46 protein-coding genes and 1 pseudogene (1 of these 47 running past the window's edge) are annotated in these 57,671 nt (G+C 58.6%); 20 read left to right on the forward strand and 27 right to left on the reverse strand.

Translation table 11 applies throughout. The annotated features are described in order from the left end of the window. Both IEX27_RS08615 and IEX27_RS08620 read left to right on the forward strand, forming a co-directional pair. Nucleotides 1-796, forward strand: partial view of a DMT family transporter gene (locus IEX27_RS08615; protein ID WP_188720632.1) — the 3' portion only. 95 nt of this gene lie to the left of the window's left edge; the window shows 796 of its 891 coding nt (coding positions 96-891); its start codon lies beyond the left edge, outside the window; its stop codon occupies nucleotides 794-796. A gap of 139 nt (nucleotides 797-935) precedes the next feature. Next, on the forward strand, nucleotides 936-1,835 hold the full coding sequence (locus IEX27_RS08620; protein WP_188720633.1) for a DMT family transporter: 900 nt from the start codon (nucleotides 936-938) through the stop codon (nucleotides 1,833-1,835). Here the strand turns inward: IEX27_RS08620 and IEX27_RS08625 are convergent. Next, nucleotides 1,832-2,308: a VOC family protein gene (locus tag IEX27_RS08625; RefSeq protein WP_188720634.1), complete on the reverse strand. Its 477-nt coding sequence runs from the start codon at nucleotides 2,306-2,308 to the stop codon at nucleotides 1,832-1,834. The two genes, IEX27_RS08620 and IEX27_RS08625, sit on opposite strands and share 4 nt — an antisense overlap. A gap of 128 nt (nucleotides 2,309-2,436) precedes the next feature. Then, nucleotides 2,437-2,973 carry a TetR/AcrR family transcriptional regulator gene (locus IEX27_RS08630; protein WP_188720635.1) on the reverse strand — a complete coding sequence of 179 codons (537 nt, stop codon included), beginning with the start codon at nucleotides 2,971-2,973 and terminating at the stop codon, nucleotides 2,437-2,439. A 126-nt stretch (nucleotides 2,974-3,099) separates the two neighbouring features. Here IEX27_RS08630 and IEX27_RS08635 point away from each other — a divergent pair, with 126 nt between their 5' ends. After that, complete coding sequence (locus tag IEX27_RS08635) at nucleotides 3,100-4,224, forward strand: efflux RND transporter periplasmic adaptor subunit (protein WP_188720636.1); 1,125 nt, start codon at nucleotides 3,100-3,102, stop codon at nucleotides 4,222-4,224. Beyond that, entirely contained in the window at nucleotides 4,221-7,301 is a 3,081-nt protein-coding gene (locus tag IEX27_RS08640; RefSeq protein WP_188720637.1) for an efflux RND transporter permease subunit, read from the forward strand. The genes IEX27_RS08635 and IEX27_RS08640 overlap by 4 nt, the downstream gene beginning before the upstream one ends. Before the next feature lie 84 nt (nucleotides 7,302-7,385). Here the strand turns inward: IEX27_RS08640 and IEX27_RS08645 are convergent, their stop codons facing one another. Further along, nucleotides 7,386-8,255, reverse strand: coding sequence for an amidohydrolase family protein (locus IEX27_RS08645; RefSeq protein WP_188720638.1), 870 nt, complete (start codon nucleotides 8,253-8,255; stop codon nucleotides 7,386-7,388). A 58-nt stretch (nucleotides 8,256-8,313) separates the two neighbouring features. Then, complete coding sequence (locus IEX27_RS08650) at nucleotides 8,314-8,778, reverse strand: MarR family winged helix-turn-helix transcriptional regulator (RefSeq protein ID WP_188720639.1); 465 nt, start codon at nucleotides 8,776-8,778, stop codon at nucleotides 8,314-8,316. A gap of 146 nt (nucleotides 8,779-8,924) precedes the next feature. Between IEX27_RS08650 and IEX27_RS08655 the strand changes: the two genes are divergently transcribed. Beyond that, nucleotides 8,925-9,686 (forward strand): SDR family NAD(P)-dependent oxidoreductase, encoded by a 762-nt coding sequence (locus IEX27_RS08655; protein ID WP_188720640.1) that lies wholly within the window; start codon nucleotides 8,925-8,927, stop codon nucleotides 9,684-9,686. Nucleotides 9,687-9,791: 105 nt separating this feature from the next. On the opposite strand, the gene IEX27_RS08660 is transcribed toward IEX27_RS08655, so the two are convergent. From IEX27_RS08660 to IEX27_RS08680, 5 genes are all read right to left on the reverse strand, one after another. Beyond that, complete coding sequence (locus IEX27_RS08660; RefSeq protein ID WP_188720641.1) at nucleotides 9,792-10,754, reverse strand: catechol 2,3-dioxygenase; 963 nt, start codon at nucleotides 10,752-10,754, stop codon at nucleotides 9,792-9,794. An 89-nt stretch (nucleotides 10,755-10,843) separates the two neighbouring features. Then, a complete protein-coding gene (purU, locus tag IEX27_RS08665; protein ID WP_244630294.1) occupies nucleotides 10,844-11,698 on the reverse strand; it encodes a formyltetrahydrofolate deformylase in 855 nt (284 codons plus the stop codon). 22 nt (nucleotides 11,699-11,720) lie between these two features. Beyond that, nucleotides 11,721-12,599 carry a methylenetetrahydrofolate reductase gene (locus tag IEX27_RS08670; RefSeq protein ID WP_210315516.1) on the reverse strand — a complete coding sequence of 293 codons (879 nt, stop codon included), beginning with the start codon at nucleotides 12,597-12,599 and terminating at the stop codon, nucleotides 11,721-11,723. A 130-nt stretch (nucleotides 12,600-12,729) separates the two neighbouring features. Then, nucleotides 12,730-14,139 carry a syringate O-demethylase gene (desA, locus tag IEX27_RS08675; RefSeq protein WP_188720643.1) on the reverse strand — a complete coding sequence of 470 codons (1,410 nt, stop codon included), beginning with the start codon at nucleotides 14,137-14,139 and terminating at the stop codon, nucleotides 12,730-12,732. Nucleotides 14,140-14,315: 176 nt separating this feature from the next. Further along, nucleotides 14,316-15,068, reverse strand: a complete 753-nt coding sequence (locus IEX27_RS08680) for an alpha/beta fold hydrolase (RefSeq protein WP_188720644.1) — start codon at nucleotides 15,066-15,068, stop codon at nucleotides 14,316-14,318. Nucleotides 15,069-15,297: 229 nt separating this feature from the next. Between IEX27_RS08680 and IEX27_RS08685 the strand changes: the two genes are divergently transcribed. From IEX27_RS08685 to IEX27_RS08695, 3 genes are all read left to right on the forward strand, one after another. Beyond that, complete coding sequence (locus IEX27_RS08685) at nucleotides 15,298-16,338, forward strand: ABC transporter substrate-binding protein (protein ID WP_188720645.1); 1,041 nt, start codon at nucleotides 15,298-15,300, stop codon at nucleotides 16,336-16,338. A 68-nt stretch (nucleotides 16,339-16,406) separates the two neighbouring features. Then, nucleotides 16,407-17,198 (forward strand): ABC transporter ATP-binding protein, encoded by a 792-nt coding sequence (locus IEX27_RS08690; RefSeq protein WP_188720646.1) that lies wholly within the window; start codon nucleotides 16,407-16,409, stop codon nucleotides 17,196-17,198. Next, complete coding sequence (locus tag IEX27_RS08695; RefSeq protein ID WP_188720647.1) at nucleotides 17,195-18,010, forward strand: ABC transporter permease; 816 nt, start codon at nucleotides 17,195-17,197, stop codon at nucleotides 18,008-18,010. The genes IEX27_RS08690 and IEX27_RS08695 overlap by 4 nt, the downstream gene beginning before the upstream one ends. Before the next feature lie 135 nt (nucleotides 18,011-18,145). On the opposite strand, the gene IEX27_RS08700 is transcribed toward IEX27_RS08695, so the two are convergent. The 11 genes from IEX27_RS08700 to IEX27_RS08750 form a co-directional block, all read right to left on the reverse strand. After that, a complete protein-coding gene (locus IEX27_RS08700) occupies nucleotides 18,146-18,304 on the reverse strand; it encodes a hypothetical protein (RefSeq protein WP_188720648.1) in 159 nt (52 codons plus the stop codon). Between the two features lie 240 nt (nucleotides 18,305-18,544). Beyond that, complete coding sequence (locus tag IEX27_RS08705; protein ID WP_188720779.1) at nucleotides 18,545-19,159, reverse strand: DUF6969 family protein; 615 nt, start codon at nucleotides 19,157-19,159, stop codon at nucleotides 18,545-18,547. 624 nt (nucleotides 19,160-19,783) lie between these two features. Beyond that, nucleotides 19,784-20,698 (reverse strand): sulfurtransferase, encoded by a 915-nt coding sequence (locus IEX27_RS08710; RefSeq protein ID WP_188720649.1) that lies wholly within the window; start codon nucleotides 20,696-20,698, stop codon nucleotides 19,784-19,786. Nucleotides 20,699-21,027: 329 nt separating this feature from the next. Beyond that, a complete protein-coding gene (locus tag IEX27_RS08715) occupies nucleotides 21,028-21,642 on the reverse strand; it encodes an outer membrane protein (protein WP_188720650.1) in 615 nt (204 codons plus the stop codon). 341 nt (nucleotides 21,643-21,983) lie between these two features. Further along, nucleotides 21,984-22,667, reverse strand: a complete 684-nt coding sequence (locus tag IEX27_RS08720; RefSeq protein ID WP_188720651.1) for an outer membrane protein — start codon at nucleotides 22,665-22,667, stop codon at nucleotides 21,984-21,986. 197 nt (nucleotides 22,668-22,864) lie between these two features. After that, nucleotides 22,865-24,409 (reverse strand): SpoVR family protein, encoded by a 1,545-nt coding sequence (locus tag IEX27_RS08725; RefSeq protein ID WP_188720652.1) that lies wholly within the window; start codon nucleotides 24,407-24,409, stop codon nucleotides 22,865-22,867. Nucleotides 24,410-24,420: 11 nt separating this feature from the next. After that, nucleotides 24,421-25,743 (reverse strand): YeaH/YhbH family protein, encoded by a 1,323-nt coding sequence (locus IEX27_RS08730; protein ID WP_188720653.1) that lies wholly within the window; start codon nucleotides 25,741-25,743, stop codon nucleotides 24,421-24,423. A gap of 30 nt (nucleotides 25,744-25,773) precedes the next feature. Next, nucleotides 25,774-27,723 (reverse strand): PrkA family serine protein kinase, encoded by a 1,950-nt coding sequence (locus IEX27_RS08735; RefSeq protein ID WP_188720654.1) that lies wholly within the window; start codon nucleotides 27,721-27,723, stop codon nucleotides 25,774-25,776. 246 nt (nucleotides 27,724-27,969) lie between these two features. Next, complete coding sequence (locus tag IEX27_RS08740; protein WP_188720655.1) at nucleotides 27,970-31,485, reverse strand: CLIPPER-2 domain-containing protein; 3,516 nt, start codon at nucleotides 31,483-31,485, stop codon at nucleotides 27,970-27,972. Nucleotides 31,486-31,543: 58 nt separating this feature from the next. After that, nucleotides 31,544-34,579: a DUF6923 family protein gene (locus IEX27_RS08745; RefSeq protein WP_188720656.1), complete on the reverse strand. Its 3,036-nt coding sequence runs from the start codon at nucleotides 34,577-34,579 to the stop codon at nucleotides 31,544-31,546. A gap of 110 nt (nucleotides 34,580-34,689) precedes the next feature. After that, entirely contained in the window at nucleotides 34,690-37,737 is a 3,048-nt protein-coding gene (locus IEX27_RS08750; protein WP_188720657.1) for a CLIPPER-2 domain-containing protein, read from the reverse strand. A 594-nt stretch (nucleotides 37,738-38,331) separates the two neighbouring features. Between IEX27_RS08750 and IEX27_RS08755 the strand changes: the two genes are divergently transcribed. Then, nucleotides 38,332-38,775 carry a MarR family winged helix-turn-helix transcriptional regulator gene (locus IEX27_RS08755; protein ID WP_244630295.1) on the forward strand — a complete coding sequence of 148 codons (444 nt, stop codon included), beginning with the start codon at nucleotides 38,332-38,334 and terminating at the stop codon, nucleotides 38,773-38,775. Nucleotides 38,776-38,869: 94 nt separating this feature from the next. Here IEX27_RS08755 and IEX27_RS08760 read toward each other — a convergent pair whose 3' ends face one another. Further along, on the reverse strand, nucleotides 38,870-39,487 hold the full coding sequence (locus tag IEX27_RS08760) for a GNAT family N-acetyltransferase (protein ID WP_188720659.1): 618 nt from the start codon (nucleotides 39,485-39,487) through the stop codon (nucleotides 38,870-38,872). A 67-nt stretch (nucleotides 39,488-39,554) separates the two neighbouring features. Next, nucleotides 39,555-40,688: an ornithine/lysine decarboxylase gene (gene odc2 / locus IEX27_RS08765; RefSeq protein WP_188720660.1), complete on the reverse strand. Its 1,134-nt coding sequence runs from the start codon at nucleotides 40,686-40,688 to the stop codon at nucleotides 39,555-39,557. Nucleotides 40,689-41,312: 624 nt separating this feature from the next. Here odc2 and IEX27_RS08770 point away from each other — a divergent pair. The 3 genes from IEX27_RS08770 (at nucleotide 41,313) to IEX27_RS08780 (ending at nucleotide 44,006) form a co-directional block, all read left to right on the forward strand. Beyond that, entirely contained in the window at nucleotides 41,313-42,233 is a 921-nt protein-coding gene (locus IEX27_RS08770; protein ID WP_188720661.1) for a LysR family transcriptional regulator, read from the forward strand. A gap of 94 nt (nucleotides 42,234-42,327) precedes the next feature. Next, the gene (locus IEX27_RS08775; RefSeq protein WP_373869872.1) at nucleotides 42,328-42,990 is read left to right on the forward strand and encodes a DUF1007 family protein; all 663 of its coding nucleotides are present in this window, start codon (nucleotides 42,328-42,330) and stop codon (nucleotides 42,988-42,990) included. Beyond that, nucleotides 42,987-44,006, forward strand: coding sequence for a nickel/cobalt transporter (locus IEX27_RS08780; protein WP_188720663.1), 1,020 nt, complete (start codon nucleotides 42,987-42,989; stop codon nucleotides 44,004-44,006). The genes IEX27_RS08775 and IEX27_RS08780 overlap by 4 nt, the downstream gene beginning before the upstream one ends. Here the strand turns inward: IEX27_RS08780 and IEX27_RS08785 are convergent. Then, the gene (locus IEX27_RS08785) at nucleotides 43,996-44,205 is read right to left on the reverse strand and encodes a hypothetical protein (RefSeq protein WP_188720664.1); all 210 of its coding nucleotides are present in this window, start codon (nucleotides 44,203-44,205) and stop codon (nucleotides 43,996-43,998) included. The genes IEX27_RS08780 and IEX27_RS08785 overlap by 11 nt on opposite strands. Further along, entirely contained in the window at nucleotides 44,198-44,902 is a 705-nt protein-coding gene (locus IEX27_RS08790; protein WP_188720665.1) for a GNAT family N-acetyltransferase, read from the reverse strand. The genes IEX27_RS08785 and IEX27_RS08790 overlap by 8 nt, the downstream gene beginning before the upstream one ends. A 272-nt stretch (nucleotides 44,903-45,174) precedes the next feature. On the opposite strand from IEX27_RS08790, the gene IEX27_RS08795 reads away from it, so the two are divergent. Next, on the forward strand, nucleotides 45,175-45,966 hold the full coding sequence (locus tag IEX27_RS08795; protein WP_188720666.1) for an N-acetylmuramidase domain-containing protein: 792 nt from the start codon (nucleotides 45,175-45,177) through the stop codon (nucleotides 45,964-45,966). Nucleotides 45,967-46,103: 137 nt separating this feature from the next. Then, nucleotides 46,104-46,745 carry a 2-dehydro-3-deoxy-phosphogluconate aldolase gene (locus IEX27_RS08800; protein ID WP_188720667.1) on the forward strand — a complete coding sequence of 214 codons (642 nt, stop codon included), beginning with the start codon at nucleotides 46,104-46,106 and terminating at the stop codon, nucleotides 46,743-46,745. 117 nt (nucleotides 46,746-46,862) lie between these two features. Here the strand turns inward: IEX27_RS08800 and IEX27_RS08805 are convergent, their stop codons facing one another. Next, nucleotides 46,863-48,572, reverse strand: a complete 1,710-nt coding sequence (locus tag IEX27_RS08805; RefSeq protein ID WP_373869870.1) for a peptidoglycan L,D-endopeptidase MepK — start codon at nucleotides 48,570-48,572, stop codon at nucleotides 46,863-46,865. 239 nt (nucleotides 48,573-48,811) lie between these two features. Further along, the gene (locus IEX27_RS08810) at nucleotides 48,812-50,275 is read right to left on the reverse strand and encodes a sigma-54-dependent transcriptional regulator (protein WP_188720668.1); all 1,464 of its coding nucleotides are present in this window, start codon (nucleotides 50,273-50,275) and stop codon (nucleotides 48,812-48,814) included. A gap of 134 nt (nucleotides 50,276-50,409) precedes the next feature. Between IEX27_RS08810 and IEX27_RS08815 the strand changes: the two genes are divergently transcribed. From IEX27_RS08815 to IEX27_RS08840, 6 genes and pseudogenes are all read left to right on the forward strand, one after another. Then, entirely contained in the window at nucleotides 50,410-52,251 is a 1,842-nt protein-coding gene (locus tag IEX27_RS08815) for a M3 family oligoendopeptidase (protein ID WP_188720669.1), read from the forward strand. Next, a pseudogene (pabB, locus tag IEX27_RS08820) lies at nucleotides 52,241-53,274 on the forward strand (aminodeoxychorismate synthase component I). Before IEX27_RS08815 ends, pabB begins: the two are co-directional and overlap by 11 nt. A gap of 174 nt (nucleotides 53,275-53,448) precedes the next feature. Next, nucleotides 53,449-53,832, forward strand: coding sequence for an outer membrane lipoprotein Omp10 (gene omp10 / locus IEX27_RS08825; RefSeq protein WP_188720670.1), 384 nt, complete (start codon nucleotides 53,449-53,451; stop codon nucleotides 53,830-53,832). Nucleotides 53,833-53,979: 147 nt separating this feature from the next. Next, a complete protein-coding gene (hemH, locus tag IEX27_RS08830) occupies nucleotides 53,980-55,041 on the forward strand; it encodes a ferrochelatase (protein WP_188720671.1) in 1,062 nt (353 codons plus the stop codon). A gap of 104 nt (nucleotides 55,042-55,145) precedes the next feature. Then, the gene (locus IEX27_RS08835; protein WP_188720672.1) at nucleotides 55,146-56,108 is read left to right on the forward strand and encodes an SPFH domain-containing protein; all 963 of its coding nucleotides are present in this window, start codon (nucleotides 55,146-55,148) and stop codon (nucleotides 56,106-56,108) included. 8 nt (nucleotides 56,109-56,116) lie between these two features. Then, a complete protein-coding gene (locus IEX27_RS08840; protein ID WP_188720673.1) occupies nucleotides 56,117-56,578 on the forward strand; it encodes an NfeD family protein in 462 nt (153 codons plus the stop codon). A gap of 14 nt (nucleotides 56,579-56,592) precedes the next feature. Here IEX27_RS08840 and IEX27_RS08845 read toward each other — a convergent pair whose 3' ends face one another. Further along, complete coding sequence (locus IEX27_RS08845; protein WP_188720781.1) at nucleotides 56,593-57,588, reverse strand: KpsF/GutQ family sugar-phosphate isomerase; 996 nt, start codon at nucleotides 57,586-57,588, stop codon at nucleotides 56,593-56,595. Nucleotides 57,589-57,671: the final 83 nt, after the last annotated feature.

Raw genomic sequence — 57,671 nt, forward strand, 5'->3', positions numbered from 1 at the left:
CAAGCAGCTGATGCTCACACTGACGGTGGTGCAGGTGATCTGGGGGCGGTTCCTCTGCCAGTCCGCCGTCATGACGGCTTACCTGGCCACAACAGGAGGAACCAAGTTCCTGCGCACCAAGCACCCGGGGCTGCAACTGCTGCGCGGGGTGTTCCAGGTGGGAACCACGGGCTTTGTCTACATGTCCCTGCCGCACGTACCGATCGGTGACATCACAGCGATCGTCTTCTGTTCGCCAATCATCGTGACGGTGCTATCGGTGATCTTCCTCAAGGAAAAGATCGGCAAGCATCGCATTGGCGCCGTCATGGTCGGCTTTGTCGGCGTCTACCTCATCGTATTGCCCGGTTCGAGCGAGACGAGCATCTATCACCTGCTGACGCTGGCTGCGGCCTTCACGAATGCGCTTTTCATCATGATGACGCGTCGGCTTGCAGGCCCTGAGGAAAGCTCTGCCACCCAGTTCAACACCACGGCCGTAGGCATGGTGGTCTTCAGCATCATTCTTTTCCTTGGCGACGGACTTCCGCCGATCGAATGGGCTCCCCTGTTTCTGGTGATGGGCATTCTTGCGGCCATCGGGCACTTTTGCATGGTGAAGGCATTCGCCTACGCCTCAGCTTCGGTGCTGTCGCCTTATCTCTACGCGCAGGTGATCTTCGCCGCCCTCTTCAGCGTGTTCTGGTTTGGCGATACCCTGCGGCCCACCATGCTGGCTGGAACGGCGCTGCTGGTTGCGAGTGGCATGTACATCTGGTGGCGTGAGCGTACGCTCGGGATCAAGCGGGCGGAATAGCCAACAATCAGGATAACGGCTGGGTTTCACATAAACCAACTTGGAATATCCTCGCTTCCTCGGCGGCGAGGACACTGCTAATAGGCGATTGGGCCGGGAGACCGGAGGACTTACACCTTAGCAGCAGGCTTGCACGACCATGATACAGGTCCGTCCACTTGGCGCACTCACGACGGGCATCGCCCTCGTCATGGTGACCTGCTTCCTCTTCGCCACGCTGGACAGCCTCAGCAAGAACCTGATGCTGACGATGGCAGCGGTCCAGGTACTGTGGGGGCGATATGTCGTGCAGACAGCCGCCATGACCAGCTATCTGACGGCCTCTTCGGGAATGCGATTTCTGCGGACAAGGCATCCGTTCCTGCAGATTGCGCGCGGATTAGCGCAGGCAACAAGCAACGGGCTCGTGTACATCTCACTGGCCCATATCCCTGTCGGTGACGTGACCGCGATCCTCTACGGCTCGCCGATCATCGTCACAGTGCTCTCCGTCATCTTCCTGAACGAACGGATCGGGGTGCACCGGGTTGCCGCCGTGATCGCGGGCTTCATTGGTGTCTATCTCATCATTCAGCCGGGATCGGGCGAAACAAATTTCTACCACCTGCTGATGCTGGGAGCGGCCTTCAGCAACGCGACCTACATGCTGCTTACGCGACGGTTGGCGGGTCCTGAAGAGGCTGCGGCGACGCAGTTCAACACCACGGCCGTAGGCCTGGTCATCTTCACGGGAATCGTCCTCTACGATGGAGCGCTGCCGCCTGTTGACGCCATGCCGCTTCTGCTTGTCGTCGGGCTGACGGGCGCGGCCGGGCATTTCTGCATGGTGAAGGCACTTTCCTACGTGCCAGCCTCGATGCTGTCGCCCTACCTCTACGCGCAGGTGATGATTGCGGCACTCTATAGCGTATTCTGGTTCGGCGACGCCCTGCGGCCCAGCATGGTGCTCGGGACCGCGCTGCTGATTGCAAGCGGCATCTATATCTGGTGGCGGGAGCGGACAGCGCCAACGGTCGCCCTGCAGGCCACGCAGCGTTAGAGGCGACCGTCAGCGGCTGCCTCCAGCGCAGCGATGTCGAACTTCACCATTTTCAGCATGGCTTCCGAAGTGCGCTTCACGCGGAGCGGATCTGGGTCCATCATGAGTTCGCCCAGCCTGCGCGGCACGATTTGCCAGCAAAGTCCCCAGCGGTCCCTCACCCATCCGCATTGCTCGATCGTACCGTCCTCGCTCAAGGCGCCCCACAGACGGTCAATCTCCTCCTGGGTGTCGCATTCCAACATGATCGAGAAGCTGTGGTTGAATGGGTCAAGCGGTCCCGCCTCGATCGCCATGTAGTTCTGGTCGCCGATGGTGTAGCCCGCGACCTTCACGCTTCCGGGCGGTCCGCTCGGACTTTCTGCCTGCAGCGACGAAGTCCAGCAGATCGAAGAACCGGGAACGAGCGACGTATAGAAGCGCAGGGCTGCGTCCATGTCCTTCTCGAACCAAAGATGCTGGGTGACTTTCATGACCTTCACTCCTCTCGGGCATCCACAGCCAGAGGACGAAGGACATCAGCATCCGCCGACATCGTCTTGTTCATCAATATTGATGAGCAAGCCTTTCGGAGTACTTCTTTTGGAGGATGAAGGTTCGTTTAGCTGCCGCCGAGCATGGACTTCAGCCGTTCCAGAACGAGCTCCCGTTCCTCGGAGGAAAGAGCGTCGACGCCAAACATGCGCTGAGCGCGCAGGCCTTCCAGTGCCAGGAAGGCGATAAATGCGTCGGCCTTGCCGGCTTCGTCCGCGCTCAGGCGGTCCAGCAGCTCACGGTTGAAGTTCTTGATCGGTTCGAGGAGGTCGGGATCCTCGGAAAGCGCTGCGAGAATGCCTGAAGGCAGCGGTGAACGCCGGTCGATTTCCTCGACCGCCGTGCGGAAATACTCCAGCGCAACCGGCTGACTACTGTGGCGGTGCAGGTGTTTGTCCAGCGCTGCGGATGATTTTTCGACGAACTGCTCTACCAGCGCCTTCAGCAGTGCCAGTTTGTTGGGAAAGTTGTAGAGCAGGCCGCCCTTTGAAACGCCTGCCTCTGCAGCGACGGCGTCAAGCGACAGGTGTGCAGAACCCTGCCTTTGAGCAAGCTGCGCGGCGGCTTCCAGGATTCGTTGCTTGGAATTTTCTCTCGGAGACATTATCTCGGTATAATTGATGTTGACTTTACCGTCTAGTCGGTACAGTACCGATCCTTTCGCGCAACTCAGCAACTTGGGCTTGCTGCAATGCGTGCATGACTGAATCTGCACACGGGTATGTTCCCAATGATCAAGCGCTTCATTATCGCCGCCGTCCTTCTCATTCTTGTCGCCGGCGGCCTAATCGGCTTCAATCTTTTCCGCGACAAAGCTATTCAGGACTTCTTCGCCAACATGCCGCGGCCGACCGTCACTGTCTCCACGACGACCGTAGAGGCCGTGAAGTGGGAGCCGACGATCCCGGCAATCGGTACCGTCCGCGCCACCAACGGTGTGGACCTGTCGGTTGAATCTGCGGGCATCGTCAAGGAAATCCTGTTCAAGGCAAATGATCAGGTCAAAGAGGGCGACATACTCGTAAGGCTCGAGGACGAAATTCAGCGCGCTGACCTTGAGGCTGCTGAGATCCAGAACTCGCTGGACAAGCAATCGCTCACCCGTGCGCAGGAACTCGGACGCCGCGGCGTCGGTTCCCAGTCCACCCTGGATGCAGCGAACGCAGCGTTCCAGGCTTCCACCGCAGCAGTCCTGAAGGCTCAGGCAGCGCTGAACCAGAAGCAGATCCGTGCGCCCTTCAGCGGCACCATCGGTATTCCGCGTCTGGAGATCGGTGAGTACCTGTCGCCCGGCTCGGTGGTCGCAACCCTGCAGAACCTCGAGACCATGCGCGTGGACTTCACCGTTCCGGAGCAGCAGTTTGCATCCCTCCAGATGGGACAGCCGGTCCGTGTCGGCCTGACCGACGAGGACATGCCTTTTGTCGCCAAGATCATTGGTATCGACCCCAAGATCGACCCTGCCACGCGCCTCGTATCGGTCCGCGCGGAGATCACCAATCCGGAAGGCAAGCTGAACCCGGGTCAGTTCGCGCGCGTTCGCGTCGAGCTGCCGGCTGAAGAGAACATCATTGCCGTTCCGCAGACGGCCGTCGTCACCAGCCTCTACGGCGACTACGTCTACCGGCTGAAGCCAGCCGAAGAAAAGGCTGCCGAGGGCGAGGAACAGCTCTACACCGTCGAGCAGATCTTCGTGCCGCTTGGCCGCCGCGAGCGTGGTATCGTCGAGATCACCAGCGGGCTCAACGTTGGCGACATGGTCGTGAACGCCGGCCAGAACAGACTTAGCAACGGCGCACAGGTTCGCATCAACAACAGCGTGCAACCGGCGCCTGCCGAGGGCAATGCACAATGAACATTTCCGCCCTTTTCATCAGGCGCCCTGTCCTCTCCACGGTCGTAGCATTGATGATGCTGCTCCTGGGGTTCCAGGGCCTGTTCAACCTTCAGGTGCGCCAGTACCCGAAGGTTGACGAAACGGTGATCACGATCACCACCGTCTATGCCGGTGCTAGCTCGGACCTGATCCAGGGCTTCATCACCGCCCCGATCGCCGCTGCCGTGGCGACCACGGAAAACATCGACTACGTGACGTCACAGAGCCGCCCATCGGCCAGTGTCGTCACCGTGCAGATGCAGCTCGGCGCCAACCCTGACGTGGCACTGACCGAGGTCATGTCCAAGGTCAACCAGGTGCGCAGTCAGCTGCCATCGCAGGCCGAAGACCCGACAATCGTCAAGGGTACCGGCATGACCTTCGCGTCGATGTATATCGCGCTGCAGAACCCGAACATGACGGCCGAGCAGCTGACCGAGTATATCGAGCGCGTCATCGTTCCGCGCACCTCCACCATCGACGGCGTTGCCGAAGTTCAGGTGATGGGTGCGGCGAAGTTCTCGATGCGCGTGTGGATCGACCCGATCCGGCTTGCCGCCCGCGGCATCACCGCATCCGAGGTAGTCTCTGCGATCAACTCGTCGAACTTCCTCGCTGCGCCTGGCAAGACCAGAAACGAATACGTCGCCCAGGCGATCACGACCGAGACGACGCTGCAGACGCCGGAAGCCTTCGGCGCGATGCCCGTGCGTTCGTCCGGCGACGAGATCATCCGCCTGCGTGACGTGGCGGATATCGAACTGGCTGCCGAAAGCACCGACACCATCGTTACCTTCAATGGCGAGCCCGGCACGTTCATCGGTATCTTCCCGACGCCGGCGGCGAACCCGCTCGACACGGCGGAAGCCGTTATCAACGAGCTGCCCGCCATCCGCGCTTCGCTGCCCGAAGGCATGACGATGGAAGTGGTGTATGACGCCACCGAGTCCATCAGTGCCTCGATCGAGGAAGTGTTCAAGACGATCTCGGAAGCCGTCATCATCGTCGTGCTCGTGATCCTGCTCTTCCTGGGTTCGTTCCGCTCGGTTCTTATGCCGATCGTGACCATCCCGCTGTCGCTGATCGGTGTCTGTTTCCTGCTCTACACGGTCGGCTACTCGATCAACCTGCTGTCGCTGCTGGCGATGGTGCTGGCGATCGGTCTCGTGGTGGACGACGCGATCGTGGTGGTGGAGAACATTCACCGTCACATCGAAGAGGGTCAGACGCCGTTCCATGCTGCTCTGACGGGCATGAAGGAAATCTCCGGGGCCGTCGTCGCCATGACGATCACGCTGGCGGCGGTGTTCGCGCCGCTGATGTTCACGGGCGGCCTCACCGGTTCGCTGTTCCGCGAATTCGCCTTCACGCTTGCAGGCGCCGTGGTTCTGTCGGGTATCATCGCTCTGACGATCACCCCGATGATGAGCGCGCGCATTCTGAAGGGCGGCAATCACAGCCGCTTTCAGCAGGCCATCGACCGGACGTTCGCACGGCTTGAAAACCGCTATGAGCGTCTTGTCTCCGGTTCGCTGAACTATCGGCCGGTGACGCTGATGATCGTCATCACGCTCGCTGCGCTGACCGGCTTCCTGTTCCTCAAGACCTCGACCGAGCTTGCGCCTGAGGAAGATGCCGGCGCGCTGTTCTCGCTGATCAATGCGCCGCGTTATGCGACCTCTGACTACACCAGCCTCTACACGACCCAGCTGCGTGAACTGACCAAGGACCTGCCGGAGCTGAAGGCGAACTTCTCGATCGTCGGTATGGGCGGCCAGACCAACAGCGCCATCGCTGTCTGGGCGTTCAAGGACTGGGCTGATCGCGATCGCTCGCAGAAGGAGATCCAGGCTGATATCCAGGGTCGGATCGGCGCCGTTTCGGGTGCACAGGCCCTCGTGTTCGCACCGCCATCCCTGCCGGGTGCCGGTGGTGGTCTCCCGATCTCGATGGTCATCCAGTCGACTGGCGAAGCATCGCACGTCTACGAAATGGCTGACGAGATCAAGCGCAAGGCAGAGCAGTCCGGCCGCTTCATCGTGGTGCAGAACTCGCTCTCCTTCGATGCACCGCAGGTTCTGGTAGAGATCGACCGCGAGCGTGCTGCAGCCCTCAATGTTCCGTCGAGCACCATCGGTCAGACGCTGGGCATTCTGGTCGGTGGCGGCACGATCGCTCAGTTCGATCGTGACTCCAACAGCTATGACGTCATCACGCAGGTGCCGCAGGAATACAGGCTGAACCCGGAAAGCCTGGGCCAGTACTATGTCCGCAGCACGAGCGGCGAGATGGTTCCACTGTCGGCCGTAACGCGGATGTCCACGCGGGCGTCGGCTGCCTCGATCGAGCAGTTCAACCAGCTGAACTCTGCGACCATCTCGGCGATGCCGCTGCCTGGTGTCACCACCGGCGACGGTCTGGCAACGCTCGAGAACATCGCGCAGGAAGTGCTGCCTGACGGCTTCTTCGTGGATTATTCCGGCCAGTCGCGACTGGAAAAGCAGCAGGGCAACACGATCCTGATCGCGTTCGGCCTTGCCGTGGTGGTGATCTACCTGGTGCTTGCAGCGCAGTTCGAGAGCTTCCGCGATCCGCTCATCGTGATGATGACCGTGCCGCTGACGATCTTCGGCGCCATCGTGCCGCTGAACCTCGGACTTGGTACGCTCAACATCTACACGCAGGTGGGTCTGATCACACTGGTGGGACTGATTACCAAGCACGGTATTCTACTTACCGAGTTTGCGAACCAGCAGCGTGAAGTGCACGGCCTAAGCCGGCGCGAGGCGATCATCGCTTCCGCCAAGGTTCGCCTGCGCCCGATCCTGATGACCACGGCCGCCATGGCGCTCGGCGTCGTGCCGCTGATCATGGCCTCGGGTGCCGGTGCAGCCGCACGCTACTCGATGGGCCTGGTGATCTTCTCGGGTATCCTGATCGGTACGGCCTTCACGCTGTTCGTGGTGCCGATGTTCTACACGTACATCGCCAGCGACCATGTCGCCCGCCGTGATGAGGACGAAGCGGAAGCCGCACTCACCGCACATCCTGGCTGATAAGAGCCGCAGAAGAGACAAAGGAAACCCCGCCCAGAGCAATCCGGGCGGGGTTTTTCTTTGCGTCAGCGAGGAGCTTGGTAATTACATCTTCAGGAGCCGCCGGGCGTTGTCCTTCAGGATCTTCGGTCGCACGTTGGGCTTGATATCCAGCTGCTCAAAATCGGCGAGCCAACGGTCCGGCAGGATTGCCGGCCAATCGGAGCCGAAGAGCACCCGATCCTGCAGCAGCGAGTTGGCATAGCGTACGAGGATCGGCGGGAAGTATTTCGGCGACCAGCCGGAAAGGTCGATCCAGACATTGGGCTTGTGGGTCGCAACCGACAGCGCCTCCTCCTGCCAGGGAAATGACGGGTGCGCCATGACGATCTGCATATCCGGGAAGTCCGCCGCGACGTCATCCAGGAACATCGGGTTGGAGTACTTCAGGCGCATGTTGTTGCCGCCGTGCATGCCAGCGCCCACGCCAGTCTGCCCGGTGTGGAAGAGTGCCGGAACGCCCGCTTCCTGAATCGCCTCGTAGAGCACATAGGCGCTACGGTCGTTGGGGTAAAAGCCCTGAAAGGTCGGGTGGAACTTGAAGCCCTTGATGCCGTAATGCTCGACCAGCCGACGTGCTTCACGCGCACCGACCTTGCCCTTGGCCGGATCGATGCTCGCGAAGGGGATCAGCACATCGCTGTGCTGCGCGGCAAGCTCCGCCATTTCCTCGTTGTTATAGCGCCGGTAGCCGGACTCGCGCTCGGCATCGACCGGGAAGATCACGGCGGCAATGTTGAGCTTGCGATAATATTCAGCGGTCTCCGGGATAGTGGGCGGATGCTTGAACGGCGACTTGAAATAGGCGGTCATGCCCGCCTGAAAGTCGTCGTAGCCGTCATCGGCATGGGTGCCGCACGGTTCCTCCGCGTGGGTGTGAAAGTCTATGGCGACGACCTTATCGAGATCCGGCATGTTTCCTCCTAACTCAACTCTGCTCACTTGGAGCTATCTTTCATTTGACCCAGCGTGCTCATAGTTGCGGCCATCCCGCAACCTTGCGCAGCAGGCTCTGCAAGGTTTTCTGTTCGTCTTCGTCCAGCGATGCGACAGACCGTTCCACGGCCCGCAACACCAGCGCCTTGTGTTCTTCCACCCATGTCTCACCCGCTGCAGTCAGGCGCAGCGAAATTGCACGGCGATCACGCGGTGATACCAGCCGCTCGATCAGCCCGCGTCCCTCAAGTGAACGTATCAGCTTGGTCATGTTCGACCACTTGATGCGCAGACGGTCAGCAAGCACGCCCTGGCGTACACCAGGATTGAGGCCGATCGCGAGCAGGATCGTATATTCGCCGATCGGCACGTCGCGGCGGTCCAGCTCGGCGAAGGTGCGCTCGTAGACCGTGAGCTGGGCAATGCGCAGCAGGAAGCCGACGGAATTCTCCAGCGGTCCGAAAGACAGCGTCTCAACGTCAGCTTCTTCAGCAATCGACACCGTTCTGCACACCCACTGGAATTAGTTCACTTTTCAATTGTTGAATTTTGAACAAAATAGCTTTTGGCTGTCAAGCAGGCTGCTGTAATGTGGCTTCACCAAGCCGGATGGCAGAGAATTCCCGGCGGAAGATTGAGGAGGGTCTGATGAAGGCTGAAGGAAAGGTAGCGGTCGTAACCGGTGGCGGTTCCGGCCTTGGCGCGGCATCGGCGCGGGCGCTCGCCGCACGCGGCGCACGCGTTGCGGTGGTGGACCTCAATGCTGAGGCTGCGGAACGCGTGGCGGGCGAGATCGGCGGCATTGGCATCGGCTGCGATGTCTCCAGCCCCGAACAGGGCGAAGCCGCCTTCGCACGCGTAAAAGCGGAGCTTGGCTCGCCAAAGATCCTCATCAATTGCGCCGGCATCGGACCTGCCGCCCGCACCGTGGGCAAGGATGGCCCCCATTCCTTCGACCTCTTCCGCAAGGTGATCGAAGTGAACCTAATGGGCACCTTCAACATGATCCGCCTCTTTGCGGCCATGGCACAGGATAATGAACCGGAAGACGGCGGTGAGCGCGGCGTGATCGTCAATACCGCCTCCGTCGCAGCCTTTGACGGACAGATCGGACAGGCAGCCTATTCGGCCAGCAAAGGCGGTATCGTTGGCATGACCCTGCCGATCGCGCGTGACCTTTCGCGCAACGGCATCCGTGTCATGACCATCGCGCCGGGTATTTTCCTCACACCGCTTCTGGCGGGATTGTCTGAGGAAGTGCAGCAGTCGCTCGGCCAGCAGGTTCCTTTCCCTCCCCGCCTCGGCCTGCCGGAAGAATACGCCTCGATGGCCTGCTATATCGTCGAAAACCAGATGCTCAACGGCGAGACCATCCGCCTGGACGGCGCCATCCGCATGGCGCCAAAATAAGCTATCGCCTGAATTGACGCGGGCTGCCAACATCCTGCGATGTGGGCAGCCCGTCGCCTGGCGTTGCCAGTCCCCCGATAGGCAACGCCGAATGTCGCTGACCAGTTAAAGTTTGGTGGGATCGACCGGCGGTGTTCCGTGGGTATGGAAGGTCTCGATGGTCTTCATGCCCCAGGCCTGCCCCTTCTTGCGTTCCGTCTCCGTCCAGGTGATCGGCTGCCAGTCCGGACGCAGGATCAGTCGCGCGCCGGCATTCGCCACCTCGACGCGGTTCCCCGCAGGCTCGTAAACGTAGAGGAAGAAGGTCCCCTGGATCGCATGCTTGTGCGGCCCGGACTCGATGTGGACGCCATTCTCCAGGAAGATGTCCGCGGCGCGCAACACATCCTCGCGGCTGTCGACGGCATAGGTGATATGGTGGAACCGGCCGGAGACACCGTAGTGGTCTTCCGTGTAGGCGATGTCATAGCTCTTGTTGTTGACGGTAAACCAGCAGCCGCCAAGACGGCCATTGTCGAGCTGGATCTGTTCGGTGACGCGGCTGCCCAGCGCCTTCGTCATGAAGTCGCGGATATCGGACACGTTCTTCGCAAGCAGGTTCAGGTGGTCGATGCGGCGGACGCAGACGCCGCGTCCGTGGTAGCGCTGCGCGATATTCTTCAGCGCGGGGCGCTCTTCCGGCGGTGCGACATAGAGCCGGGTGTCGTAATAGAGTTCGAAGATGTGGTTGTCCGGATCGCGGAAGCGGTAGGCGCGGCCGTGGCTTTCATCGCCCTCGATCCAGCCAATTCCAAAGCCCATTTCCTCAATGACCTTCACGCGACGCTCAAGCGCCTCGGGTGATGAGGTGCGGTAGGCGACGTGACCCAGACCGGTGCTCTCGGAACGCGTGAGCTTCAGCGTGCAATATTCATAGTCGTCCCAGCCGCGAAGATAGGCGGACTCTTCGTTCCGCCCGCTCTCCGTCATACCGTAGACGTTGACGAAGAAGGCAAGGCTTTCCTCGAACCTGTTCGTCAGCAATTCGACATGGCCCAGGTGGGCAACATCAAAACATGGCTCCGCCATAGTACCTCCTCCCAAAGGTCGGCGGTTGGCGCATGTCCAACCGCCCTCGTCTCCAATCCCGAATGAACGCGGCCCCTCCCGGCCCGCGTTTACTCCGGGAAAACGACCGTCTTCTTGTCGTTCAGCAGAACGCGGCCATCCAAATGGTAGCGGACAGCGCGGGCAAGCACACGCCGTTCGATATCGCGGCCCTTGCGGACGAGGCCGTCCGGCGTATCGAGGTGGGTAACCCGCTCGACATCCTGCTCGATGATCGGGCCTTCATCCAGATCGCCAGTCACGTAGTGGGCCGTCGCGCCGATCAGCTTCACGCCACGGTCGAATGCCTGATGGTAGGGCTTTGCGCCCTTGAAGCCCGGCAGGAACGAGTGGTGGATGTTGATGCAGCGGCCGTAGAGGTCGGTTGCCAGCTCATCCGACAGAACCTGCATATAGCGGGCGAGCACAACGAGATCGGTACCGGTCTCTTCGATCACGCCGCGCAGTTGCTGCTCCTGCTCCCGCTTGGTTTCCTTGGTAATCGGCAGGTGCCAGAATGGCAGATCACCCAGCATCAGATTGCTGTAGGTCTCACGCGGATAGTTCGACACGATGCCCGCAATATCCATCGCGAGCTCGCCTGCACGCCAGCGGTAGAGCAGATCAACCAGGCAATGGTCGAAGCGCGAAACCAGAATGAGCACCTTGCTGTGCTGCGTCTGGTCGCGCAGCGTCCAGTCCATGTCGAAGCGCTCCATGACCGGCGCCAGAGCACCCTTGGCCGAGTCGACCGAGACATTGGCCGGCGCCTTGAAGACAATCCGGTTGAAATACTTGCCGGTGATCGTGTCGCCGAACTGCTGGAGATCCTGGATGTCGCCGCCCAGATTGAAAATCGTGGTCGAAAGCGCCGAAACGATCCCGGGCCGGTCAACACAATGAGCCGTCAGTACAAAAGACCGCATTTCCCTATCCAATTCACTGAATCTATTCTGCGGCATTCCTTATCCATTCTGCAGTCTTCTTGACACCACCAAATGGATAAAAATGAAGCGTCACATCGCCGTGCCTGGCGGGGTCGAGCGAAGCTGCCAGTTCTTCCACCATCCGGTCAGGACCGGCGGTGCTGAGCAGGTTCAAGATCGACGCACCATATTTGCTGATCACCTTGGCGGAAGCCTCGACGCCGCAACGGCTTGCGTAACGGAGCAGTGTGCGGACGCTTGCCGGACCGGCGATGCCGAGGCGAACGCGGGCCTCCACGCCTTCACCACGAAGCTGCTCCAGCCAGCTCAAGACCGGCTCGGAGTCGAAACCGAACTGCGTGGTGATATCCACCTCCTGGCCAAATTCCTTCAGGGCGGTGATCTTGTCCTTCAGCGCCTGCCAAAGCTTGTCCTGCGGAATGTCCGGATGACCTTCAGGGTAGCCCGAGATGCCCACGCGGCGGATTCCGTGTTTTGCCAAGAGACCGCTGCGGATGATGCTCAGCGCATCCTCATACGGCCCCTGCGGCTGAGGCAGGTCGCCGGCCACCACGAAGGCACGCTTCACGCCCGCCTCGCTCAGATGCGCGAGGAACGTGTCCAGCTCCTCCTCGGAATGGAGGCGTCTGGCCGAGACATGAGATACAGGGTCGAAGCCCAGCCGCTTCACGGCAGCAGCCGCAACAACGCGGGATTCCGGTTCTTCACCGGGCAGGAAGGTGACCGATACCGCCGTGCCGGGCGTAATGAAGGGCGCGGCCTCAGTCAGTTCGTTGACTTCCTTGGCCGTGACCTCAAGCGAATAGCCCTGCAGCAACTCGCGCATGCGAGACTGCGTCGGGCCATCCTTCTCCACCGTGTTTCGTTCAAATAGAGCCAAATGAGCCTCCTTGAAGGCGCGCAAGATCGCTCCGCACCACCTAAGTAGTATCAGGTCCGCAGTTCCGGGCGGGGAAATTGCCCTGGTACTGCCTCAACCAACTCGATCCTGGAGAACCGATCCGGACGGATCAGACGGTCGCGCCCTTGGCACGCCAGCCGCCTTCCGTGTAAACCTTGCGCACCACCTCTACATAGGGCACGGGGCTTACCGTTGCACGGATCTCCATCTGTGCATGCGGTTCGACGGCAGGCTTGGTCGTGCCGCCACCTTCCTCGCCCCAGATCAATGTAACGGGCGTGCCAGGCTCGGCCGCCTCGGCATCCAGAACCGCGAGGGTCAGCATCTTTCGTTCGTTGGAGCTGTAGCCGATCCAGGTGGAAATACCGACGCTATCGCCCTGTTCCGATACGACCTTGTCGTATGGGTGCATCGAGTAGACGGCCGACGGGAATTCCATGAACTTGCCGCGTTCGCTCGCCTTGCCGAACTGGGAAGCGATGACGCGCTGCACGTCAGCATCTTCAAGCGCGAGCGTTACCTTCTTGCGGTGCGGCTCCTTCGCGCGGCTTTCCAGCGCCTCGCGGCCGATGAAGTCGTGGTCGAACTTGACCATGTGGCCGTAGCCCAGATCCCACGGCGTGAAATAGTAGTCCTCGATATTATCCGAGACGAAGCTGCCGCCGATGGAAGCATTGGCCTCGTAGCTGTTTGCCGTGAGCCACTCACGATAGGGCTTCATCTTCTCGCCGGTATAGACCGCTGGAAGCGGCGACGGGATCCAGCCGGATTCCAGCGTGTTCGACGAATAGGCGCGGCCGCCCACCTGACGCAGGCCGAATTCCTCGCCAGCGCGGACAACGGCTTCGCGTACTGCTTCACCATCGGCCCAGGGGCCAAACAACTCAAAGCCTGGCTGGCCGGCCATGCCGTGGCGCAGTGCCCTCACCTCCTTGCCGGCGATGGACATGTGAGTCATGTTGAAGAACTTGAGTTCCGGCGCCGGCTTGCCGGTGACCTTCTCGATCACCTTCATCGCGTTCGGGCCCTGCACCTGGAACCGGTAGGACTTGCGGTTGAACGGATCGGGCCGTGCGGCAGACCGCTCATCGAGCTCGCAGGAGACGTTCCAGTCGCCAGTCTCCGCATGGTAGCGCACCCAGTTCAGAACCGGAATGCGGCCCACCATGTTGAAGGTGTTCTCAGCAAGATAGAACAGGATCACGTCGCCGATGACGTAACCGTCATAGTTGACGGGCACGAACTGCTTGGCCTTGTCCACGGTGAAATTGTTGAAGGTATTGATGCCGAGATAGGTGAGCAGCTTCAGCGCATCCGGTCCATGAACGAGCAGGTCGGCCATGTGGTAGGACTGGTTGAAGAGCACACAGGTATTCTGCCAGGCCCATTGCTCATCGCGCCAGTTGGTGAATTCCGCCGGAACACCGGGATAGACATTCGGTCCCGTCTGCTGGTTCCGCAGAAGGTGAACCGGATCTCCGTGTTCTCGTAGCACTTGCTCAAGCGATCTGACTGACATGGCGACATTCCTCCGCTGCCGTAACACGCGAACCAGCCCCTCAACATATCGCGAGCTCTCCTCAGCCCGGGACGCGCGTCATCCGTTGTGGATACATGAAGCAGCGATTTTCGCGCATTGTCAAGAAAAACGGCAGGAAATTCCGTGTTTATGTATACATCTCCAAGGTAGAAGCTTTAGAGGGGCAGGAAGGCGTTCAAGGCGCTGTTGACCGCGCTCTGTGCCTCCACGTGGGGCATGTGCCCGACATCTTCGAGAAGCAACGCCTTGCTTCGCAAGGCCTGAAGGCGAACGTGATCCGGCGCGTTGATGCCATCTTCCGCACCCCAGATGACGAGCAGCTGATCCGTCGAAGGCATTGGGGGTGGAGGTGCTGCAAGAATGCCGCGCGCGATATTGCGCAGCGCCTCTCTCCGACCGGGACGCTCCAGCATGTTCAAGACATGGGCCACCATCTGCGGCTTGATGAGTCGCTCCCGCTTCACGAGGCGGTGGAGCAGACGTTCCGCCTCCTCTGGCGTCCGCAGTTCGGGCAAAGCCTCAACGAAGGAATGGTCGATCGAGGTTCCCCAGCCGCCGGGCGCGATCACGGCGATATGGGAGATATCGTCCGGCAGCAGCTTCGCGAGATGCAGGGAGGTCGTTGCACCAAGCGAATGCCCGATGACCGAGAACGGGCGCGGAAGCTCAGCTATTGCCTCAGCCACAGCTCGAGCGAGGATCTCCGGCGAGACTTCGCCCACATCGTTTTCCGCATCACCATGCCCCGGCAGTTCGATCGCCCAGACACGATGCCGTCCGAACAGCTTAAGCGCGGTCGCGACCCAGGAGTGTCGGTCCGAACCAAAACCGTGAATGAGAAGAACAGGCGAACCCTGGTTTCCACCGAGGTGGAACAGCTTCGCCGGGCTGATTGCTGGTGATGTCATGTGATGCATTCCGGGAGGATAATGCGCCGGGTATCGGCTCGTACAAAGCAACTGTCAATCTGACGGGATCTGCGACCGGAGGGCGAAAAAATGAGCAGCCGCGCACGCGCGTGTTGCTCCTCAAATGTGCACTCAAAAATAATGCACATTTGGTGTGCAATTCCGCTTGCTAAAGCTCGCACGGAATGCTGATATCCGCTCCATAATAAGAACCTTCGAGGGGCTTTCAATGCTAAAGAGACACTTCCTTTCCCTGATGGCGGCAAGCGTTGTCGCCGGATACAGCCTTTTTGCCGCAGAACCGGCTTCCGCGCAGGCGGCGCCGACCAAGATTGCCTTCACGCTGGACTGGCGTTTTGAAGGTCCGGCGGCTGGCTTCTTCATGGCCCAGGACAATGGTTACTTCGCCGAGGAAGGCCTGGAAGTCCAGATCGACACCGGCGCAGGCTCGGTTGAAGTCATTCCCCGTGTGGCCACCGGCACCTACCAGATGGGCTTCGGCGACATCAACTCGCTGATCAAGTTCCTCGACCAGGATCCCACCCAGAAGGTCAAGGCCATCATGATGATCTATGATGTGCCAACCTTCTCCGTCGTGGGCCGCAAGTCGCTCGGCATCACCAGCGATCCGAAGTCGCTGGAAGGCAAGAAGCTCGGCGCGCCTACGGGTGACGGCGCCTACGCGCAGTGGCCGGCTTTCGTGAAGGCTGCCAACATCGACACCAGCAACATCACGCTGGAAGGTGTGGGCTTCCCTGTTCGCGAGCCGATGCTGGCTGAGGGCAAGGTGGATGCGGTGTTCGGCTTCGCCTTCTCCGTGATCCTGAACCTGAAGGCACAGGGCGTGGCCGATGAAGACATCGTGCCGATCCTTATGGCCGAGAACGGTCTCGACCTCTATGGCAACGCGATCATGGTCAACAAGGACTTCGCCGAAGCCAATCCGGAAATCGTGAAAGGCTTCGTTCGGGCGCTCGCCAAGGGTTTCCGCGATGCCGTGAAGGACCCGAAGGCCGGTGCAGAGGCCGTCGTGCAGCGCAACGACATTCTTGATGTAGCCGTCGAGACGGAGCGCCTCGAGATGGCCAACAACATGAACATCAACACGGCCTATGTGAAGGAAAACGGCATCGGTGGCATCGATAACGAGCGCATGACGCGCGCCATCGAGCAGCTGACCGTTTCCATGGGCCTCACGGGCAAGGTCAAGCCTGAGGACGTGTTTGACGCGCAGTACCTGCCCCCTGCGGAAGAGCGCAAGCTCCAGTAACAATAGCAACCAAGGCGAACCCCGACATGCACGTGCCGGGGTTTGTTGTTTCCAAGTACAGGGGTGAAATGTCTGATCCATTCGTTCAAATCGACAGGGTCGACCTGCGGTATGGCGGCGCCGGTGGCGTGCTGGCCGTCTCGGACCTGACGCTCTCCGTCAACAAAGGCGAGTTTGCTGCCGTCGTTGGTCCTTCCGGATGCGGCAAGTCCACCTTGATGCGCCTCGTCACGGGCCTGCACCTGCCACAATCCGGTGCGGTGACGGTCGGCGGGAACCGTGTGAACAAGCCTGTCTCGATCGCCGGCATGGCCTTCCAGAATCCAACAATGCTGCCCTGGCGCACGACGCTCGACAACATCCTGCTGCCGCTGGAGATCGTCGACAAGCACCGCCACCGCCTGCGCAAGCACCGGGCCGAATATGTGGCTAAGGCTGAGAAGCTGCTGGCGACGGTCGGCCTCAAGGGCTTTGGCGACAGGTTTCCCTGGCAGCTTTCCGGCGGCATGCAACAGCGTGCGAACCTCTGCCGCGCCCTTATTCACGAGCCCGAACTCCTGATGCTCGACGAGCCGTTCGGGGCGCTCGATGCCTTTACCCGTGAGGAGCTCTGGTGCGTCATCCGTGACCTGCATGCGGTGTCCGGCGTGACCATCATCCTCGTCACCCATGATCTGCGCGAGGCGATCTTCCTTGCCGATCGCGTGTTCGTCATGAGCTCCCGTCCCGGGCGTGTGCTGAACGAGCATAGAATTGAATTTCCGCGGCCACGCGAACTCGACCTGATCTACGATCCGCAGTTCAGCCGAAAGGTTCAGGAGCTGCATAGTGAGATTGCAGATGCGAGGCAGGCCGCATGAGTGAGAAGGTTATCGAAACGGCCCCCGCGTCAGGCCTGCCGAAGTCCAGGATCAACTGGATCGCGCTTGCGCCGTGGCTCTACACCATCGCCTTCTTTCTGATCTGGGAAGCGGTTGTGCGGGCGTTTGGCATACGTCCCACCATTCTGCCGGCCCCCTCAGCTATCTGGGGAGCCCTGATCCAATATTGGCCCGCCATCCAGCGCCACTCGATCCAGACCCTGTTCACCACGACGCTGGGCTTCGGCCTTGCCGTCGTCGCCGGGCTCGCACTCGGGCTTCTGGTAGGCTGGTCACGGGTCATTTACGCCGGCCTTTACCCGCTCATGGTGGGCTTCAACGCCATCCCGAAGGTCGCTGTGGTTCCGATCCTGGTGATCTGGTTCGGTATCGGCACCATCCCGGCCGTGCTCACTGCCTTCCTGATCGCCTTTTTCCCGATCGTCGTGAACGTCGCCACAGGCCTTGCGACCATCGAACCGGAGACGGAAGACGTGCTGCGCGCGCTCGGCGCACGGAAGATGGACATCATGCTGAAGGTGGGTATCCCGCGCTCGATGCCATATTTCTTCGGCTCGCTGAAGATTGCGGTGACACTCGCCTTCGTCGGCTCGGTGATTTCCGAAACCATCGCCGCAAACTCCGGCCTTGGCTACATGATGGCCGCCGCGCAGAGCCAGTTTAACGTGCCACTCGTCTTCGCCGGCCTCATCATGCTGGCCGTGGAAGGCATCGCCATGTACGCCCTGATGGCATGGATCGAGCAGCGCATGACCGGCTGGGCTCATCGCAGCCAGTTGGCGAACACGTAGTTCAAAGTGAACTTAACGCCCCCATGCTGAGATCATTCCGGCATGAGGGGCGGTTCGGAAAAACCACCTGCAGATAGCGGTTATGGCAAACCTGGCGCCTATTTCGCCTGGCAGATGCCCCTACTCCTCGCGGTTCTAGCCGCGCGGTGAGAGGTAGCACTGGAACGAGAATGTATCGCAACCCTTTGACACATAGGTCGGATTGCGGTGGCTCATCGAGGCGTTGATGGCCAGAGACAATGTGGCGGCGAGGCAAACAGCACTCAGCGAGATAAAGAGTATCGACTTAACCATGACTATCCCCTTTTCAATGCTGGTTAGATAGCCAATGGAAGCAGAACCAACCCTGAATGGAGCATTCATCTATGGTTCAGCTTCCTTACCAGCCGTCCGATTCACGGCTCCAATGGTAACCAGATAGAAAAGAGATCCCAATAAAATAATGTGTATCGCTGTTGTACTATCAGCGTTCAGCAGCAAACAGATCGTCTTCTACAGCATAGTGAGCGAAAAACAGAGACCGCTTGAGGCGAGCTAGCCAAGACCGAGGCTTGTTGCCTTCGCTTTCAGATCGGCGCGGATTTCTGAGGTCACTTCGAGAGAGCGATCCTCCAGGATGTCGATGCCCTGTGGCGCCTTGTGCGCAGCCAGCGCGACGTCCCGTTCCCGGATCAACTGCCGTATTTCCGGCGCATAGGCACGCAGGATCGCCGAGAGCCAGCGATTGACCAGATAGGACGGCCGCGGCATCTGCATATCAAAGCGCGGCAGGAGCGAGATCAGGGTTTCGGCATCGGCGCGCTGATCGGCAACGACCCACTGGTTCACCGTAAACAGCCGCACCAACCTGCCATAGGCATCCACGCCAACCGCTACCAGATGGTGGATTGGCCCCTCCCCGCCCTGCGGCCGCAGAAAGCAATGGAAGTGACCGTGTTCGCCGCGATCAGCAGAGGTATCGTGGCAATGATAGTACCATTGCGCTCCGCTTTCGGGATCGTAGACGTCACCCGGCGGATAGTGGGACCACAGCTCAACCGCTGGGGCGTCCCGCAGCGTTTCCAGAACAACGTTCTGGCTGCCCTTGGCGAGGATCTGCTCGCAGAACAGGGCCTCACGGATCGTTTGCTGCAGGTCTTCTTCCATCAGATTCCTACTACTGGGGCTGAGCAGCACAGGGCGCTGCAGCGCAAGGTGCTACAATGGGAGCTGCAGAGCAAGGGTTTGCTGGTGCGGGCGCAGCAGAGCAAGGTGAGTAGGCGGCGCAGGGTGCAGCCGAACACGGAGAAGCCGCTGGAGCCGGCGCGGCGGAGCAAGGCGAGTTGGCTGCGCATGGGGCTGCCGAACAGGGGGACGCGGCGCAGGGAGCCGCAGAGCATGGAGAATACGCCGCACATGGTGCGGCAGCACATGGAGCAGCTGCGCACGGGCTCGCACTACAAGGATTCGCGCTACAGGGGCTCGCACTGCAAGGGCTGGCGCTACAGGGGTTGGCACTGCAGGGATTGCTGCTCGCGGGAACAGCCGGCGCTGCGGCGCGGGGCTGCGGTGCAGGCGCGCGGTGCGTGTAGTGGTCCGCGGCAACTGCAACAGTCGCAACAGCGAAGGCCGCACCAAACAGAAGGGTATTCTTGTTACTCATATTGTCCTGTCCCCGCCGGAACACAGTCTCGAACCGTCCCGTGCACTACATCCGTTCAGTTCTGATCATTCAACGTGACAGGACCGACACTGAGTAGCTCAGTGTCGGTCCCGAATTTATCGGCAGTTCGATTACTGCTGGATCGGACGAGCAGGATCTGCAGCCCACTCCGCCATGGAACCATCGTACATGCGGGTGTTCTTATTGCCCAGAACCTCGCTCAGCGCAAACCAAGGAATGGAAGCCCAGTGGCCGGTGTTGCAGAAGGTGATGTTCTCGTCATCCAGGTTGAAACCAGCTTCTCGGACGAGGGCTTCGACCTTCTCGCGGTTGGCGAAGGAGGCATTCTGCGCATCATAGAGCTTGCTGTGCTCGATGTTGATCGCGCCAGGGATCGTGCCCGCAGCGCGAACAACCGGGCTCTTCGACTTGCCCTGGTACTGCTCGGCCGGACGGCCGTCCACGAGTTTCACACCGCTCTTCAGCGCCTGCTCAACGTCAGCCGTGGTGGCAAGATACTTCTCGCTCACCTTGGCGGAGAACTTGACCGGCTCCGGCTTTACCGGATCGGTGCTCACCTCGCCCTTGGCTGCTTCCCAGCCGCGATAGCCACCGTCGAGGATCGACACGGCATCGTGGCCGAGGGTCTTGAAGGTCCAATAGATGCGGGTCGCACCGCCGAACTCGCTCGAATCCTTGCCTGCCGGGACAATAACAACGTGGTCATCGCTGTCGATGCCGAGGCTGCCGATCAGCGCCTCGATGTTCTCCAGCGGCGGAAGCTGGCCGGGCACGCCCTGCACTTCCGTGCGCCAACCGGCGGCGCTGTAAGGAGCGTTGATCGCACCAGGGATGTGACCCTGCTCGTATGGGTTCACCTTCTCCACCGCGTCACGGACGTCGAGAACGACAAGGGAGTCATTGTTGAGGTTCTGCTGCAGCCATGCAGCATCAACCAGCGGCTGGTCAGTGAGCCGCTCCGCAGAAGCTGCGCCAACGAGAGCAAAGCTAGCCACAAGTGCAAGGGCAGGAATTAGGGCACGCATTGGAACATCCTCCAAACTAAAAGTTGCCCGAGCATAGCAGGGGCTTTTCAATTGAGAGGACCCAACCGCACTAGCGCGCGCCTACCGAGCGGAAATTATTTTCGCATTTCAAGCGAGCTTGAGAATGATGGCCTATGACGTGCGAAAAAGCATCTCCGAAAGCGAGAGAGGGACAGCAGATCTTAGGCAAAGTTCCCCCGGCCCGACAGCCAGACTTTGCAAAGAAAAATGGCTACAGCCGGATGGACTGCAGCCATTTTTCACTTCAAGAAAGCAAGACCGCAATCGCGCCGCTTGGGAGCCGCGGTCTGTCTTTGGTCCTGCCAGCCTCAGAACTTGACCGAGATACCGGCGCCGATGGTGTGTCCCTTGTACCCAACGGACTGCTTGTTACCATCGATCATGTAATCACGGCTCTTCAGTTTCATGTAGTGGTAGGACACACGTGTGCTGACATTGTCCGTCAGGGCATATTCAATGCCGCCGCCAACGGTGTAGCCCATGTGTGTGCCGGTCTTGGAACCAGCGCGGATGCGGCCAACCACAACACCACCGTCTACATAAGGAAGCACGCGGTCGAAAGCACGGCCTGCGCGAACACGGAGAGAACCGTGGTTCTTCAGCGATACTACGCCCTTCTTCCCCTTCACCATGTTGCCATCAGCTTCCACGCCGACAACCCAGTTGTCCGGGGTCTGGTGGTTATAACCAGCGTGAACGCCACCGGTAATGGCGCCGCGCTTGAAGCTCTTGACGCCTGAAAGCGTCTCGTTCTCAACAACACCACCAAGCGAGCCACCGACATAGGCACCCGACCAGTCATGCTGCTGCGTCACACCCGAAATGGGGGCAATATCGCTCCCATACCCCGCGTCAGCAGCATTGGCCACCCCAAGGGTAACAGTGGAAATAATAATCGCAGAAAAAATGCAAGTAAGTTTCATCTAAATATTCCTTTAACCTTGAAATAGAAATATCGCTATTAACCTTATAACGTAGCACATTGCAACTGCGACTGTTTATTTTCTATAGATTAATTTAGAACTGTATTCTTTTGTACTGTTTCCATCTGTTCTGTTTTTTCTTCAACTTTAGAGCATAGAGCGCAGTGCTTGACATTGTTTGCGCAATCATGGGGCGCAGCGCTACCGGCACATAGAAAGGCCGCGGCACGGGACCGCGACCCTTTCTGCCAGACCGTAAATTATCGCGCATGTACTCTTGGCGCGTTAAACCAGTTCAGAATTCCACAGAAACTCTGAACTGTTCTATTAGAGGCTTGCGATCAGAACCTGAACGAGAACCCTGCGCCGATCACGTGGCCCTTGTAGCCGACGGACTCGGTATTGCCGTTAATGTTGTAGTTGCGTGCCTTCAGGTCAACGTAGTGATAGGAGACGCGGGTGGTCACGCGATCCGTAAGAGCATATTCTACGCCACCGCCCAGCGTGTAGCCCCAATGAGTGTGGGCTTCAGACTTCGGCTTGGCTTCCTTCGTCTCAACGTTGTCCCCAGACTTGAGAACGGCACCACCCCGGGAATTTGCATCAATCCTACCGACGACAACACCACCATCGACGTAGGGAAGGAAACGGTCGAACGCATAACCCGCGCGAACTCGGGCGGCAGCATAGTTCTTCAGCGACACGCCGCGCTTCTTGTCGTTCAGGAGATTTCCTTCAGCTTCGACACCAAGAACCCAGTTTTCCTCGGTCTGGAAGTTGTAGCCAACATGGACGCCACCGATAAAGGTACCGTTCTTGATATCCTTGAAAGCCGAGAAGCCCTTTCCCTTGAGGGCAGCACCAGCGGTTGCACCGGCATAGACGCCAGTCCAGTCATAACGATCTGGCGTTACGGATAGAGGAGCCGACGGAATGACATCGTGCTGGAAAACAGCATCAGCCGCCAAAGCCGACATAGAGGAAGATGCAAGAATGAACGCTGATACGATATAAGTATACTTCATATTAAAAACACCTGAATTAAACAAACTGCAGCTTCATCTACGCCACTGAGAAAAAGAGCGCAACACTCCTCATGCGAAAATCTGGGCAAAAATAGACAGAACAATAATTCAATACATCGGATTGAATTCCGTCTCTGTGGGCGCCACCACAGTAAGCATAAAGTATAGTCTCAGCGCGAATGTATATGGCTCAGGAATTAACGAGCCTTTGCCGCCGCCTCGTACACCATTTTACCGGTAGCGTTGTCACGACCTACAAGGCTGACATCGTAACCCCAAAGGCGACGCACGTGACGAAGCGTGGCGTCGCGACTGTTCTCTTCCAGAACAATGCCATTCCTGATGTTGTGCTGAAGCCTCAACTGCCGATCGCCCAGCATGTTCACATCGACCACCTGGATGTCCGGCGTAATAGCGCCGATGTCGTAGCTGCGTGCCAGCGACGAGCGGATCTTCTCGTAGCCGCGCTCGTTGTGAATGCTGGAAACCTCCAGGAAGGGCTCGTCGGCCTTGTCGCCAAGGGTGAATAGGCGGAAACGCCGGATGAGCGCCGGGCTCAGGTACTGCAGGATAAAGGATTCGTCCCGGTGGTTCTCCCAGGCTTCCAGCAGCGTTTCACGCCACTTGCCTGTGCCGGCGATGGCCGGGAACCAGTCCCTATCTTCGGATGTCGGCTCGGTGCATATGCGCTGGATATCCTGCATCATGGCAAAGCCGAGTGCATAGGGATTGATCCCGCCGTAGCGGGGGTCGTTAAAGTCAGGCTGCATCACCACATTGGTGTGGCTGTGCAGCATTTCCAGCAATGCGCCTTCGCTGATTTCGCCTTTGTCGAAAAGCGCGTTGATGATGTGATAGTGCACGAAGGTGGCGCAGCCCTCATTCATGACCTTCGTCTGGCGTTGGGGATAGAAATACTGGCCAATGACACGGACGATGCGCAGGATCTCGCGCTGCCACGGTTCGAGTACAAGGCTGTTCTTCTCCAGGAAGTAGAGAAGATTCTCCTCCGGCAGGTTCAGCGCCCGCTTCCTATCCTGGGCGTTGTCCTCTACCTCAGCCTCCTCATCCTCGTTGTGGGTCTGCGGCAGCGTACGCCAAAGCTCGTTGTAGTTCTGCTCCTCATATTCGAGGCGTTCACGCACACGATCCTGCACCTTCTGCGGCGAGAGCCGCGGCGGGCGACGATAGCGGAACACGCCATGGTCCATCAGAGCATGGGCTGAATCGAGAATGCTCTCGACAGCCGCGAGACCGAAACGCTCCTCGCACTTGGCGATGTAGCGCTTGGCAAAATCCATGTAGCCAAGGATCGCGCCGGCATCCGTCCAAAGCTTGAAGAGATAGTTGTTCTTGAAGAAATGGTTGTGGCCGAAGGATGCGTGCGCTGTCACCAGCGTCTGCATCGCCATCGTATTCTCTTCCATCAGATAGGTGATGCAGGGGTTGGAATTGATGACGAGCTCATAGGCCAGCCCACGCCTGCCCTTCCGGTAGAGCGTATCCTCATAGACGAAGCGCTTGCCGAAGGACCAGTGCTGGTACATCAGCGGCATGCCGATCGACGAATAGGCATCCAGCATCTGCTCGGAGGAGATAATCTCCATCTGGTTGCGATAGACGTCGAGCTTCAGGTCCTCAAGCGCCACCTTCTCGATCGCATCATAGACGCGCGACAGCGTGTCAAAATTCCAGTCCGACCCCTCGAAGAGGAAATTGCTCGTGCCGGACTGCTTCGACATGGTCTACTCTCCTATTTGGCACGCGTTGTGGCGGCAGCGTTGTTCTTGGCGAACAGCTGGCGGAAGACTGGATAGATGTCGGACGGCCGGGCTATCCGTGCCATCTGGAAATTGGGCCAATGCTCGCCGACCATTCTGTAGGCGCGCCAGAGCGACGTGCCGTTCTCGGTGGCGCCGAATATCTCGGACTCACGCTCGTCAATGATTTCGATGTAGGCGTAGTACTGGCAGAGGCGCAGCACCTCCTCAATGAGCAGGGAAGCGCAGCGGTCGGAGTCGCCGGCGATATTGTCGCCATCCGAAGCCTGGGCCGCGTAGATGTTCCATTCGTGCGCCGGATAGCGCTCCTCGATGACGTGCTGCATCTTCTCGATCGCCGTTGAGACGACCGTGCCACCGCTCTGAGTGCTGTAGAAGAAGGTTTCCTCGTCCACCTCGCCCGCTTCATGGGTGTGACGGATGAAGACGATGTCGATCCGCTCATACCTGCGCTTCAGGAACAGATGCAGCAGCACGAAGAAGCGCTTGGCGAGGTCCTTCTCGCGTTCGCCCATCGAACTGGAGACGTCCATCAAGCAGAACATCACCGCGTTTGCATTGGGCTGCGGCTGCTGCTCATAGCGGTTGTAGCGGATATCGACCGGGTCAACGAAAGCAACCATCCGCCTGCGTCGTTCAAGACGGTCCACTTCCTCTCGCAGCTCCACCAGCCGCTTCTGCTTTGCCTCTGTCGGCGGCTCGGCTTCAAGTGCGGTGATCTGCGCCTGCAGCTCCTCGATCTGCGACAGTTTCGGGCGGTGCAGGGCGATCCTGCGGCCGAAGCTGTTGCGCATGGTCTGGCCGACATTGATGTTGTTAGGAGCACCCGCTGTCGAGAACCCTGCCCGGCGCGGCTTGAAGGTGACAGCCTCCTTGAGGCTGAGCTTCACCATATCGGGCAGCTCAAGATCCTCGAAGAAGAGATCCAGCACCTCCTCGCGAGATAAAACGAAGCGGAAATCGTCCTCCGCTTCTCCCTGCCCCGCCTTGGAGCCGCTGCCGGCGCCTCCGCCGGCAGGCGGCTTGTTTATCCGGTCCCCGGGCGAGAATTCCTTGTTGCCGGGAAGAACATACTCCCGCTCGCCTCCGCGTGAGGAATTGCGAAAGGTTGGCTCGCTCGTGTCACGGGATGGCATCGGCACACTATGCGTGCCATCCGCGTCAGCGATCTTGCCGGTTCGGATATGCTCCTTTACCGCACGCTTTAGCTCCTCTTGCGCCCGCTTCATGAAGCGGCGGCGGTTGCCGATGCTCTTGTCTTTGGGATTAAGTCGACGATCAATGAAATTCGGCATGAACCCACTTCCGGGCGCCTTTGATCTGGCTCAGCCCGCCTTGTTTACCCGCATGTACCAGTCAACCAGCCTGCGAACCTGCCGCTCAGTGTAACCCCGAGCAATCATGCGCTGGACGAATTCGCCATGCTGCTTTTCTGTCGACGAGTCTTTCTTCGAGCCGAAGCTGATCACCGGCAGCAGATCTTCAACCTGACCAAACATCCGCTTCTCGATGACTTCCCGCATCTTCTCGTAGCTCGTCCAGGACGGATTGTGTCCGTTGTTCCTGGCGCGCGCCCGAAGCGTGAACTTCACAACTTCGTTACGGAAGTCCTTGGGGTTCGCGATGCCAGCCGGCTTCTCGATCTGCGACAGCTCGCTGTCGAGGATCTCGCGGTTGAGGATCTGACCCGTATCCGGATCCTTGTAGTCCTGATCCTCCAGCCACGCATCCGCGTAGGAGATATAGCGATCGAACAGGTTCTGGCCGTACTCGCTGTAAGACTCGAGGTAAGCTTTCTGGATCTCGTGCCCGATGAACTCCGCATAACGCGGGGCCAGCTCGGACTTGATGAAGTCCAGATATGCCGCTTCGTGATCCTTCGGGTACTGCTCGCGCTTGATGGCCAGTTCCAGCACATACATCAGATGCACCGGGTCTGCCGCGACCTCACGCGTATCATAGTTGAAGGTCTCGGAGAGCACCTTGAATGCGAAGCGCGTGCTGACGCCCGTCATGCCCTCGTCCACACCAGCCGCGTCGCGGTACTCCTGAACGGACTTTGCCTTCGGGTCGATGTCCTTCAGGTTTTCGCCGTCATAGACGCGCATCTTAGTGTAGCGCGGAGAATTCTCGTGCTCTGTCAGGCGCGTGGAGACTGTGAAGCGGCTCAGGATCTCAAGCACTTCCGGCGCACAAGGATTCGACGCGAGCTCGCTTTCCCGCAGCAGCTTGTCGTAGATCTGCCTTTCCTCGGTTACCCGCAGGCAGTAGGGAACCTTCACGACCAGGATACGGTCGAGGAAAGCTTCATTGTTCTTGTTGTTCTTGAACTGCAGCCACTCGGATTCGTTCGAGTGAGCCACGACAATTCCCTGGAAGGGGAAGGCGCCGAAATTCTCGGTACCGTTGTAGTTGCCTTCCTGTGTCGCCGTCAGCAGCGGATGCAGCACCTTGATCGGCGCTTTGAACATCTCGACGAACTCGAGCATGCCCTGCGTCGTGCGGTTCAAGCCGCCGCTATAGGAGTATGCATCAGGATCGGCCTGGCTGAAGTGTTCAAGCTGCCGAATGTCGACCTTGCCAACCAGCGAGGAGACGTCCTGATTATTTTCGTCGCCGGGTTCGGTCTTGGCGATACCGAGCTGGCGCAGCCGGGACGGCGTGATCTTGACCACACTGAAGCGGGAGATATCGCCACCCACCTCATCAAGCCGCTTGGCAACCCAAGGCGAGATCAATCCGGTGAGACGCCGGCGGGCAATGCCATACTTGTCCTCAAGCAGGTCCGCCATGCGCTCCGGGTGGAACAATCCCAACGGGGACTCGAAAACAGGGCTGACCTTGCCGTTGATGCTGAGCGTGTAGAACGGACGCGTTTCCATCAACTTCTTCAGGCGCTCTGCAAGCGACGACTTGCCACCACCAACAGGGCCCAGCAGATAGAGGATCTGCTTGCGTTCCTCAAGGCCCTGAGCAGCGTAGCGGAAGTAGCCGACGATGCGCTCGATCGTCTCTTCCATGCCATAGAAGTCTGAGAACGCAGGGTAGGTCTTAATCGTTCGGTTTGAGAAAATACGCCCCAACCGCTCGTTGGTGCTTGTGTCGATCAGAGTGGGTTCACCGATGGCATCTACCATCCGTTCTGCCGCTGTCGCGTACATTGATGGATCATCGCGGCAGGCGAGCAGATAATCCTGCAAGCTCATCTCCTCCTGCGCGGTACTCGCGTAGATTTCGGAGAAGAGATCGAAAACTTCAGAGTGGCTCCTTTGCATCGTGCCCTCTCATTGGCAAGCCGGTTAAGTCTACAGGCTCTTGCCTTAGCGCCCTATGAGTTCAACGGCATCGTGCCCTCAAAGTTCCTTACTGGCACCAAGACTCATTCCAAATTCTTACGACCGTCTGCGGGCCGCTTTATGGCGAGAGGTTGTTCCCCCACTACAAACTTGAGAATATCACAAGTTTTACAATCGTGGACAAATGCGATGCTATCAGCCTTCGGGAATCGGTTGTCGGCCAGTCTACTGAGGCTCTACCACCCAACTGATGGAATTTGGTTCATCCCACCCCTGACCGAGCTGGTTCAATATGCGTGATTCAATCTCCAGCCGGTATCGACCGGACCGCTGCTGCCACATCTTCCGGATGATGTCCCTCAGGAACTCCACCCGTTTTGCCGCGAGAGCCCGATCAGCGTCCCGATCGATGTAGGAGACACGAAGCACCGACAGTTCGTTCTGAAGGATGCTGATGAGCTGCTCAAGCCGTGGCTCCCATTCTGGCCTCAGCAGAACCTCTCCGAAATGGAAGGCGTCCGAGTTGATGTCCACGCGCACCACACGTGAGATGGAGGTGGCAAAGTTCAGGCGCGTCACCTTCCCTGCCGTTAACCGGACAGAACGCGGGTTCTCGCTGATGATCCTCGTTCCCACCGGCAGCGATCTCGGATCAAGCTTCAACAGGAAGGTCGATCCTCTGCGATGGTCCGGAAGGTCCGCGCAGGTCAGGTGGTAGCGGCCGTGGGAATCGGTCGTCGCGGTGATGCCGTCAACTGCAACGAGGCGAACACCTGGAACACCGGGCTCCTCCTGATCCTGGATGCCGTTTCTATTCTTGTCGTCAAAGACCTGTCCGATCAGATCGCCACAATCGAAAACATGCTCCCAGATGATCTCGACCTTAGCCTCAGCTCGCTGACCAAAGGGAACACCGGTACCGGCAATCTCGGTATGCCCATAGTTCGTATGCTCTCCGGGAGTGACCGTTGGAGACACGAAGAGCTGCAGCGTCAGTTCGACTTCCTCGTTCGGCTCCATCTCCATGGAGAACAGAAGGCGACGGCCTTCAACCTTGGGCTCCACCGGATTGCCGTTCATCTGCGCCGTGTTCTTGAGATAGGTGAAGCCAACAGGCATCGTGTCGACGAAGTCGAAGATCATGCGCTTCTTGGCGTTCGGAGCCTTTAGCGTGATGACATAGGGAACCGGACCGCCGCGAACGACCTGGGTCAAGACGGCCCTCTTGGTGATCTCGATAACCGTGGGCGTAAGCAAAGCTTCGGCCACGTTCACCCGCTCGACAGGCTTTCCATCGGGCGAATGCCCCGTGGCGGTCGCGACATTGCGAATGCTGTCCTGCCCGACCGCATTTTGCATATCGCCCGCCGACAGGATGTAGGTGGCACGGAAGGTCATGCTCTGACCCCTGTTCAGTGTTACGGGAGCAGGCTCGAATGGCGAAAGAATTCCGCTTCCAGGCTCACCGCCAAACGTCGGACCCTCATCCACAGGGTACACGTTCTGGAGCGCACCAAATCCACCATTGGTCAGGGTGACTGTATAGAAGATCGGGTCACCTGCATTGAGAATGCCGTCCGCATCATTCGCATCGGTGTCAGCCGACTTCTCAACCACGATGGTGCTGGGAGCTGTTACCGTTTCCAGGTGATCGTCGGAATGCTGGATAGCAGGTAGATCGGGGCGCCCAACCACATTTCCCGAAACCGTTGCGTTGTTGAGAACCTGGCCACTTGAAAGGTCTTCGGGCGTGATGATGTGGCTGGCCTTGTAGGTTGCGGTTGCACCGGGGGCCAGAACGCCATCCGCGCCCATATCCGATTGCTCAAGGGTCAGATCCGAAACAAATGCGTCCGCCAGAACAACGTTTTCCAGTGGGACGCTGCCCGTGTTCTTGATTGTAAGTGTATATTCGATCCGATCGCCCACATCGGGCACCGCTTCTCCGTTCGCCCCCGGCAGTCCCACCAGATCGACAAGAACGCCTGTCTTTTGGAGGTTTATTGCCGGAGCCACTACCTGCACGAGAGACGGCGCCTCCTTTGTAGAAGATCGTCCCGATTGACCGGTCACGGTGACGATCGCTGTATTCAAGACATCGGAGGTCCCGGCATCAGACAGGTTCGCCAGATCCTGCTCCGTGATTGTGTAGGTTGCCGTAAAGATTTTCTCAAAACCCGGATCGATGGTCGCCGATGCGGGAGAAAAGGCTGAAAGACTACCCGTACCCACGACGCCACCAAACAAGGGTCCAGGGTCAGTCACGGTGACATTCGCAAAGGGCAGACCCGCGTCGTTCTTCACCGTGACGGTGTAATTGATCACATCCCCCGCGGCCGTAAAGGCGCCAGGCGCTGTAGACAGAACACCCACCTTCGAGGCTGAGAATTCCAGCCCCGGAAGAGGCACAGTGGCTGTTGCTGTGTTGTTGCTCGCATTATCCTCAAAGTCGATGGGCACGACCACCGTTGCTGTGTTGACTAGATCACTGCTTGCAATGGGGTCGGTTTGCATTGTGACCTGAAGAGTTACGCTTCCGCCTTTGTCCGGCAGATCGATGATGGTATTGATTGGCCCTGAATTGCCGCTTGCCGGTGTGCATTTGGCGTTTCCGCCTGACGGCGTACACGTCCACTGGGCCCCTGTCGCACCAGCAGGCAGCGGATCCGAGAATTCAAGACCATCGGCGCCCCACGGTCCTTCGTTCGTCACCGTTATCGTGAAGGTGACGGGCTGTCCCGGCACAAGAGTAGATTGATCCGCCACCTTGGTGACTACAATTTCGGCTGGAAGTCCGAGCGGCGAATCTGGACACTTTGCACCATCCGAACCCGGCAGGACCTCGCCTTTGGCAAGCTTCTGAATGGTCATCTGAGATAGATCGCCTGATCCCATAATGATCTTGTACAAAAGGCCGCGCTTTGTATCGTAACCATAGATACCATTTGCTGCAGCAAACATTGAAGTGAACTCAGCATAGTCTGCGGCATGCGATTTATCGGGAATTGGAAACGCACTGCCTTCTTGCGGGAGCATCGGGCCAGATAGCGGGTATCTTACTATTCTATACTGCTGATTGTTGCCAAAGCCATCGTTAGCTATACCCCACAGATAGTTGTCATACAGTGCAAAATCCTGGATTCGGTAAGTAGATGAGAGCATTAGATCCACATCTCCAGAGATAAGCAACGGCGGGTTCTGGTTCAGATCATATATAAACAACTTCATGTCGCTATTCATGGCGTAGTATTTTCCATCTGGACCAACCTCTGCAACAACCATGGTGCCATTTAAATTGTTCAGCGTGCCAACATACCTCGGCACTCCATCAGACCCTATTCGGAGCAAATCCTTATTGTCTACAACCCCGTCCGATTGCTTGATCGCATAAAGGTAATTGTCAACTGGATTGTAGGCCATTGCATTATAGGTGTAGTCTGCTTGCTGATTACCTACGTCGATCGTTGAAAATTCTGGGTCTAATGGATCGCTCGGCTGACTCAAGTCGAGATATGACAGACGAACACCCTGGATGAATGGCCCAGTACGGTAAGTTTTGGCTACGAACGCCCGTGGATCACATTCATCAAATTTCGGATCACTCGGCTGCGCAGTCATCAAGATAGGACTAGTGTTGTTCGCGCGAGATATGGAGATAGCAAAGATTTGAAAAACAAAAACGAACGCAAAAATAGAAAAAATGTACTTGGATACATAATCCCTATTTTGCTCTATGCTCATAACTTTCTTCCTTCATCGGGAAATGCCTTAAAATAACTGTTGGCGTATAGGTGCAGATTTAATGAGGCGTCGCAGGCTGCAGGATAGCCTGGTCCGATGACGAGAGCATCCGGGCTTCAATTTCCAGCCTGTAGCGATTTGAACGCGTCTTCCACAAGCTGGAGATAGCACTTCTTAGATGTGCAAGCCGTTGTCCCGCAAGCGCTCGCTCGGCCTCAGCGCTGATATAGGAAAGCCGCAAGACAGAGGGCTCAGACTCCAGCATTTGAACGAGTTCCAGGAGCCGACCTTCCCAATCGGGATGGAGCGACGGCTGCCCTGGCAGGAAAGCCGCATCGTTGACATCCAGACGAACAACCCGGCCTACGCTCGTCGCGAAATTTATGCGCTGAACCTTACCAGCCGTAAGCCGCACGGAGCGAGGGTTCTCGCTTATGATGCGATACCCCGTCGGCAATGAACGAGCATCCAGCTTCATGAGATAGGTTGAGCCAACCCGGGCATCGGGAAGATCCGCACACGCGAGATTGAAGCGGCCATGATCATCCGTCGTGATTGCAATGCCGTGTATCGTAACGACCCTTGCACCAGCCACTCCCGGCTCACCGCTGTCCTGGTAACCGTTTCTGTTCCGGTCATCGAAAACCTTGCCGATGACATCACCACAGTCAAAAATGGGATCGGGAATGACATCGACTTCGTCGCTGGCGATGACTGATATGGGCTTGGTGATGTCGCCGGGCTGAAAAACCTGAGCCAAGTTCTTGTGCGTGCCCAGGGTGGCAGTACCAGTGGCAACGAGCACATACTCGATCCGCACTTCCTCCACGACCTTGATGTCGAAGCTCATCATGGCCCCTTCAATCCTGGGCTCGTGGGGTTTCCCATCCACCCTCGCGGAACCTGGCAACAGTAGGAAGCCCTTCGGTGTACGGTCCACTATTGTCACAATGCCGGAGGTCTCTTTCGGCGTCACGGTGATGACGTATGGAACCTGTTGCCCCCGCATGACTGTGGGTAACTGTGCGGTCTTGTTTATCAAATAGCCGGGCAAGGTCGCTATTGCTGGTTTCGGCAGGGGGTAAACAGTAGGTGGAACACCCAGCGCCACATCTTGTGGTGTTTGGGCCGGCGTAAGGACAGTGTTCATAACGCCCCCCTCCAGCCCCGCAGCATTGCCTATGTCATCGCTGGTCAATACGTAGTAGGCGACAAATTCCGCTTCTCCTCCCTCTCGCGGGACGACATGCGACACCGGAGAGAATGGTCCCAGGGTGCCCGTACCCTTCACGCCGTTGAAGGTCGGACCCTCATCAATCGGCTGGAATACGGTCATGTCCACGTTGCCAAGGTTCTGAACCTTGACGCGAAATTCAATGCGTTCGCCGACGTCTGGAAGCTCGTTGGGAATCAGGTCATCCAGAAACGCTGAAGACTTTTCCGTGTAGAGATCAGGCTGGGGCGCCGGAAGCGTCACTTCCGCATTCGCTTCCTCAGAATCAATCTTGGTATCCCCGATATACCCGCTGGCAGACGCCACATTGGTCACCTTTTCAGTCTCAATGTCCTGCGCCGTGAGATAGTACGTGCCCACAAGGATGGACGACTGGCCAGGCAACAGAGTGGCTATAGAGGAGGGCGTGATAGACGCCACCATCGGGTCTGAAATGGTGACGTTCGTAATGTCTACTGTCGTGCCGTTCGAGACGGTGAATGTAAACTCAACAGGCTCGCCCGGCTCGGGCGCACCGTTGTTGTTCACGTCAATCCACTTCCCCGTCTTGATTACCTCCAGCTCGGAGACAGCCGCAGGAGAGCGGGCAATGTTGTTAGCCGGCTCATCGGCGAAATCTGGCGGCACTGTTATCGATGCGATGTTGACGATCTCACCCTTGAAGGCTGGGTCCGTCTGGAAAGTAATCTCGTATGTAACGAAAGCACCCGCCTCCAGCAGAGCTATCGTCGCATGAAGATCGCCTGTCCCGCTTGCAGGCGCACAAGCCGCCGAAACGCTTGCACTTGTGCAAGACCAACTGGCCCCTGTCACACCAGCAGGCATCGGGTCTGAAAGAACAATTTCATCCGCACCCCAGGGTCCCAGGTTTTCCACCTTAAGTGTATAGGTTATGGGCTGCCCCGGGACGATAGCCGACTGCTCGGCTGTCTTTGTAACCGCAATATCTGCAGGAAGGCCAAGAGGAGTTGTCTGGCATTTTGCACCATCCGAACCGCTGGCTTGAACCCCTTTAGCAAGCGGTTCAAGCGTGATCTGCTCCGGATCGCCGGTGGCCAGACCCTTCATCTTCACAAAACTGCCAGCTCCTGTATCATACGCATATACACCATTCATCGCAGCATAAACGGAAGTAAAATTAGCCCCGGGAAGCTGCACCTTTTTCACAGAGGAATATTGTATAGACAAATCTGCTGGATCTATCTTGACTATTCTGTATTCCGTATATGGCGCTCCGGCTATCCGTTGAGTAGATATTCCCCAAAGATAACCATCATAAAGTCCGATGTCGGCAAACGTCATGCCAGCAGTTATCTCAATTGCCGGCTGGATCAATTTAGGCTCTGGTAATTCCGGGTCAACTTTGTATTTAAATAGTTTCTCGGTTGTCGCAATATACATATGCCCGTTGTCGTCAAATTCCGCTGCAATAGGTTGAGTTCCAATCAAATCGGACAAAATAGCCCATACTTGAATAACTCCACCTTGCCCAATTCGAAGGAGCTCCCCAGTCGATGGATAGCTCTTCACTGCGTAGATAAAATTATCCGCGGGATTATACGCCATTGCGTTATATTGATAGGACTCCACTTCATCCACCGAAACAAGTGATAGTACCCCCTCGGTATATAGATCCACCGTCTGCAGAGTAGTCTTCAGAGGTTCATTTGGATTTGATAAGGAAGCCGTGTAGATGTCAGAGTTACACTCAAAGGCCACCGGGAGCGGGCCAGTAGTTGGCGGCGTGACCGGCGGCGTGGTTTGCGCGTGCGCCATCGGCGCGACGAGCAGCATCAACAAGACGGGAGGGATTACTGCAGCCGATGTAATTTTTTTAAGAAAATTGGGACGAATGGGCATCCTGAAATCCACCTTGTCGATTGATTCATCATTTTACTCCAACAATTGCAATGCCTTTAATGTAATACTGAAGTAACCAATCACTATGCCTAACATACTAGGCTGACTCATTATTTATTAGCAAACATTATATTTGACTCTATCTCAAGATGATAGTTATTTGTCTTGACTTTCCATTCCCGAGAAAGATTTTCTTTTACGCTCTTTGACCTTTGAACATGTATGGCCTGCGACGTATCCGCGGTCTTGTAGACGATGCGGAATATGGTTGGCGCACTTTGCAGAAGGTCAACGACCTTGGCGAGCCTGTCCTGCCATTGGGGCTGAAGGTTCACTTCACCAGGAAGGAAGGCCTGGTCATCAATATCGAGCCGCACAACCCGCCCAATCGAAGCTGCAAAGCTTAGCTTGCTGACCTTACCAGCCGTCAAGCGCACTGACCGCGGGTTCTCACTGAGGATACGATATCCCGTCGGGAGGGAGCGCGGGTCCAGCTTCAGCAGATATGTCTTGCCAATGCGTCCTTCAGTGAGATCTGCACACGCAACGTTGAAGCGTCCGTGTGAGTCTGTGGTTGTAAGTGAGCCGTTCAAGCTTGCAATGCGCGCATGCGGTATGCCCTCTTCCCCGGGATCCTGATAACCGTTGCGGTTCTTGTCATCGAACACTGAGCCGATAATATCCCCGCAGTCGAAGACATGGTCCGGGATCACGTCCACGTCGGCCTCAGCCCGGCGGGACACTGGTTTCAGGATCTGCCCCAGCTGATAGATCTGCGCCGTGTTCTTGAAGGTCCCAAGGGGCACCGTACCCGTCACAGCGAGCGTATATTCCACTCGCGTGTCCTTGTCGCGTTCCACATCAAGATCGATGGTCAGCAAGCGCCCTTCGAACCTGGGCTCCACAGGACTGCCAGCGACGCGCGCCGAGCCAGGGACATAGCTGAAGCCGGACGGCAGCTGATCCACGAGCATGGCCTTTCCCGACACATCCACAGGGCGAATCGTGATCACGTAGGGCACCAACTGGCCCCTGGTTACAGTCGCGAACTGGGCTTGCTTGTCGATGGCGTAGCCCGGCAGGGTGAGAACGTTCGGCTCCTCAAGCGGAAAAGGCGGGGCCTGCTTGCCTTCCCGGTATTCCTTCAGAGTCTGAACAGGCGTTTCAACTGTGTTCTGCAAGGCATCCAGGAGGCCAGCGCCTTCAGTGATGTCCTCGTTTGTAAGCGTGTAGAGGGCGGTGAATACCGCTTCCTGGCCAGGCGGGATCATATGCAGATCAGGCGAGAATGCCGAGAGCACCCCCGACATCGGCTTGCCGTTCAACGTTGGCCCGGGATCAATCGGCGGGTAGGCAACCATGGTGACGTTGCCGGCGTTCTTGACCGTGACGGAGAACTCAAGATGCTCGCCTTCATCCGGGAATTCGTTAGCGACAAGATCATCCAGAAATTGCCCGCTTTTTTCAGTCGCAACCTCGGGCGCGGGAGGAAACTGCACTTGAGAGACGGATGGCGGGCTTTCTGTCTCAACCCCGGTGGGCAGAGTCCCGATAGCCGAAGCCGTATTCTCGGTCATCGCATTGTCAATATCTTCTTGTGTCACAACATAGTTCGCCGTGAAAACGGCTACTTCACCGGGCGCCAAGGACGGCACACTGGCGGGTTCTGTCGCAACCAGTGCGTCCACGATCCTGACATCGGTTACAGGCACTTGCCCGTTGTTCGTCACGGTAAACGTATATTCGATGTGGTCGTTGACATTGGCAATGTTTGACTTGTCAGTATCGATCCAGCGACCGACCTTTTCGACCGTCAGGAGTGCCGGGATCTTGGTCACGGATGCTGTTATTGGGCCGTCCGTGGACTGTGACGCCAGCGGCGGCAACTCCATAGTGACAGTATTGACCAAGGGGTCCGTATAGTCAGACGGTACATCTATTTCCACGATAAAGGAAATGGTTATAGGCGGATCAGTATCGTTCTCCCGCGCTGAAATATTAACGACCGAATTCAACGGTCCTGTCCCAGATACCGGACTGCAATCCACCTCGGACTGCTCGCACCTCCAAGTCGCGTTTGTTATACCAGGAGGGAGAGGGTCACTGATCTGTATTTCTGGAAAGGCAAATTTTCCATGGTTTTCTACAACGATCCGGTATTGTGTCTTCTTACCTGGCGCAAACGCCGGCTGCGGATTGTCGCCATCCGGGAATGATTCTTTATTTACCTTGATGTTGCTGGGCAAGGTTAGGTTGGTTGAATAGCATTTGGCTCCATCGTTCTGACCGCTAGGCGCAGCAGCACCTAGATATTGAGAAAGCCCAGTTTCTAAATCAAATTTGTAAAACCCTCCTCCGTTATTATTGCCATAGACGCCATTAGAACCACCAAACATTGCTCCGAAACCGGCGGTTGGGTTATTACCTTTGGGATTTGAATCTACCCTCACATCATATTTCTTCGCGTTTATACTACCACTTACATTAGGGACATTACCATTCCAGCTCACCTCACTCCAAACGGCGGAAGAAAGATCCATTTTGATTAGGAGCATACTATCTACCGCCACTCCGTACAAGAACCCTTGATGGTATGCAATATCAGGCATATTTCCGTCAGTACCAGAAAGGGCCGGCTCTAAAGCAGCTCCTTGAAGCGCGTTAGATTGTGATGGGTTCTTTAGATCGAGACGGAATAACCGTCCTCCTGTATATATATACATCATCTGATCGGGACCGACTTCAGCAGAAACGGAATAGGGAAGCTGGACCGAGGGGACGACATTGGTAGTTCCATCCGACTCAACCCTGATCAGCTCAGCCGTTTGTCCGTTATTTATCCGTCTGAGCGCATAGATGAAGAAGTCCTCTTCGTTGAAGCCGGCAGCATTGTATAGCTCAGCCTCCGTCGTCGGAGTGAGAACGAAATTTTCTTCCACTATCGACACCGTGCTAAGCATAGTTGGGTGTAGAGCGGAATCGGCCTGCATTATATACATGCTGGCAGTGCAAGCCCCGAAACTACCCGCCATCACTCCGTTTCCCTCGCCATCAATAAGGATAGCACCCAATGTTATCGTCGCCCCCACGGCCGACGTGATGGCGCCCCGGTATCCGAAAAATTTAGCCGCTAGCCAGCTGGCTCGAAGTGCATTCATTGTATGCTCCGATAGACACAAAGTCGGTTTTGCGACTTGCGCTTAGCCAATATTCAGCGCGCATAGTGGAAACTTTGGACCTTATTGAAGATAACGTGAGGAGACCTGCGTCTCCGCAATAACAGCGCTCAGAAACGAAAATTATACGGGCCGGCGAAAGGGTGGGGTGCAAAAAGGATAAGTTTCCCTTAGCACTCCTATCTGACATAAAAGCCTTCTCGTTTAAACTAGATACGGAGTATATTACCGTATCAATGATGCTTCTTGCATTCGGCTGTAAAGAACACCTTACATCCTTCAGAAAGAGTGGTTATACACGGATCATCCGAGGTGAACTCCAAGGAAACGATAGCGTTGCCCCTACATCCCAAGCTACCCGCAACAGTCATCAAGACGGAAAATTCATTTTACGCTTGTAATCCTATGTCTTTTTTAGTATGGACAACAACCGCGTATATTAACGTATATATTACTTTGTCATAGTTTAGAGAATACAGTATGCAGAATACGCAAACAGCATCGGAATTTTTTCCGGAGAATGCCGCTCGCAAGAAGGAGCATAGTCGCTCTGACCTGCCATGCACTACATCGTTGTTGGATTTTAAACTGAGGCGCGCCCAACTTCTCGCCTTCCAGGATTTCTCGGAAAGCCTGGCGCAGCTAAAGATCCGTCCGGCGGAATTTTCCGTCCTGGCAATGATTGCCCAGCATCCAGGTCAGAAGCAGACGACAATTGCCGAGAAACTCGGCATCAAGCGAGCCAACTTCGTGTTTCTAATGGACGGTATCGAAAGCCGCGGCCTTGCCGAACGGCGCAAGGAAAAGAACGACCGCCGCTCACATTCCCTGCATCTCACGAGCGAAGGCGAACGCTTCGTCGAGCAGATGACGGCCCTGTGGAGAGAGCATGAGAACAGGATCGTCAGCAGGCTCGGCGGCAGGGAAAACCTCGATCGCCTCATCGTGCTGCTCGACCAGCTACTTGGTCTCGACCGCGAAGACAGCGACGGCAAGCCTGCCCGCCTCGCACAGAGCTGAAGCGCAAGCCTTCAGCTGTCGGCTATACATGACGAGTAAGGTTCGCGTAACCGCGCAACCTCACTCGCCTTGTTTACGTTAGTGAGACGGAACCCTACGCCGCCGCCGTTCTGCGCTTTGCCTGCACGCGGGCGTGCGGGACGAAGTCTCCGCTTCCCGCGATGACGCCTGCGGCGCCTTCAAGCGCACCGGGCTTCAGCTCGAGCGCGAGCAGCCGCCGCTTTTCAAACGGGCCCGGCATTGCAAGCCCGGCGGTCTTCTCGGCGGTGAAGCCGAAGCGGACGTAGTATTCCGGATCGCCCACGAGCAGGATTGCGCCGTGGCCAAGGGTGGCCGCGCGGGCAATCGCATCGCGCATCAGGCGGCTGCCTATGCCGGCGCTCTTCATGGCGGGCTCTACAGCGAGAGGCCCGAGCAGCAGCGCCCTTGCACCGCCCTCGCCCAGCGTCACGTGCCAGAGGCGCACAGTGCCGACAAGCGTGCCATCTTCGGCGCGAGCGACTAGGGCCAGCCCTTCGGCCGGCAGACGGCCGCGACGGATCTTCTCCGAAGACTTGCGCCTGCGCATTGGCCCCATGGCGCGGTCGAGCAGAAGCTCGCGCGCGGCGATGTCGCCGGCAGCCTCAACGTCAACGGTGAACAGCGGAGCAGCGCCGCGGTCTTCAACGGCGACTGCATTCCAGGCAGGATCGATTTGGCGCGCGGCTTCCATGGCCACACTCCTCCAACAAGGGATTTGCCGGAGCCTGCGATCAGGGGACCGCAGGCGACGATTCTGTTCAGATGACGTAAGCCTTGAGGGGCTCAAAGCCATTGAAGGCCACGGCCGAGTAGGTGGTCGTGTAGGCTCCCGTGCCTTCGATCAGCACCTCGTCTCCGATCGTCAGCGAGATCGGCAGCGGATAGAGGTTCTTCTCGTACAACACGTCAGCGGAGTCGCAGGTCGGTCCGGCGATCACGCATGGGGCCTTCTCGTCACCATCGCGCGGCGTTACCAACGGATAGCGAATGGCTTCATCCATCGTTTCCGCCAGACCACCGAACTTGCCGATGTCGAGATAGACCCAGCGAGCCTCGTCGTTGTCCGACTTGCGGGAGATCAGGACAACCTCGGACTTGATGACGCCCGCGTTGCCGACCATGCCACGGCCCGGCTCGATGATCGTCTCGGGCATGCGGTTGCCGAAGTGCTTGGACAGCGCGTCGAAGATCGCCTCGCCGTAAGCCTGTGCCGTCGGAACGTCGCGCAGGTAACGGGTCGGGAAACCGCCGCCCATGTTCACCATGCGCAGGTTGATGCCTTCAGCCGCCAGCTTGCCGAACACCATGCGAGCGTCGCTCAGCGCACGGTCCCAGGCCGACAGGTCCGTCTGCTGGGAACCGACGTGGAAGGACACGCCATAGGCATCGAGGCCGAGCAGGTTTGCGTGACGCAGAACATCCACCGCCATGGCCGGCACACAGCCGAACTTGCGGGAAAGCGGCCACTCGGCCCCGGCACCATCCGTCAGGACGCGGCAGAACACCTGCGAGCCAGGAGCAACGCGTGCGATCTTCTCGACCTCTTCGATGCAATCGACCGCGTAAAGGCGAATGCCGAGCTCGTAGGCACGAGCGACATCACGCTCCTTCTTGATCGTGTTGCCGTAGGAGATGCGGTCCGGCGTAGCACCAGCGTCGAGCGCCATCTCGATCTCGGCCACCGAAGCGGTGTCGAAGGACGAGCCAAGCGATACGAGCAGGCGCAGGATTTCAGGCGCAGGGTTGGCCTTCACAGCGTAGAAGACGCGTGAATTCGGCATCGCCTTGCGGAAGGCCTGGTAATTGTCGTGCACCACATCCAGATCGACAACGAGGCAAGGTCCCTCGGGACGTCGGGTGGCGAGAAAGTCCATGATGCGCTGGGTAGCCATATCAGTTCCCTCATCACGCGGCTTCAGCCGCAAGAAAGCTCAAGCAAACGGGCTAAGCCCGCGGTGGACAAAGGATGTAGCTGTAGGCTGAGAGAACCGGCGGGTGGATGGCGCCGAGTCGCAGTCGCAGCGTACATTTTGAGCTCCCGCCTCGCGGCGAAAGTTCGCTCTGTCTGCCTCAGCTTTGGATAGGGAAGTCCCTTCCGCACTGCCGGCAATGAAGGTGTGCCTCTTTAGTACCCCGGCTTTTGGACAACCGGTTGACACCAGAAAGGCCCGCACCGTCGTTGCTTCAAGATGTCCTCGATCCATCGGTTGGCCGTTGAATCGACTGGAGCGGTTAGGTCCAGGTACCGTACCGGCTTCCTCACCATTTTGAGGACCGGCGGACACCCACAGGCACGTGCGACTTTGGGCAAGGGCGCATATAAGACTTACGACTCCTGCGATCAACTGCAAATTTACCCTGACCAACATTTTTTTGCCGACCGCTTAGGCAGGCATAAGCCTCCCCTGCCTAATTCATTGGCAAACAAGACCTGTTGGCGACGCGTGATCAGGCGGCAATTACGGAAAGGTTATGGTATAAGTCGTTAGCCGACACCGTAACCACAGCAGACCTCCATGGACACACTCACTCGCATGCGCGCGTTTCTTCAGGTGGTGGAAGCCGCGGGCTTTTCAGCCGCGGGGCGGAAGTCGGGGCGGTCCAAGGCATTGCTTTCAAAGTATGTTCGGGAGCTGGAGGATGAGCTCGGCGTGCTGCTGATCAATCGTACGACGCGGCGGTTCTCGCTCACGGAGGCCGGACAGACCTATTACCAGCGCAGTCTGGAGATCGTGCGGGAGATCGACCACCTGGCAGAGACGGTTCGTGATTCGACAGGCGACATCAAGGGCCGGATCAAGGTGACGGCGCCGCGCACCTTCGCAGACGCGGCTATCGGCCAGTCGCTCATCGATTTCGCCGCCCAGCATCCAGAAATCGTGCTCGATATCGACCTGGACGACCGGGTCGTGGACCTCGTGGAAGAAGGCTACGATCTTGCGATCCGCATCACCAAGCTTGCCGATTCGGCGCTGATCGCGCGCAGGCTCGCGCCTTTCCGCATCCTGCTTTGCGCCTCTCCTGCGCTTGTGGAAAAGCACGGGGCGCTGAAGCATCCGCGTGACCTGCAGAATCTCCCCTGCGTGGTCGATACCAACGCACGCTACCGCTACAACTGGCCATTCCGGGATGTGGATGGCAACCTGATTTCCGTTCCCGTCGAAAGCCAGTTCGAAGCAAACAGCCCATTTTCGGTGCGCGCAGCGGCGGTCGCCAGCATCGGCTATGCTCTCATTCCGGACTTCATCGCGCAGCCGGCCATCGAGAGCGGCCAGCTGGTCAGCATGCTGGAAGACTATCTCGATGACGGACGTGGCATCTTTGCGGTGTTCCCGGATCGGCGCCACCTGCCCGCCCGCGTCCGCGTGCTGGTGGATTTTCTCGCGCAATGGCTGAAGCAGCACCCGTCATATAGTGCAGCAGCGCCAAGCGCTTAGTCCCGGCCTCTCTAGGGGCCGTCATCCACAATCCCCAGAATTGCTTTATTCTGCCTCTTTTCTATACAACCTAACCCAAGTCCAACAGAGCGCCCTGCAGATGAAGCGTACAAAGCCATACCTGTTCGCGGGCACGATGATGCTCACGGCCCTTGCGCACGAAGCTCGGGCGCATCCGCATGTATTTGCGGAGGCGCGGCTCGACGTCATCGTGAACGGTGACGGCGGGGTGGAGGCGCTGCGGCATGTCTGGCGCTTTGATGACATGTTTTCCAGCACGGTGCTGGTCGATTTCGACCAGAACAAGGACCTCAAGCTCGATGCAGAAGAGCTCAAGGAGGTTGGCTCGGTGGTCCATGAGTCGCTGGCGGACTTCAACTATTTCCAGATCGTCATGTCGAACGGCAACGAGGTGGAGATGGAAGCTCCGCCGGAGATGATGGCCGACTTCACCGACGAAAACCAGCTCATCCTGCTGTTCGAGAGCAAGCCGAAGGAGGAGTTGCTTCTCAAGGGCACGACTAGCTTCGGGATCTACGATCCAACCTTCTACACGGCGCTGGAATTTCCCGACGACGACCACCTGCAGGTGGAGAACCTTCCCCAAGGCTGCAAGCTGGCGGTCATCCGCCCCGATCCCGACGAGGCGATCGCGCAGAACCAGGATATGCTGACGCCGGACTTTTTCGAGGACGCATCAAACAACGATATGGGCAAGATCTTCGCCACACGGCTGGAGGTAACGTGCGAGGGATGACGTTGGGTAGAGGGTTCAAGAAAGCAGTTTTGGGAGCACTGATCGCGGGAGCGGTTCTTGTTGCAGGACCCGCTATCGCGCAGAGCCCCCTCGGCATCGGCACTGCAGAGCCGGCAGTAGCGGTTTCAGGTCCATTTGCCGGGCTATTCCAATGGATCAACGACCACCAACAGGCTTTCTACCGTTCATTGACGAACGCGCTGCGGGCCATGCGTGATGACGGGGCAAAGCTCTGGATTCTGATCGGGCTCTCGTTTGCCTATGGCGTCTTTCATGCGGCGGGGCCCGGCCACGGCAAGGCGGTCATCTCGTCCTATATGCTGGCGAACGAAGTGGCGCTCCGGCGTGGCGTCGCCCTGTCCTTCGCCTCGGCGCTGCTGCAGGGGATCACGGCGATCGTCGTGGTCGCCGCCGCTTTCCTGTTCCTGCGCGGCACCGCCGTATCCATGACCGACGCGACGCATTTCCTTGAAGTCGCAAGCTTTGCGCTTGTTGCGGCCTTCGGCGGCTGGCTGCTCTGGCGGAAGCTGCGGAGCATGGTGGCGACGTCTGGTGCAAAACACCATGATCATGATCATAATCACCACAACGATGGTCATCATCACGATCACCATTGCGGCCATGACCACTCGCACGATGCGTCGTGCGGCTGTGGTCATTCGCATGCGCCCGATCCGAATAGGCTTGGCGGTGAAAAACTGAGCTGGAAGGCAGGCTGGTCAGCGGTAGTCGCGGTCGGCATGCGCCCGTGCTCCGGCGCGCTGATCGTGCTCACCTTCTCCTTCCTGAACGGGCTCTGGCTCGGCGGGATCGTCTCCGTCTTCGCCATGGCGCTCGGCACAGCCATCACTGTTTCAGCGCTGGCGATCCTCGCAGTCTACGCCAAAAACCGCGCCGTCGCGCTGGCTAACGGCAGATCATGGGGCAACTGGGTGCACCACGGCATCGAGCTTTGCGGAGCGTTTTTCGTGCTGGCTCTTGGCCTGCTGCTTCTCGGCGCGAGCCTTACTGCCTAGGGCTATTCCTCTTCTGGACCCGGGCGCGGAGCCAGAAGATAGCAAAGAATGCGAGCACGAAGAGCACGGCGAAAGCGCCGGCAGCGACTACAGAGAGGTCGCCAAGCGCAACCATGATCGTCGGCAGGAAGTAGGCCAATAAACCAAAGCCGACGAGGATGACGGCAGCTGCAATCGCGGAACGCTTCTGTTCAGTCATTTTGGGCCAGCTCACTCCTGATTGCCTGCAAACTCTTGCGCTGTTGCCCTTCCCTATCGAAGTTTTCCGCAGAAAGCCAAGCTTCATTCGTCGCACGGATCAGGGGCCATTCGCTGTCGATGATCGAAAACCATGCAGTGTCACGGCTTTCGCCCTTCACCACCATATGCTGGCGGAACAGCCCCTCATAGGTGAAGCCGAAGCGGAGTGCGGCGCGCTTCGACGGCTCGTTGCGGTCGTTGCACTTCCATTCGAGGCGGCGGTAGCCGAGCTGGTCGAAGATCAGGCTCGCCGTCAGGTGAAACGCCTCCGTTGCAAGACGGGTACGGCCAAATCCCGGTCCCCAATAGATACTGCCGATCTCCGCAACGCCATTGGCCGGATCGATGCGCATGATGGCCTGCCGACCGCCAACGCGGCCCGTGGCGATTTCCACCAGAGCGAAGAAGAGCGGGTCCTTTGACTGAGAGGCCTTGTCGAGCCAGGCCTGAAATTCATCACGCGATGCGGGAGGATAATCGCCAAGATAAAGGAACCGCTCGGCGGCATCCTCGACGCTGGAGGCTGCGTAAAGCCCGTCCCCATGCTTCACCGGGTCGAGCGGCTCCAGCCGCACGTAGCATCCGGCAAGAACCTCTCGGGGCGGAAGTGGCCTTGGAGTCCAGCCTTCGAGCTTCTGGTTTTCGGACACTCTCATTCTCCCCTTTCCCAGCGTTGAATGCGGGTTAATCACTATCATCCGCCCATCTGAATAGCCGTCACTGGCATATGCCATTCCTGGCCTCATGCCTAGCTGCTGCAAAACCCTCTGGATCAAGCGGGGGAAAAATTCACCTGCCAGCGGTCCCATAACAAGAGAAAACCAAGCCGCAACAGGTGCCTGGCACCCTTCCGGCGACATTCCTCGCGCTATCGTTCCCCCTGCCCACCCGGACCTCGCAGAATGTGCGCTGTGCAGGGAGCCCGCGCATGTTCTCAGAAGCAATGAAAGAACTGATCACGACGGCATCCATTCTCTGGAAGGTTGATCCGGATAGTCTGTTTGCCGTTATCGAGGTTGAGTCCAGCGGCAAACCGCTGGTCAAGGTGCAGGAGCGAAGCGAACCAGCCATTACCTTCAACAAGCACCACTTCTACCGACGGCTTTCAGGCGCAAAGCTTGAGACGGCAATTCGGGAGGGCCTCGCGCTCCCGCATGATGAGCCCAACATCAACCCGGTTACGCAATCCGCCCGTTGGCGGATGCTGGCAAGAGCCATCGAGATCGACCGCAAGGCCGCTTATGAAGCGACCTTTTGGGGCATGGGCCGTATTCTTGGCGCGCACTGGGCCTGGCTCGGCTTTGGCAGCGTGGACGCGCTGGTACGCGAGGCGCGCGTTGGCCCGCAGGGGCAGCTCAGCCTTATGATGCGTTTCATCGAGAAGGCGGACCTGATCGGCACGCTGCGGATGCAGGACTGGGAGCGCTTTGCGCTGAGCTATAGAGGGCCGAGCGACGATCACAGCGAATATCGGAAGCAGCTGGCGCAGGCCTATCGCCGACAGACATCCAGGCGCAGCGGTCAGGCCCAGCAAGGATCTCAACCGGAATGCGCATCGGCGGCCAACAAAGAGCTTCCCCTCGCCTGTTTCGTTGAAGCCGAAGCCGCTGATGAGGAGGTTCCGCAGATATCAAGCCGCTGCGAGACGACACACGGGAAGGGGGTCTCCACCGCGCTTCAGAGGGCCAGAACCTGGATCGATCAGCTGCGTGGATCGTAGCGTTTGAATGAAGCGATACCCCACGTCGGCCGGCGAGGGGAAAATATCTGCACGGATCGTCAACGGACGCCGGAAGGCTTTCCAGATTGGGCCTAATTGCCTTAAGAGAAGGGCACGGTCTTCCATGGAGCCTTTCAATGAAGAACAAAACCGAGAAACTGCTGGCGCTTCTCGACGGCCAACCCGTCATTCCCGTCCTGAAGATTGGAGACGTCGCACATGCCGTGCCTCTCGCACGCGCCCTTGTTGCAGGCGGCTTGCCGGCAATCGAGATCACGCTTCGCACCCCCGCTGCACTGGACGCGATTCGTGCCGTGGCAAAGGAAGTGCCGGAGGCGGTCGTCGGTGCAGGCACCATTCTCTCCGGCGAAGATTTCGTGAAAGCAGCGGACGCTGGTTCGCGCTTCATCGTTTCACCCGGCTCCACGCCGGAGCTGCTCGAAACCGCCGAGAAATCCGACGTGCCGCTTCTGCCGGGCGCGACCACGCCCAGCGAGATCATGGTGCTGCAGGCACGTGGCTATGAGATCCTGAAATTCTTTCCAGCGGAACAGTCGGGCGGACTGCCCTTCCTGAAGGCGCTGGCATCTCCGCTTGCGGCCATTCGTTTCTGCCCGACCGGCGGAATTTCGCTCAAGAACGCACCGGACTACCTGGCTCAGCCCAACATCGTCTGCGTCGGTGGTTCCTGGGTGGCGCCGGACGCCGACATCGAGGCTGGCAACTGGCAGCGCATCGAAGAACTGGCGCGCGAAGCCTCACAGCTCAAGAAGCGTTGATCGACTCTCGAAGTCTGGCAGCTACAGAGCCTGAAACAAAAACAACGCCGGCTGGTCTCAGTCGGCGTTGTTTTTTCGTTTTGAAGCATGCCCGCAGTGAACCTGCGGGTATCCCTATTACTGGAACTTGGCAATCGGCATGAACTGCACGGCCTTGCCGGAGAAGCGGCGAGCGTCGCCAGCGTTGGCAGTGCGGGTGAAGCCGGTCGTGTAGACGGCGGTCGGAGCTTCAGCCAGTCGCGAAGAATAAGCGAGCGTCGCGATCTGATCCGTCTCGGCAACCGATGCCTGCTCCATGAGAGCCGCCGGGACTCGAGCGGTCACAGGCTTGACGTTGGGCTTCGGCGCCCGCGGCAGGTCCTGCGCGCTCGGGCGGCTGCCCTTTGGAGCAACCTTCGGCGCGGTAGCGATCGGACGAGCGGTTGCGCCAGCTTCCATCAGGGCGAGCTGCTTGGACGCGCCCACCGGCGTGCCGGTTGCAACGGGCTGCGTCGGCGTCTGGCTGGAAGCAAAAGCGAGCGCGACTTCCTCGGCCTTCTCCGGAACATTGGCAACGGCAGGCTCAGCCGGCTGGGTGTTCAGCAAGTTGGCAATGACGTCGACCGTCTTCGGCATTTCAGGCCGGCGCGACGGCGTGACATACGCAACAGCCGGAAGCGTGATGCTGCTGTCGGTCGCCGCCGCCATCGCAACCTGCGTTGCAGGAGCATAGTCAGGGCGCTGCGTCGGAAGCGGAACGTTCGTCGCGGCGAGCAGGGCTGCCACTTCATCACTTGCGGGTGCCGGAGCAGCCGCTGGTGCAACCTCCGCCGGCGCTACTGCAGCCGTCACGACAGGCTCAGGCTCGGCTGCCAGCGGCGTACGGCGAGGTGCGGACTGCGGCAAGGGCAGTGAGGTCAGCGAAGCGAGGATTGCAGCCGGAGTTTCCGGCTCTGGCGGCTGGATCTGTTGCGGCGACGGAGCAATGGCAAGCGGTGCAGGCGCCTGCTGCGGAGCGGGTTGCGGAGCAGGAGCAGCGGCGCGCTGGCGGGCCGGAGCTGCCGAGGCAACCCTGGTCTGCGCGGCTTCGGCCATATCCTCTTCCTCCTCTACGCCACCGCCAAAGATACGGGCGAGAAGGCCGCCACCACGACGGCGACGCGTGGTCGTGTCGTCAGCAACGAGAATCGGGGCGCCTTCCTTGCGGTTCTTGAGCATTGCGAGCGCCTGCTGGTAGCCGGGCAGCGGCTTGCCATCGGACGGAACGTGGACGGTCTTCCCATCAGGGAACACGGATACAAGCTCCTGACGGCTGAGGCGCGGCCAGTGGCGCACGCTCGCAACATCGAGGTGGACGAAGGGCGATCCGGACTTCGGATAATAGCCAACGCCGCCAACCTGCATCTTCAGGCCGAGATTGCGCAGGTGCGCCAGCTTTACGTCCGGCAGATAGAAGTCGATCGCACGGCCCTTCATGTGCTGGCTATTTTCCGCGACACCCTTGGAGCGCGAACGAAGCTGGCCGTTGGTCGCGGGCGAGCGGTATGCAGAGAGAACGTGAATGTAGTCGCGCGAACCGGAAGCGCGGTAAACTTCCCACAGCAGGTCCATGAGGCGCGGGTCCATGTTGGTGGACTCGTTGCGGCGCCAATCGCGCAGGAAGCGATTCAACTGCTGCAGACCGCTCTTAATGAACCGGCCATCCTTCTTGTAGGTGATCTCGGCACGTTCCTTCGTGTGAACGAAGTACAATTTCAGAGTGCGGGTCTCCGCACTGGCCGCCGATACCAAACTAAAGCAAATTGCCATCCCAAGGAAAAGACCGGCAGCCAAATGGCGTATACGCATGCGCCCTCTCTCCGATTGGCGAAAATTTACGTCATCGTGTTTCAAAATGCGGCCTTACGGCTGGTGTTGTCCCCGCGAGAGCGCATGCTCTGCATTATAAAGTCTCAACCATAATGGTTAATCGAAACTTATTGTAGCAAAATTGAACCTGGACCGTGGCAAGAAAGTGACGCATCCAGTCCGAATCGTTTCATGATGAACAGTTTGTTAATCCACCAGAAATGAGGTCATGCGGGAATTCATTCGACGTCATCAAAATGCTTGATTCCCAGCTCCTTGAGCTTGCGGTAAAGCGTTGATCTTCCTATCCCCAGCCGCCTGGCGACCTCGCTCATCTGCGAATCGTAGCGGCTGATTGCAAAAAGAATCATCTCGTGCTCGACCTCTTCCAGGGAGCGGACGTGTCCGTCTTCAGTCAACGCGGAGATCATGCCAGCCTCAGCCGGATCCAAATGATTCACTGCGCTGGCGTAATATTTATCCAACGAAACGGCGGTCGCCGGTGGCTGACTGCCACCAATTCCCTCAACCTGTGCCCGGATCTGCGGAAACTCATTGACCGTGAGAATGCCGCGATCGCAGAGGACGATGGCGCGGAAGATGGCATTTTCCAGCTCACGCACATTTCCCGGCCAGTCATAGGCACCCAGAAGATCAAGCGCCTCCGGCGTGATCTCGGTGATCAGCGTCCCAGGAACAGTCTCTGCAAAACGTGAAATGAAGCCTTCGACAATGACGGGTATGTCCTGCCTGCGCTCACGCAACGGCGGAACGTAGATCGGGAACACATTCAGCCGATAATAAAGATCCTCACGGAAGCTGCCTTCGCGCACCTTTTCCTGCAGGTTCTGGTTGGTTGCCGAGATCAGGCGGATGTCGACCTTGACCGGACTTCTGGCGCCGATCGGCTCAACCTCGCCTTCCTGGACAGCCCGCAGCAGCTTCACCTGAATGTTGGCCGGAAGGTCGGCAATCTCATCAAGGAAGAGCGTGCCGCCATCTGCCTCGACGAACTTGCCGAGGTGACGCTCGGTCGCGCCCATGAACGCCCCCTTCTCGTGGCCGAACAGGATGCTCTCGACCAGATTGTCAGGGATCGCGCCGCAGTTGACGGTAACGAAGGGCTGGCGGTTCCTGCGGCTCGCATGGCCGATAGCGCGGGCGATGAGTTCCTTGCCAACGCCCGATTCGCCCTCGATCAGTGCCGGAATGTCTGATGCGGCAGCCTTGCGGGCAAGCGACAGGGTCTTCTCCATCACCGCACTGCGGGTCGCAATGTCATCGATCTTGACGACCTTGGCCGGCTTAAGGCTGTTCTTCTTGTGCTGAAGCGCCTCAACCTTCAGCGCGCCATTCAGGGCTTCCGAGAGCCGGTCCGGCGAGACCGGCTTGACCACGAAGTCAAAAGCGCCGGCACGCATGGCGGCAACAGCGGTTTCGATACCGCCGCTTGCCGTCTGGACGATGATGGGTACGCGCAGGCCGCGCCGGTGCATCCGGCGCATGACTTCCATGCCATCCATGCCGGGCATGACCAGATCGAGAACGATGGCGCGGAGCCTGGCAATATTGCCTTCCGTCAGCTTCAGCGCGCCGTCGCCGCTGTCGGCCGTCACCGGGGTGAAACCGAGCTTGCTGACGGTGGCTTCGAGCAGCCGCCGCTGCGTCGGGTCATCGTCCACGATTAGAACCTGATCGGCCATGCGGTAGCTCATCCCATACAAAGTCGCCCAAGCAAGCGTTACCAGCTTGGCACAATATCGCCACATCTTTAAACACTGATCACCAATCGGGCGAATAAATCCTTGTCCTATGACAAGCCGTTAAGGAGATTTGCATGGGTCTGCACTACGCAAGCAGCGATACTGCCAGTTCAGCAGCCACGACAGACGCCAAGAGCCTCGGTGATCTGCCTGAATGGAACCTCGCGGACCTCTACCCCGGAATGGATAGCCCGGAGTTGAAAGCTGATCTGGAGCGGCTCCAGAAGGACGCCGCTGCTTTCGAGAAGACCTGGAAGGGTCGTCTGGCCAACGAGGCCAAGAAAGGCGCGGAAGGAAAGCTGGGCGAAGCCTTGCAGCAGTACGAAGTGCTGTCTGAACTGTTCGGCCGTGTAGGCTCTTATGGCGGGCTGCTCTACTTCGGCAACACCACGGATCCCGCAATCGCCAAGTTCTATGGCGACCTGCAGCAGAAGCTCACCGACGGCAGCACCCACACCATCTTCTTCGCGCTTGAGCTCAACAACATCGACGAGGACCTGATCCAGCAAGCCTTCGATCAGGACCCGTCATTCGGCCATTACCGGTCCTGGGTCATGGACCTGCGCAGAGCCAAGCCTTACCAGCTTGACGACAAACTGGAGCAGCTGTTCCACGAAACCTCGTTGACCGGCGCCGGCGCGTGGAACCGCCTTTTTGATGAGACGCTCGCAAGCCTGCGCTTCAATGTGGATGGCGAGGAGCTTCCTTTGGAGCCGACCCTGAACCTGATGCAGAGCCCCGATGGAGAGGTTCGCCGCAAGGGCGCCGAGGCCGTGGCCGAAACGCTCGGCGCCAACATCCGCCTGTTCACGCTGATCACCAATACGCTCGCCAAGGACAAGGAGATCTCCGACCGCTGGCGTAATTTTGAGGATGTCGCGGATTCCCGCCACCTGACCAATCGCGTCGAGCGCGATGTCGTGGATGCGCTGGTAACAGCGGTCAAGGATGCCTACCCGCGCATTTCCCACCGCTATTATGCGATGAAGGCCAAGTGGCTGGGCATGGACAAGCTCAACCATTGGGACCGCAACGCTCCGCTTCCGGAAACCCCGCAGGCCATCATTCCCTGGGACGAGGCGAAGGATACGGTGCTCTCCGCCTACAACGCCTTCTCGCCCCAAATGGCTGACATCGCCCGGCAGTTCTTCGACAAGCGCTGGATCGATGCGCCGGTGCGTCCCGGCAAGTCCTCCGGGGCTTTCGCACACCCTACGGTTCCCTCGGTGCACCCCTACGTGATGCTCAACTACCTGGGCAAACCGCGGGATGTCATGACCCTTGCCCACGAGCTCGGTCACGGCGTTCACCAGGTACTTGCGGGGACACAGGGTGCGCTCATGTCGGAAACGCCGCTGACGCTGGCGGAAACCGCGTCCGTGTTCGGCGAGATGCTGACGTTCCGCTCGATGCTTGATCGCACGACCAGCAAGCGTGAGCGAAAAGCCATGCTCGCGCAGAAGGTCGAGGACATGATCAACACGGTCGTGCGCCAGATCGCCTTCTACGAGTTTGAGCGGAAGGTGCACACCGAGCGTAAGCAAGGCGAGCTGACCTCAGACGACCTTGGCAGGCTATGGCTCTCCGTCCAGCAGGACAGCCTGGGGCAAGCGGTCGAGATTCACCCGGGTTACGAGACCTTCTGGGCCTATATCCCGCACTTCATCCATTCACCGTTCTATGTCTACGCCTATGCGTTCGGCGATTGCCTGGTGAACTCGCTCTATGCAGTCTATCAGAACTCGGAAAAGGGCTTTCAGGAGAAGTACTTCGATCTCCTCAAGGCTGGCGGTACCAAGCACCATTCGGAGCTGCTCGCCCCGTTCGGCCTGGATGCGAGCGATCCGAGCTTCTGGCACAAGGGTCTGTCGGTCATCGAAGACCTGATCAACGAACTGGCAGCGCTTGAAGACTGAACGACGCCACGTTGCGCTGTTTCGCAACGATCTGGGAGGGGAAAGCTTCCTCTTCCAGAACCCGCGCGAGCTCATCATTGCGGAAGAGCCCGGGGAGCTGCTGCCAGGTCTTGAACGGGCGGAGCAGGCCCAGCGCGATGGGCTCTGGGTAGCCGGCTATATTTCTTATGAAGCGGGTTACCTGCTCGACCCGGCGCTGACGGACCTGCTTCCCTCCCAACGGGACTGTCCGCTTCTGGTACTTGGGACTTTCGACGCGCCAGATACAACGTATGAACCGCAGGCGGACGTCACCAGATTGCGCTCTTCCATTTGCTGGCGAAGACGCAGCCGGTCCGCCATTCCGCCTTCATCGACCTGGATGGGCCCACGATCCTGTCGCGGTCGCCCGAGCTCTTCTTCTCCGTGTCGCGGAGCGGCTGGATCGAGACGTTGCCGATGAAGGGAACGATGCCGCGCGGCTCGACGCCTGAGGAGGATGAGGCCTACCGCAAACACCTTCGTCGCGATCCGAAGATCCAAGCGGAAAACCGGATGATAGTCGACCTCCTGCGCAATGACATGTCGCGGATCAGCGAGGCCGGCAGCGTCGACGTTCCCGACCTCTTCGAGGTTCAGACCTATCCAACCCTGCACCAGATGGTGAGCCGTATCCGGGCGAAGCTCAGGCCAGACACCGGGCTAATGGAAATCATGCACGCACTTTTTCCCTGCGGTTCAATCACCGGGGCGCCGAAGATCAGCGCCATGCGGATCTTGCGCCAGCTGGAGGATACGCCACGGGGCGTCTATTGCGGCGCAATCGGATGGGCTGCACCCGACGGAACGATGAAGTTCAACGTCGCGATTCGTACGATGTCACTCTTTGCCGATGGGCGCGCCACCTACAACGTCGGGGGCGGAGTGATCCTCGATTCCACAGCTGAGGCGGAGTATGATGAGTGCCTGCTAAAGGCGCAGTCTATTGCAAGGCATTGTGATGGGGGGATTGCACGGTCGCCCGTTATCCACCGGAAGTCTTGAGCGGGGTCGTGCATCCCGCTTGACGTACGGAGGATCTGGCGATTTGGGGTTCTGGATAACCAATGGCAATTCTGCAACATTATCGTGCGCTAAACATTATAAGCATCGCCGGTGCTTGATTTTTAGTCGGATAAGGTCGCGAATGGACCAAACTGATAGCTTCAGGAGGCCCTGATGAAGTTGAATTTTAGACATGCCGCCTATCTGGCGATGGCATCCACTCTTGTCATTTCCGGATGCGTTTCTGCTCCTCAGGGTGGATACGGGCCTGCCGGCAATGTGCGGGCATCGAGCCCCGTCGAAGGACAGTGGTCCGACACGCAGGGCGTTGCGATCTCGACCTTCTCCGGCGGCGCGTTCCAGTCGGTCGCAACCGACACCGGCAACAAGCTTTCCGAAGGCACCTACCGTCAGGTCGATGCAAACAACATCGAGATCTCGATGACGTCGCTCATCCGCCAGACGCAGATGCGCGTGAACTGCACGCTGGCAACGCCGTCGCAGCTCAACTGCACCAACGCCGGCGGCCAGAACTTCTCGCTGATTCGCCGCGGCTAAGCAAAGTCTCAGCCATGGATGAGGGCCGGGACTCCCGGCTCTCCTGCTTTGGAAGTCGTGGGAACGCATGATGTTGACCTGCGGCTACTGGCATCATTGAATTTTGCGGCACACCGCTTACCTACCCACGCAGCAAGGAGCAGCGGTATGACGCAGGGTACAGTTTCAGCAATTTCAGCATCACCAGTGTCGGGGGCAGAGGCTCCTTTGGCGGAAAGCCCAAAACGCAAGACGGCCGTTCTCCTCGTGAACCTCGGTACGCCCGACGGCACCGACTATTGGCCGATGCGCCGCTATCTGAGCGAGTTCCTGTCGGACCGCCGCGTCATCGAATGGCCGGTTGCCATCTGGCAGCCGATCCTGCAGGGCATCGTGCTCTCAACGCGTCCGAAGAAGTCGGGTGCGGCCTATGAGTCCGTCTGGAACAAGGAACGCAACGAATCACCGCTACGCACCTTCACCCGCGAACAGGGCGAGAAGCTTGCTGAACTGCTTGCCGACGAGCCGAACGTCATCGTTGACTGGGCGATGCGCTATGGCAATCCCTCTATCGAGGAAGTGACCTCCCGCCTGCTCGCCCAGGGTTGCGAGCAGATCGTCATGTTCCCGCTCTATCCGCAGTATTCCGCAACGACGACCGCCACGGTGAACGACAAGTTCTTCGAAGCGCTGATGAAGCTGCGTTACCAGCCTGCCAGCCGCACCGTACCGGACTATCACAACGAGCCGGTCTATATCGACGCACTCGCTACGTCCATCGAGCGGCATCTGGCGGCCACGGGCAGTAACCCCGAAATAGTCATCGCCTCCTACCACGGCATTCCGCAGAGCTATGCCAAGAAAGGTGATCCCTACCCCAAGCAATGCCTTGAGACGACTCGGCTCTTGCGCGAGCGCCTCGGATGGGATGAGAAGAAGCTCATCACCTGCTTCCAGTCACGCTTTGGCCCGGAAGAGTGGCTGCAGCCCTATACGGACAAGACTGTCGAGAAGCTTGGGAAGGAGGGCGTAAAGTCAATCGCGGTCTTCAACCCGGGCTTCGTCGCGGACTGCCTGGAAACGCTTGAGGAAATCGCGGTTGAGGCCGGCCACATCTTCAAGGAAGCAGGCGGCGAGCACTTTACCCACATCCCCTGCCTCAATGCATCGGATCTGGGCATGAAAGTCATCGAGACCATGGTGCGCCGCGAGCTCCAGGGCTGGATCTGAAGCGTTATTTACGCCTCTCCAGGAAGATGTAATAACGGGAAACCAGAGGGGAGGAGAAACCCTCTCCGACTGGCTGCTGGCGCGTTACATCGTCTGGAGAGAAAATGGGCTTTTCCGGTTTTGACATTCTGATCCCCGTACTGGTCATCCTGGTATTTCTGGTTCTGTTTGCCGGTGCAAAAACGGTACCCCAGGGCCATGCCTATACGGTCGAGCGCTTCGGACGGTATACGCGCACGCTGACGCCGGGCCTCAACATCATCATTCCCTTCATCGACCGCATCGGCGCCCGCATGAACATGATGGAGCAGGTGCTCGACGTCCCGACGCAGGAGGTCATCACCCGCGACAACGCCATTGTCGCCGTCGACGGCGTTGCCTTCTATCAGGTGCTGAACGCAGCGCAGGCCGCCTATCAGGTCGCCAATCTGGAAAACGCCATCCTGAACCTCACCATGACTAACATCCGCTCCGTCATGGGCTCGATGGACCTCGACGAACTCCTCTCCAACCGCGATGCGATCAACGAGCGTCTGCTGCGCATCGTCGATGAAGCAGCTCATCCGTGGGGCATCAAGGTCACGCGCGTCGAGATCAAGGACATCAATCCGCCAGCTAACCTCGTGGAATCAATGGCCCGCCAGATGATGGCGGAGCGCACGAAGCGTGCACAGATTCTCGAGGCCGAAGGTCTCAAGCAGGCGCAGATCCTCGAAGCCGAGGGCCGGCGCGAAGCCGCCTTCCGCGACGCCGAAGCGCGTGAACGTCAGGCCGAGGCAGAAGCCCGCGCGACGCAAGTTGTGTCACAGGCGATCGCCGAGGGTGACGTGCAGGCCATCAACTATTTCGTGGCGCAGAAGTACACGGAGGCCCTGGCGACCATCGGCTCCTCCAACAACAACAAAATCGTGCTGATGCCCTTCGAGGCGGCTTCGCTTATCGGTTCGCTCGGCGGCGTCGGCGCCATCGCCAAGGAAGTCTTCGGCAACGCGAATTCTGATGCGCCAGCTGCGCCTCGCCGTTCGACCGCCCGTCCGCCGGTCGTCACCCGTCCGACGGAGGAGTAAGGCGTAGCATGATCATCAGCACTCTCAGCGATCTGGGTGCCTGGAACTGGATGCTTCTCGGCGCCATCCTGCTGGCGCTGGAGATCATCATTCCCGGCGTCTTTCTGCTCTGGATCGGCATTGCAGCGCTCATCACCGGAGCGCTCTCCCTGCAGCTCTGGTCCATGGAGATCTGGTCTTGGCAAGTCCAGGTGATTGTCTTCCTGGTTCTGTCGCTGGTCTCGGTGGTCGTGGGAAAACGCTGGAGTGACCGGGCAGCAGCTCAAAGCACGGATGAGCCGCTCCTCAACATGCGCGCCGCGCAGCTGATCGGCCGGACGGCCGTACTCGATCATCCGATCCAGGAAGGGCGCGGACGCATCCGGCTTGACGATACCGTCTGGCGCGTCAGCGGGCCGGATCTGCCCGCTGGTTCAAGGGTAAAGGTTGTCTCGGTGCACGGCACCGAGCTGCACGTCGAGGCTGTTTAGCCCTTCGGCGTGACTCAGGCCGCGCCGATCCTGAGCAGATCGTGCAGGTGCACGATGCCCACGGGCTTCCCTGCTTCCACCACCATCAGTGCGGTGATGGACGATGAATTGACGATCTGCAGCGCGGCGGCTGCCAGCAGCGAAGGCTCGATCGTCTTCGGGTTGCGCGTCATCACTTCATCGACGGTCATTGCCAGGAGATCGCTGCTCATGTGACGGCGCAAGTCACCGTCAGTGATGATGCCGATCAGTTCCTGAGCGGGTCCGGTAATGCCGACGCAGCCAAAGCCTTTCCGCGAAATTTCGAGGATCGCATCGCTCATCGGCGTGCCGGAGGCAACGAGCGGCACTTCCTCGTCGCGGTGCATGATCTCGCCGATGCGGCGGAGGTTCGCGCCAAGCTGCCCGCCCGGATGAAAGGTGCGGAAATTGTCCGGCGTGAAGCCGCGAGCCTCAAGAAGCGCCACGGCCAGCGCGTCACCCACTACGAGCTGCAACAAGGTGGAGGTGGTAGGCGCCAGGTTGTGCGGGCATGCCTCGCGCACCTTCGGCAGGCCAAGAACAACCGTCGACTCGCGCGCCAGCGCAGACTGCTCGCCAGCCGTAAGCGCGATCAGCGGAATCGAGAAACGGCGCGCATAGGCGACGATGCCCTTCAGCTCCGCAGTTTCGCCAGACCAGGACAGCGCCAGGATCACATCGCCCGGCGTGATCATGCCGAGGTCGCCGTGGTTTGCTTCAACGGGATGAACGAAGAAGGACGGCGTTCCGGTCGAAGAGAGCGAGGCTGCGATCTTGGAGCCGATGTGGCCACTCTTGCCGACGCCCGTAACGATCACGCGTCCGGAGATCCCGGAGATGAGATCGACGGCCTCAGCAAAGGGCTTGGCAAGGCCGTTGCCCAAAGCATGTTCCAGCGCTGCAAGCGCTTCTTTTTCGGCTTCAAGGGTTCGGACGGCAGATGCGATGGCCGCAGCAGCGTCTGTCTTTTGGGTCGAATTGGTCAACATCTTCACGCGATTAGCGCTTTCACAGCGCCATGTCACGCCTTTCACGCAGGTGGGGCCAGGGTTTTTCCATCAATCTTGTATTA

The organism is Nitratireductor aestuarii (assembly GCF_014641695.1).
Classification (GTDB): domain Bacteria; phylum Pseudomonadota; class Alphaproteobacteria; order Rhizobiales; family Rhizobiaceae; genus Chelativorans; species Chelativorans aestuarii.

Excerpts from the sequence above, each read along its gene's own strand:
- IEX27_RS08750 (WP_188720657.1), bottom strand. The coding sequence starts at position 37,737 with ATGAATGCACTTCGAGCCAGCTGGCTAGCGGCTAAATTTTTCGGATAC.
- IEX27_RS08735 (WP_188720654.1), bottom strand. The coding sequence starts at position 27,723 with ATGCAAAGGAGCCACTCTGAAGTTTTCGATCTCTTCTCCGAAATCTAC.
- IEX27_RS08790 (WP_188720665.1), bottom strand. The coding sequence starts at position 44,902 with ATGAGAGTGTCCGAAAACCAGAAGCTCGAAGGCTGGACTCCAAGGCCA.
- IEX27_RS08680 (WP_188720644.1), bottom strand. The coding sequence starts at position 15,068 with ATGACATCACCAGCAATCAGCCCGGCGAAGCTGTTCCACCTCGGTGGA.
- IEX27_RS08785 (WP_188720664.1), bottom strand. The coding sequence starts at position 44,205 with ATGACTGAACAGAAGCGTTCCGCGATTGCAGCTGCCGTCATCCTCGTC.
- IEX27_RS08685 (WP_188720645.1), top strand. The coding sequence starts at position 15,298 with ATGCTAAAGAGACACTTCCTTTCCCTGATGGCGGCAAGCGTTGTCGCC.
- hemH (WP_188720671.1), top strand. The coding sequence starts at position 53,980 with ATGACGCAGGGTACAGTTTCAGCAATTTCAGCATCACCAGTGTCGGGG.
- IEX27_RS08760 (WP_188720659.1), bottom strand. The coding sequence starts at position 39,487 with ATGGAAGCCGCGCGCCAAATCGATCCTGCCTGGAATGCAGTCGCCGTT.
- IEX27_RS08695 (WP_188720647.1), top strand. The coding sequence starts at position 17,195 with ATGAGTGAGAAGGTTATCGAAACGGCCCCCGCGTCAGGCCTGCCGAAG.
- IEX27_RS08840 (WP_188720673.1), top strand. The coding sequence starts at position 56,117 with ATGATCATCAGCACTCTCAGCGATCTGGGTGCCTGGAACTGGATGCTT.
- IEX27_RS08640 (WP_188720637.1), top strand. The coding sequence starts at position 4,221 with ATGAACATTTCCGCCCTTTTCATCAGGCGCCCTGTCCTCTCCACGGTC.
- IEX27_RS08720 (WP_188720651.1), bottom strand. The coding sequence starts at position 22,667 with ATGAAGTATACTTATATCGTATCAGCGTTCATTCTTGCATCTTCCTCT.
- IEX27_RS08810 (WP_188720668.1), bottom strand. The coding sequence starts at position 50,275 with ATGGCCGATCAGGTTCTAATCGTGGACGATGACCCGACGCAGCGGCGG.
- IEX27_RS08715 (WP_188720650.1), bottom strand. The coding sequence starts at position 21,642 with ATGAAACTTACTTGCATTTTTTCTGCGATTATTATTTCCACTGTTACC.
- IEX27_RS08805 (WP_373869870.1), bottom strand. The coding sequence starts at position 48,572 with ATGCGTATACGCCATTTGGCTGCCGGTCTTTTCCTTGGGATGGCAATT.
- IEX27_RS08645 (WP_188720638.1), bottom strand. The coding sequence starts at position 8,255 with ATGCCGGATCTCGATAAGGTCGTCGCCATAGACTTTCACACCCACGCG.
- IEX27_RS08620 (WP_188720633.1), top strand. The coding sequence starts at position 936 with ATGATACAGGTCCGTCCACTTGGCGCACTCACGACGGGCATCGCCCTC.
- IEX27_RS08800 (WP_188720667.1), top strand. The coding sequence starts at position 46,104 with ATGAAGAACAAAACCGAGAAACTGCTGGCGCTTCTCGACGGCCAACCC.
- IEX27_RS08835 (WP_188720672.1), top strand. The coding sequence starts at position 55,146 with ATGGGCTTTTCCGGTTTTGACATTCTGATCCCCGTACTGGTCATCCTG.
- IEX27_RS08770 (WP_188720661.1), top strand. The coding sequence starts at position 41,313 with ATGGACACACTCACTCGCATGCGCGCGTTTCTTCAGGTGGTGGAAGCC.
- IEX27_RS08845 (WP_188720781.1), bottom strand. The coding sequence starts at position 57,588 with ATGTTGACCAATTCGACCCAAAAGACAGACGCTGCTGCGGCCATCGCA.
- odc2 (WP_188720660.1), bottom strand. The coding sequence starts at position 40,688 with ATGGCTACCCAGCGCATCATGGACTTTCTCGCCACCCGACGTCCCGAG.
- IEX27_RS08690 (WP_188720646.1), top strand. The coding sequence starts at position 16,407 with ATGTCTGATCCATTCGTTCAAATCGACAGGGTCGACCTGCGGTATGGC.
- IEX27_RS08795 (WP_188720666.1), top strand. The coding sequence starts at position 45,175 with ATGTTCTCAGAAGCAATGAAAGAACTGATCACGACGGCATCCATTCTC.
- IEX27_RS08745 (WP_188720656.1), bottom strand. The coding sequence starts at position 34,579 with ATGCCCATTCGTCCCAATTTTCTTAAAAAAATTACATCGGCTGCAGTA.
- IEX27_RS08780 (WP_188720663.1), top strand. The coding sequence starts at position 42,987 with ATGACGTTGGGTAGAGGGTTCAAGAAAGCAGTTTTGGGAGCACTGATC.
- IEX27_RS08630 (WP_188720635.1), bottom strand. The coding sequence starts at position 2,973 with ATGTCTCCGAGAGAAAATTCCAAGCAACGAATCCTGGAAGCCGCCGCG.
- desA (WP_188720643.1), bottom strand. The coding sequence starts at position 14,139 with ATGTCAGTCAGATCGCTTGAGCAAGTGCTACGAGAACACGGAGATCCG.
- purU (WP_244630294.1), bottom strand. The coding sequence starts at position 11,698 with ATGCGGTCTTTTGTACTGACGGCTCATTGTGTTGACCGGCCCGGGATC.
- IEX27_RS08700 (WP_188720648.1), bottom strand. The coding sequence starts at position 18,304 with ATGGTTAAGTCGATACTCTTTATCTCGCTGAGTGCTGTTTGCCTCGCC.
- IEX27_RS08710 (WP_188720649.1), bottom strand. The coding sequence starts at position 20,698 with ATGCGTGCCCTAATTCCTGCCCTTGCACTTGTGGCTAGCTTTGCTCTC.
- IEX27_RS08730 (WP_188720653.1), bottom strand. The coding sequence starts at position 25,743 with ATGCCGAATTTCATTGATCGTCGACTTAATCCCAAAGACAAGAGCATC.
- omp10 (WP_188720670.1), top strand. The coding sequence starts at position 53,449 with ATGAAGTTGAATTTTAGACATGCCGCCTATCTGGCGATGGCATCCACT.
- IEX27_RS08725 (WP_188720652.1), bottom strand. The coding sequence starts at position 24,409 with ATGTCGAAGCAGTCCGGCACGAGCAATTTCCTCTTCGAGGGGTCGGAC.
- IEX27_RS08625 (WP_188720634.1), bottom strand. The coding sequence starts at position 2,308 with ATGAAAGTCACCCAGCATCTTTGGTTCGAGAAGGACATGGACGCAGCC.
- IEX27_RS08660 (WP_188720641.1), bottom strand. The coding sequence starts at position 10,754 with ATGGCGGAGCCATGTTTTGATGTTGCCCACCTGGGCCATGTCGAATTG.
- IEX27_RS08815 (WP_188720669.1), top strand. The coding sequence starts at position 50,410 with ATGGGTCTGCACTACGCAAGCAGCGATACTGCCAGTTCAGCAGCCACG.
- IEX27_RS08740 (WP_188720655.1), bottom strand. The coding sequence starts at position 31,485 with ATGAGCATAGAGCAAAATAGGGATTATGTATCCAAGTACATTTTTTCT.
- IEX27_RS08635 (WP_188720636.1), top strand. The coding sequence starts at position 3,100 with ATGATCAAGCGCTTCATTATCGCCGCCGTCCTTCTCATTCTTGTCGCC.
- IEX27_RS08655 (WP_188720640.1), top strand. The coding sequence starts at position 8,925 with ATGAAGGCTGAAGGAAAGGTAGCGGTCGTAACCGGTGGCGGTTCCGGC.